The organism is Bradyrhizobium sp. NC92, from assembly GCF_025200865.1.
Classification (GTDB): domain Bacteria; phylum Pseudomonadota; class Alphaproteobacteria; order Rhizobiales; family Xanthobacteraceae; genus Bradyrhizobium.
On sequence record NZ_CP104171.1, the window covers coordinates 623781 to 679527 of the forward strand.

Annotated in this window: 55 protein-coding genes (2 of these 55 only partly in view); 26 read left to right on the top strand and 29 right to left on the bottom strand. The window is 64.9% G+C overall.

Going from position 1 to position 55747, the window contains the following annotated elements; all coding sequences use genetic code 11:
• Together N2602_RS02900 and N2602_RS02905 are read right to left on the bottom strand one after the other, a co-directional pair.
• On the bottom strand, window positions 1-543 hold the 5' portion of the coding sequence (locus tag N2602_RS02900) for a sensor domain-containing diguanylate cyclase (RefSeq protein ID WP_260381705.1). 1041 nt of this gene lie to the left of the window's left edge; the window shows 543 of its 1584 coding nt (coding positions 1-543); the start codon lies at window positions 541-543; its stop codon lies beyond the left edge, outside the window.
• Between the two features lie 184 nt (window positions 544-727).
• On the bottom strand, window positions 728-1600 hold the full coding sequence (locus tag N2602_RS02905) for a hypothetical protein (protein ID WP_172788323.1): 873 nt from the start codon (window positions 1598-1600) through the stop codon (window positions 728-730).
• Window positions 1601-1813: 213 nt separating this feature from the next.
• Here N2602_RS02905 and N2602_RS02910 point away from each other — a divergent pair, with 213 nt between their 5' ends.
• Window positions 1814-2059, top strand: a complete 246-nt coding sequence (locus N2602_RS02910) for a hypothetical protein (protein WP_260381706.1) — start codon at window positions 1814-1816, stop codon at window positions 2057-2059.
• Between the two features lie 11 nt (window positions 2060-2070).
• Here the strand turns inward: N2602_RS02910 and N2602_RS02915 are convergent, their stop codons facing one another.
• Window positions 2071-3006: an alpha/beta hydrolase gene (locus tag N2602_RS02915; RefSeq protein ID WP_260381707.1), complete on the bottom strand. Its 936-nt coding sequence runs from the start codon at window positions 3004-3006 to the stop codon at window positions 2071-2073.
• Window positions 3007-3147: 141 nt separating this feature from the next.
• Between N2602_RS02915 and N2602_RS02920 the strand changes: the two genes are divergently transcribed.
• The gene (locus N2602_RS02920) at window positions 3148-4035 is read left to right on the top strand and encodes a branched-chain amino acid aminotransferase (RefSeq protein ID WP_260381708.1); all 888 of its coding nucleotides are present in this window, start codon (window positions 3148-3150) and stop codon (window positions 4033-4035) included.
• Between the two features lie 124 nt (window positions 4036-4159).
• Here N2602_RS02920 and N2602_RS02925 read toward each other — a convergent pair whose 3' ends face one another.
• On the bottom strand, window positions 4160-4777 hold the full coding sequence (locus tag N2602_RS02925) for a trans-aconitate 2-methyltransferase (RefSeq protein ID WP_260381709.1): 618 nt from the start codon (window positions 4775-4777) through the stop codon (window positions 4160-4162).
• Between the two features lie 42 nt (window positions 4778-4819).
• A complete protein-coding gene (phaR, locus tag N2602_RS02930) occupies window positions 4820-5410 on the bottom strand; it encodes a polyhydroxyalkanoate synthesis repressor PhaR (RefSeq protein ID WP_172788304.1) in 591 nt (196 codons plus the stop codon).
• A gap of 313 nt (window positions 5411-5723) precedes the next feature.
• On the opposite strand from phaR, the gene N2602_RS02935 reads away from it, so the two are divergent.
• The 3 genes from N2602_RS02935 (at window position 5724) to N2602_RS02945 (ending at window position 8882) form a co-directional block, all read left to right on the top strand.
• Window positions 5724-6902 (top strand): acetyl-CoA C-acetyltransferase, encoded by a 1179-nt coding sequence (locus tag N2602_RS02935; RefSeq protein WP_172788305.1) that lies wholly within the window; start codon window positions 5724-5726, stop codon window positions 6900-6902.
• A 242-nt stretch (window positions 6903-7144) separates the two neighbouring features.
• The gene (gene phbB, locus N2602_RS02940) at window positions 7145-7870 is read left to right on the top strand and encodes an acetoacetyl-CoA reductase (protein WP_080140541.1); all 726 of its coding nucleotides are present in this window, start codon (window positions 7145-7147) and stop codon (window positions 7868-7870) included.
• Between the two features lie 142 nt (window positions 7871-8012).
• Window positions 8013-8882, top strand: a complete 870-nt coding sequence (locus N2602_RS02945; protein ID WP_260381710.1) for a DMT family transporter — start codon at window positions 8013-8015, stop codon at window positions 8880-8882.
• 7 nt (window positions 8883-8889) lie between these two features.
• Here the strand turns inward: N2602_RS02945 and N2602_RS02950 are convergent, their stop codons facing one another.
• Window positions 8890-9312, bottom strand: a complete 423-nt coding sequence (locus tag N2602_RS02950) for a cupin domain-containing protein (RefSeq protein ID WP_260381711.1) — start codon at window positions 9310-9312, stop codon at window positions 8890-8892.
• Window positions 9313-9335: 23 nt separating this feature from the next.
• Window positions 9336-10103, bottom strand: coding sequence for a hydroxyacylglutathione hydrolase (gene gloB / locus N2602_RS02955; RefSeq protein ID WP_172788309.1), 768 nt, complete (start codon window positions 10101-10103; stop codon window positions 9336-9338).
• A gap of 108 nt (window positions 10104-10211) precedes the next feature.
• Between gloB and N2602_RS02960 the strand changes: the two genes are divergently transcribed.
• Complete coding sequence (locus tag N2602_RS02960; protein ID WP_172788310.1) at window positions 10212-10958, top strand: methyltransferase domain-containing protein; 747 nt, start codon at window positions 10212-10214, stop codon at window positions 10956-10958.
• Window positions 10959-11054: 96 nt separating this feature from the next.
• Here N2602_RS02960 and N2602_RS02965 read toward each other — a convergent pair whose 3' ends face one another.
• From N2602_RS02965 to N2602_RS02985, 5 genes are all read right to left on the bottom strand, one after another.
• Complete coding sequence (locus N2602_RS02965) at window positions 11055-11819, bottom strand: DUF4167 domain-containing protein (protein WP_260381712.1); 765 nt, start codon at window positions 11817-11819, stop codon at window positions 11055-11057.
• A 461-nt stretch (window positions 11820-12280) separates the two neighbouring features.
• A complete protein-coding gene (prmC, locus tag N2602_RS02970; protein ID WP_172788312.1) occupies window positions 12281-13162 on the bottom strand; it encodes a peptide chain release factor N(5)-glutamine methyltransferase in 882 nt (293 codons plus the stop codon).
• A gap of 3 nt (window positions 13163-13165) precedes the next feature.
• On the bottom strand, window positions 13166-14251 hold the full coding sequence (prfA, locus tag N2602_RS02975; protein ID WP_260381713.1) for a peptide chain release factor 1: 1086 nt from the start codon (window positions 14249-14251) through the stop codon (window positions 13166-13168).
• Between the two features lie 60 nt (window positions 14252-14311).
• Window positions 14312-16579, bottom strand: coding sequence for a phosphoenolpyruvate--protein phosphotransferase (gene ptsP, locus N2602_RS02980; RefSeq protein ID WP_172789746.1), 2268 nt, complete (start codon window positions 16577-16579; stop codon window positions 14312-14314).
• Window positions 16580-16953: 374 nt separating this feature from the next.
• Complete coding sequence (locus N2602_RS02985) at window positions 16954-18210, bottom strand: aspartate kinase (RefSeq protein WP_212258936.1); 1257 nt, start codon at window positions 18208-18210, stop codon at window positions 16954-16956.
• A 153-nt stretch (window positions 18211-18363) separates the two neighbouring features.
• On the opposite strand from N2602_RS02985, the gene N2602_RS02990 reads away from it, so the two are divergent.
• The 3 genes from N2602_RS02990 (at window position 18364) to N2602_RS03000 (ending at window position 20615) form a co-directional block, all read left to right on the top strand.
• On the top strand, window positions 18364-18831 hold the full coding sequence (locus N2602_RS02990; RefSeq protein ID WP_212258935.1) for a PH domain-containing protein: 468 nt from the start codon (window positions 18364-18366) through the stop codon (window positions 18829-18831).
• A 14-nt stretch (window positions 18832-18845) separates the two neighbouring features.
• Window positions 18846-19613, top strand: coding sequence for a bifunctional 2-polyprenyl-6-hydroxyphenol methylase/3-demethylubiquinol 3-O-methyltransferase UbiG (gene ubiG, locus N2602_RS02995; protein ID WP_212258934.1), 768 nt, complete (start codon window positions 18846-18848; stop codon window positions 19611-19613).
• 102 nt (window positions 19614-19715) lie between these two features.
• A complete protein-coding gene (locus N2602_RS03000) occupies window positions 19716-20615 on the top strand; it encodes an EamA family transporter (RefSeq protein WP_212258933.1) in 900 nt (299 codons plus the stop codon).
• Here the strand turns inward: N2602_RS03000 and N2602_RS03005 are convergent.
• The 4 genes from N2602_RS03005 to N2602_RS03020 are packed head-to-tail and all read right to left on the bottom strand — an operon-like array spanning window position 20612 to window position 23086.
• On the bottom strand, window positions 20612-21094 hold the full coding sequence (locus N2602_RS03005) for a DUF1178 family protein (protein ID WP_212258932.1): 483 nt from the start codon (window positions 21092-21094) through the stop codon (window positions 20612-20614). The genes N2602_RS03000 and N2602_RS03005 overlap by 4 nt on opposite strands.
• On the bottom strand, window positions 21091-21969 hold the full coding sequence (locus N2602_RS03010) for a carbon-nitrogen hydrolase family protein (RefSeq protein WP_260381714.1): 879 nt from the start codon (window positions 21967-21969) through the stop codon (window positions 21091-21093). Before N2602_RS03010 ends, N2602_RS03005 begins: the two co-directional genes overlap by 4 nt.
• Window positions 21966-22241, bottom strand: coding sequence for a glutaredoxin 3 (gene grxC / locus N2602_RS03015; RefSeq protein ID WP_172786523.1), 276 nt, complete (start codon window positions 22239-22241; stop codon window positions 21966-21968). Before grxC ends, N2602_RS03010 begins: the two co-directional genes overlap by 4 nt.
• 35 nt (window positions 22242-22276) lie before the next feature.
• Window positions 22277-23086 carry a ComF family protein gene (locus N2602_RS03020; RefSeq protein WP_260381715.1) on the bottom strand — a complete coding sequence of 270 codons (810 nt, stop codon included), beginning with the start codon at window positions 23084-23086 and terminating at the stop codon, window positions 22277-22279.
• A 64-nt stretch (window positions 23087-23150) separates the two neighbouring features.
• On the opposite strand from N2602_RS03020, the gene N2602_RS03025 reads away from it, so the two are divergent.
• Complete coding sequence (locus tag N2602_RS03025; protein WP_260381716.1) at window positions 23151-23999, top strand: class I SAM-dependent methyltransferase; 849 nt, start codon at window positions 23151-23153, stop codon at window positions 23997-23999.
• A 115-nt stretch (window positions 24000-24114) separates the two neighbouring features.
• Here N2602_RS03025 and N2602_RS03030 read toward each other — a convergent pair whose 3' ends face one another.
• A complete protein-coding gene (locus N2602_RS03030) occupies window positions 24115-24525 on the bottom strand; it encodes a (deoxy)nucleoside triphosphate pyrophosphohydrolase (protein WP_172786525.1) in 411 nt (136 codons plus the stop codon).
• 138 nt (window positions 24526-24663) lie between these two features.
• Between N2602_RS03030 and N2602_RS03035 the strand changes: the two genes are divergently transcribed.
• Window positions 24664-25989 carry a TadE/TadG family type IV pilus assembly protein gene (locus N2602_RS03035; RefSeq protein ID WP_260381717.1) on the top strand — a complete coding sequence of 442 codons (1326 nt, stop codon included), beginning with the start codon at window positions 24664-24666 and terminating at the stop codon, window positions 25987-25989.
• 57 nt (window positions 25990-26046) lie between these two features.
• Here the strand turns inward: N2602_RS03035 and argJ are convergent, their stop codons facing one another.
• Window positions 26047-27288 carry a bifunctional glutamate N-acetyltransferase/amino-acid acetyltransferase ArgJ gene (gene argJ, locus N2602_RS03040; RefSeq protein WP_260381718.1) on the bottom strand — a complete coding sequence of 414 codons (1242 nt, stop codon included), beginning with the start codon at window positions 27286-27288 and terminating at the stop codon, window positions 26047-26049.
• 100 nt (window positions 27289-27388) lie between these two features.
• Entirely contained in the window at window positions 27389-28297 is a 909-nt protein-coding gene (locus N2602_RS03045; protein ID WP_172786528.1) for a peptidylprolyl isomerase, read from the bottom strand.
• A gap of 351 nt (window positions 28298-28648) precedes the next feature.
• Between N2602_RS03045 and secA the strand changes: the two genes are divergently transcribed.
• A complete protein-coding gene (secA, locus tag N2602_RS03050; RefSeq protein ID WP_260381719.1) occupies window positions 28649-31489 on the top strand; it encodes a preprotein translocase subunit SecA in 2841 nt (946 codons plus the stop codon).
• A 137-nt stretch (window positions 31490-31626) separates the two neighbouring features.
• Here secA and N2602_RS03055 read toward each other — a convergent pair whose 3' ends face one another.
• Window positions 31627-32070: a MarR family winged helix-turn-helix transcriptional regulator gene (locus tag N2602_RS03055; RefSeq protein ID WP_172786530.1), complete on the bottom strand. Its 444-nt coding sequence runs from the start codon at window positions 32068-32070 to the stop codon at window positions 31627-31629.
• Window positions 32071-32249: 179 nt separating this feature from the next.
• Between N2602_RS03055 and N2602_RS03060 the strand changes: the two genes are divergently transcribed.
• From N2602_RS03060 to N2602_RS03090, 7 genes are all read left to right on the top strand, one after another.
• Window positions 32250-33434 (top strand): substrate-binding domain-containing protein, encoded by a 1185-nt coding sequence (locus N2602_RS03060; protein ID WP_172786531.1) that lies wholly within the window; start codon window positions 32250-32252, stop codon window positions 33432-33434.
• A 164-nt stretch (window positions 33435-33598) separates the two neighbouring features.
• Entirely contained in the window at window positions 33599-35113 is a 1515-nt protein-coding gene (locus N2602_RS03065; RefSeq protein WP_260381720.1) for an amidase, read from the top strand.
• Between the two features lie 36 nt (window positions 35114-35149).
• Complete coding sequence (locus N2602_RS03070; RefSeq protein ID WP_172786533.1) at window positions 35150-36007, top strand: branched-chain amino acid ABC transporter permease; 858 nt, start codon at window positions 35150-35152, stop codon at window positions 36005-36007.
• Window positions 36008-36009: 2 nt separating this feature from the next.
• The gene (locus tag N2602_RS03075) at window positions 36010-37227 is read left to right on the top strand and encodes a substrate-binding protein (RefSeq protein WP_172786534.1); all 1218 of its coding nucleotides are present in this window, start codon (window positions 36010-36012) and stop codon (window positions 37225-37227) included.
• Between the two features lie 6 nt (window positions 37228-37233).
• Window positions 37234-38337: a branched-chain amino acid ABC transporter permease gene (locus tag N2602_RS03080; protein WP_260381721.1), complete on the top strand. Its 1104-nt coding sequence runs from the start codon at window positions 37234-37236 to the stop codon at window positions 38335-38337.
• Window positions 38327-39058 (top strand): ABC transporter ATP-binding protein, encoded by a 732-nt coding sequence (locus N2602_RS03085; RefSeq protein ID WP_260381722.1) that lies wholly within the window; start codon window positions 38327-38329, stop codon window positions 39056-39058. Before N2602_RS03080 ends, N2602_RS03085 begins: the two co-directional genes overlap by 11 nt.
• Complete coding sequence (locus tag N2602_RS03090; protein WP_025032669.1) at window positions 39051-39746, top strand: ABC transporter ATP-binding protein; 696 nt, start codon at window positions 39051-39053, stop codon at window positions 39744-39746. The genes N2602_RS03085 and N2602_RS03090 overlap by 8 nt, the downstream gene beginning before the upstream one ends.
• Window positions 39747-40594: 848 nt before the next feature.
• Here N2602_RS03090 and N2602_RS03095 read toward each other — a convergent pair.
• The 5 genes from N2602_RS03095 to N2602_RS03115 all read right to left on the bottom strand — a co-directional run bounded on the left by N2602_RS03095 (window position 40595) and on the right by N2602_RS03115 (window position 46017).
• Window positions 40595-41380: a DUF3883 domain-containing protein gene (locus N2602_RS03095; protein ID WP_260381723.1), complete on the bottom strand. Its 786-nt coding sequence runs from the start codon at window positions 41378-41380 to the stop codon at window positions 40595-40597.
• Between the two features lie 213 nt (window positions 41381-41593).
• A complete protein-coding gene (locus N2602_RS03100) occupies window positions 41594-43123 on the bottom strand; it encodes a L,D-transpeptidase family protein (protein ID WP_260381724.1) in 1530 nt (509 codons plus the stop codon).
• A 486-nt stretch (window positions 43124-43609) separates the two neighbouring features.
• Window positions 43610-44572 (bottom strand): acetyl-CoA carboxylase carboxyltransferase subunit alpha, encoded by a 963-nt coding sequence (locus N2602_RS03105; protein ID WP_260381725.1) that lies wholly within the window; start codon window positions 44570-44572, stop codon window positions 43610-43612.
• A 324-nt stretch (window positions 44573-44896) separates the two neighbouring features.
• Window positions 44897-45853, bottom strand: coding sequence for a site-specific tyrosine recombinase XerD (gene xerD / locus N2602_RS03110; RefSeq protein ID WP_260381726.1), 957 nt, complete (start codon window positions 45851-45853; stop codon window positions 44897-44899).
• Between the two features lie 17 nt (window positions 45854-45870).
• A complete protein-coding gene (locus N2602_RS03115) occupies window positions 45871-46017 on the bottom strand; it encodes a hypothetical protein (protein WP_035669499.1) in 147 nt (48 codons plus the stop codon).
• 173 nt (window positions 46018-46190) lie between these two features.
• On the opposite strand from N2602_RS03115, the gene N2602_RS03120 reads away from it, so the two are divergent.
• The 3 genes from N2602_RS03120 (at window position 46191) to N2602_RS03130 (ending at window position 49373) form a co-directional block, all read left to right on the top strand.
• Complete coding sequence (locus tag N2602_RS03120) at window positions 46191-46814, top strand: shikimate kinase (RefSeq protein WP_172786751.1); 624 nt, start codon at window positions 46191-46193, stop codon at window positions 46812-46814.
• Window positions 46811-47953: a 3-dehydroquinate synthase gene (gene aroB / locus N2602_RS03125; RefSeq protein ID WP_260381727.1), complete on the top strand. Its 1143-nt coding sequence runs from the start codon at window positions 46811-46813 to the stop codon at window positions 47951-47953. Before N2602_RS03120 ends, aroB begins: the two co-directional genes overlap by 4 nt.
• A 67-nt stretch (window positions 47954-48020) precedes the next feature.
• On the top strand, window positions 48021-49373 hold the full coding sequence (locus N2602_RS03130) for a hemolysin family protein (RefSeq protein WP_172786541.1): 1353 nt from the start codon (window positions 48021-48023) through the stop codon (window positions 49371-49373).
• Here the strand turns inward: N2602_RS03130 and N2602_RS03135 are convergent.
• Window positions 49370-49648, bottom strand: coding sequence for a BolA family transcriptional regulator (locus N2602_RS03135; RefSeq protein ID WP_260381728.1), 279 nt, complete (start codon window positions 49646-49648; stop codon window positions 49370-49372). The two genes, N2602_RS03130 and N2602_RS03135, sit on opposite strands and share 4 nt — an antisense overlap.
• Before the next feature lie 118 nt (window positions 49649-49766).
• Between N2602_RS03135 and N2602_RS03140 the strand changes: the two genes are divergently transcribed.
• The gene (locus N2602_RS03140; RefSeq protein ID WP_036014711.1) at window positions 49767-50396 is read left to right on the top strand and encodes a J domain-containing protein; all 630 of its coding nucleotides are present in this window, start codon (window positions 49767-49769) and stop codon (window positions 50394-50396) included.
• A gap of 207 nt (window positions 50397-50603) precedes the next feature.
• Here the strand turns inward: N2602_RS03140 and N2602_RS03145 are convergent, their stop codons facing one another.
• Window positions 50604-51698, bottom strand: a complete 1095-nt coding sequence (locus N2602_RS03145; protein ID WP_172786543.1) for a citrate synthase/methylcitrate synthase — start codon at window positions 51696-51698, stop codon at window positions 50604-50606.
• A 76-nt stretch (window positions 51699-51774) separates the two neighbouring features.
• On the opposite strand from N2602_RS03145, the gene N2602_RS03150 reads away from it, so the two are divergent.
• Complete coding sequence (locus N2602_RS03150) at window positions 51775-52995, top strand: citrate synthase family protein (RefSeq protein WP_260381729.1); 1221 nt, start codon at window positions 51775-51777, stop codon at window positions 52993-52995.
• Window positions 52996-53013: 18 nt separating this feature from the next.
• Here the strand turns inward: N2602_RS03150 and N2602_RS03155 are convergent, their stop codons facing one another.
• Window positions 53014-53943: a LysR family transcriptional regulator gene (locus N2602_RS03155; RefSeq protein WP_260381730.1), complete on the bottom strand. Its 930-nt coding sequence runs from the start codon at window positions 53941-53943 to the stop codon at window positions 53014-53016.
• A 124-nt stretch (window positions 53944-54067) separates the two neighbouring features.
• Here N2602_RS03155 and N2602_RS03160 point away from each other — a divergent pair, with 124 nt between their 5' ends.
• Both N2602_RS03160 and N2602_RS03165 read left to right on the top strand, forming a co-directional pair.
• Window positions 54068-54670, top strand: coding sequence for an NADPH-dependent F420 reductase (locus N2602_RS03160; RefSeq protein ID WP_260381731.1), 603 nt, complete (start codon window positions 54068-54070; stop codon window positions 54668-54670).
• A 43-nt stretch (window positions 54671-54713) separates the two neighbouring features.
• Entirely contained in the window at window positions 54714-55088 is a 375-nt protein-coding gene (locus N2602_RS03165; RefSeq protein ID WP_260381732.1) for a nuclear transport factor 2 family protein, read from the top strand.
• A gap of 20 nt (window positions 55089-55108) precedes the next feature.
• On the opposite strand, the gene N2602_RS03170 is transcribed toward N2602_RS03165, so the two are convergent.
• Window positions 55109-55747 carry the 3' portion of a DedA family protein gene (locus N2602_RS03170; protein ID WP_260381733.1) on the bottom strand. The gene runs 18 nt beyond the window's last position, so 639 of the gene's 657 nt are visible here — the last part of the coding sequence; its start codon lies beyond the right edge, outside the window; its stop codon occupies window positions 55109-55111.

The window sequence follows — 55747 nt, forward strand, 5'->3', positions numbered from 1 at the left end:
CTCGATCACACGCACGCGCTCCGCTATCAGTGCATCGAGGTCCGGGTCCGGCACCTCATAGGCGCCGGTATCGCGCCCGTGATGCAGCAGGGTGAGAATGGATGGATTGCTGTCGGCAACCTCGTCGGGCAGGCGCCACATCTGACGAAACGACCGGTTTATCAGCCGCGCCCTCAGGTGAGAATCGAGCAGCACGATGCCAGTCGGCACATGATCGAGTGCGGCGCGCAGCGCCAGCATCTGGCTGCGCATCAACGCGTCGGACGAGCGTTCCCGTTCCTCGCCGGCTGCTGGCTCGATGCTGTTCGGCTGCTCGAAGGCGACGCCGGCCTGACGGTCCGATCGCCAGATCACGCGGCAGGTCAGGATCTCGCGCCCCGCGAGCCGGAGCTGGAAGCGCTCGGGTACGCCCAGGCCACTCTCCATCTCGAGCGTCGCGGCCTCCTCGGTCAGGCGGCGTACCACGCAATCGATCGACGACTGGCCGAAATTGAAAAAGATCTTCCCAGCAAGGAACGTCCGTTCCGAAACCAAGCGGGACATTCGCGGCCTCCAAAGCGAACACGACCGAAGAGCCGGCGTAGTTTCGCGCAAGCTTCTTTGCGGCGATGTAACGCAATCGATGTTCCGGAATGAGGATTAATGATCGGTTGACGGCGATGCGGAATGCTGTCCGGCCGGTCAAGCGCTGCCGCCGCGCCTGAGCGAAAATTCCTTGCGAATGCAGTCAGTTGCGCACCGCATAGAGCGGCGTTCGCAACGTCAGCTGGTACGACGGCTTCGGCATCCAGGCGATCTGGGCGGTGATGCCGAACAGGCGGTTGTCGTTGTCGTCCATGCGATCGAGGTCGAGCCGCAGGACCGGCTGGGTGAAGGATTCCGCGAGCGTCCGGCCCGCGAGCTGGGCACCGGCGAACGACTGGATGCCGAGGCGCCCGGTGAACTTCCAGTTGCTCGGCCATTGGTAATAGCCGCCTGCATAGAGGATCGTGTTCGGCCGGATACTGGCGAACGGGCTGGCAACGGTGGTGTAGGTATATTGCACGCCGGCCAGCCAGCCCCGCGTCTCGTCCTCGTCGAGCGCGTAGTCGAATTCCAGGATGTTATTGAAGGAATTCGTCATGCCCTGCTCGTTCGGCACCGACTGCGTCAGCGTCGATTGCAGCGTGATGGTCGGGATCTTGCCGCCATTCTGCTGGTAGAGATCGGCCTGCACGCCGACGTTCCAGCTCGTGATGTCGAAGGACGACCAGCCGCCGCCGATATCCGTCGTCGTACCGGATACGCCGCCGTAGAGCGAAACGCGGTCGCTGACGTCGACGGTCAGCGGCAGGTCGATCGCAATCGATTTCGCGGCCGGCAGTCCGTTCGGCAGCGTCGTGCCTCGTTGCGCCGCCAGGGCTTGGAATGCGGCCGACAGCGAGGTATTGCCGAAGCCGAGCGCGAGCGTGCCTGCGGGGATCGTCGCAGAGATGGTGCGGAGGTCGAGATAGATGTTCGGGCCGGTCGGCTTTGCGGGCTCGTCCTCCTCATCGTCGGCGGCGAAGGCGCCGCCAGCCGGGATCGCCAGACACAGCAATCCCGCCGCGGCAGCGCGCAATGCCGGACAACGGGGTTGGCTGCGAAGAGGCACGTGACGGTCCGACGCGTGGCGATTTGGGGGCAAGACCGTTGTTAGATGGAACGTGATCGCCCGCTTGGTCAAGCGCTATCCGCAGGCGATGGACGGCGTGGATATGTGCGGTTACCCTGCCGTGATCGCACTGACACACTCGCCCGCCACTGTGCTGGCCGAACAATGGAGGAGACAGCCATGAACACGTCACGCCGCATCCTGCTCACCGGTCTGGCGGGGCTCGCCGTTGCTCCGACTGCTGCGGCGGCTGTACCCACGGCCGAGCCCGGCGAAGTGACGGTTGCGGAGGAGCGCTTCGCGCGCACGATTGCGGCGGCGCATGCGCCCGACCTCACCTGCGCATGGCAGGCGGAGCGTTACGCGGACACGCACTGGCCGGAATATGTCGGGGCAGCGCGCGCGGTGATCGGCGCACGCGTGTGATCAAAGCGCTCTCACCTCTTCACCGCCCGCCGCACCTGCTCGCCGATTTGCGACAGCACGAGCTGTGACTGCGGCAGGATTGCGCCCATGGCGTGGAAATTGTGAACCATCCCCTCGTGGCAGACATGCTCGACCGCCACCCCCGCGGCGAGCAGCTTGCGCGCATAGGCATTGCCCTCATCGCGCATCGGGTCGTACTCGGCGGTGTGAATGATCGCGGTCGGCAGGCCCGTGAGGCGTGTCGCGCGCAACGGAGAGACGCGGGGATCGGCAGTATCCCTGCCGTCAGGCAGATAATCGGAAAGATCGGCTTCGATCGTGACGCGATCGATCAGATGGCCCTCGGCAAAGGCCTCGCGCGAAGGCGAGGTCTCCTCGAAATCCAGCACCGGACAGATCAGGCACTGGGCGGCGATGGAGAGGCCGGCGGTCTGCGCCGCATTCTGGCAGACGATCGCCGCGAGTGTGGCGCCGGCAGAATCGCCGCCGATGACAAGGCGGTCAGCGTCGATGCCGAGCGATGCCGCCTCGCGCGCCACCCATTCGGTGGCGGCGATGGCGTCCTCGACGGCTGCGGGGAACCTGTGCTCCGGCGCGAGCCGGTAGTCGACCGACACGAGGCGGCAGCCGGTGGCATGCGCCAACGCCGCCGCGATGCGCTCATGCGTGGCAATGCTGCCGGCGACGAGCCCGCCGCCATGAAAGAACACGAAGCCCGGTGCGGGCGCTTCAGTGCCTGCCGGCGTGTAGAGGCGATAGGGCAACTCGCCGCCGGGGCCGGGCAGCATGCCGTCGGAGGTCGTCACATCCGGCGCCTCGGCGCGGGCGAACTGCATCAGCTTGGCCAGCGATTGCCGCCGCTCCTCCACGCTCGGCCGGCTCCGCGCCTGCGGCGCAGCCACGGCCATCATGGTCAACAGACGCTTTGCGAGCGGATCGAGCGGCATGGGGCACTCCATATCGTGGTCAGCATTATAGCCGGTTTGCTCTGTCTTACCCTTTCCTCCAGAGAGGGGTGGCTAGCCCCGCAGCAAATCGTTTAGAAATTGGGACAATAGTGCCCGCATCTTTGCAAGGGGAGGCCGGTCATGGCCGAGATCAAGAAGCCCATCGACTACTCGCCGAGCTGGACCTTCTTCGAGGGCAAATGGCACGACGGCAACGTGCCGATCATGGGCCCGCGCACGCATGCGGCCTGGCTCGGGTCCGTCGTGTTCGACGGCGCGCGCGCATTCGAGGGTGTTGCGCCCGATCTCGACCGTCACGTCGCCCGCGCCAATCAATCTGCGATCAATTTCGGCCTGAAGCCGGTGGTCGATACCGACGCCTGGCTGACGCTCGCGAACGAAGGCATCGCGCGCTTTGCCGCAAATGCCGAGCTCTATATCCGTCCGATGTACTGGGCGCAGAACGGAAGCGGCGGCGGCGTGCTGTTCGACCCCGAGACCACCAATTGGTGCCTGTGCATCTATGAAGCGCCGATGCCAAAACCCGTCGGCAACGCCATCACCTTATCGCCGTTCCGCAGGCCGACGGCCGAATGCGCGCCGGTCGAAGCCAAGGCCGCCTGCCTCTACCCGAACAATTCGCGCGCGCTCGCCGAAGCTGCTTCGCGCGGCTTCCAGAACGCGCTGATGCTCGACATGCTCGGCAACGTCGCCGAGTTCGGCAATTCCAACGTGTTCATGGCCAAGGACGGCGTGGTGTTCACGCCGGTGCCGAACGGCACCTTCCTCAACGGCATCACGCGCCAGCGTGTCATCAGCCTGCTTCGCGCCGACGGCGTCACCGTGGTCGAGAAGACCCTGCGCTACGCCGACTTCCTGGCCGCCGACGAAATCTTCTCCACCGGCAATTTCGCCAAGGTCGCGCCCGTGATCCGCATCGACGAGCGCGAGCTGAAGCCGGGCCCGTTCTACACCAAGGCGCGCAAGCTCTACTGGGACTTTGCGCATGCCGTGAAGATGGCGGCATAGATGGCTTTACTCCGCTGTCATCGCCCGACTTGATCGGGCGATCCAGTATTCCAGAGACAGTTGTGCTTCTCCGACAAGCCGCGGCGTACTGGATGCCCGGTCAAGCCGGGGCATGACACCGTTTCTAAAGGCTTCGCTTGAACCGGCTGAACTGAAACGCCTGGCTCGAACCCCACGGCGTGTGATGCGTCTCGCTTCGCGTCTCGATTAGCTCGAAGTCCGGCCCGAGCTCCGCCGCAAGGCTCGCGCTGTCATGGCGCTGCACCGGCAAGCCGCTGCATTTCTCGGGGCCGTCGGGTGCAAACGTCGCAATGATGACGTGGCCGCCAGGCTTGACCGTCGACCGCAGGCGCTCCACGTAAGCCGCCCTGTCGCGCGGATCAGTCAGGAAGTGAAACGCTGCGCGATCGTGCCAGACATCGTAGGTCCTGGCGGGATGCCATGTCGTGGCATCGGCAACGATCCAGTCGACGGTCGAAGCGGCCTGACCGATGCGCTTCTTCGCCGCCTCGAGCGCATTGGCAGAAAGATCCAGGACGGCGACGTCGCGATATCCGTCCTGCAACAGCGCATCGACCAGCCGCGATGCGCCGCCGCCGATGTCGATGATGGCGGTGTCACGATCTGAGCCGGCTGCGCGAATCATCGCGAGCGAGATCGCGGGGCTATCCTGATACCAGCTGACCTCGGCCTCGCCCTTGGTGGCGTAGACATGGTCCCAGTGGGTGCTTCGGTCAGACATGGCTCGCCCTCCCGCATACAGGGGGCCGGCGTGAATGAAAGACTATTCGTCCTTCTTCGACATCCGCTCGAGGCGCTCCTGCATTTCCTTCATCTGCTGGCGCAGCTCGTCGATGTTGCTGTCCTTCGGCGCCTCGGCATTCGCATCGGGCTCCGGCTCGGGAGTGGTCGCCGGGCGGGGCGCAGCGAACGGCTTGAACATCGAGAAGGTCTGCTGGAACAGCTCCATGTTGCGGCGGACTTGCTCCTCCAACGGAGCAAAAGGAGTGCCGGACAGCGTATTGGCGATCTGCTTGCGGAACTTCTCCTGCTCCTGGGTCAGGGTCGCGATCGACTGCTCCAGATATTTCGGCACCACCATCTGCATGCTGTCGCCATAGAAGCGGATCAGCTGGCGGAGGAAAGTGGTCGGCAAGAGGTTCTGGCCGGCTTTGTTCTCCTGCTCGAAGATGATCTGGGCGAGCACGGAGCGGGTGATGTCGTCGCCGGTCTTGGCGTCATAGACCAGGAAATCTTCGCCGTCCTTGACCATGGCGGCGAGGTCTTCCAGCGTCACATAGGTGCTCGTTCCGGTGTTATAGAGCCGGCGGTTCGCGTATTTCTTGATGGTGGTGGGTTGGTCTGATTTCGCCATGGGCTCTCACTTGCAAACGCGGAGAACGGGAACCTGTCGGGCAATGCCGCAGGGCGGGAAGAGTACGCAACGCAACAAAATAAGCATTTTCAAAGGGCTCACGCTACCGTTTTGTGCGGCACGGTTAATTGCAGAGCAAGATCGTGCTTGCGAAAACGCCAAGAACGCTATTTTGAATGCGCTGCGGTATGAATTCGGTGCCCAGCCGATTGACATGCCTCAACGACGTTAACAGGATGGCTGACGAGACTGGCGATCGCTTTCCAGCCCCGCCTGCCCCCATCACAAGAACCTCAAGCCCCAGGAGATGCCCATGTCAGACGATGTCGTCATCGTCAGCGCCGCCCGCACCCCGGTCGGAAGCTTCAACGGAGCGTTCGCGACCCTTCCCGCCCATGACCTCGGCGCCATTGCCATCAAGGCCGCGCTGGAGCGCGCCGGCATCGAGCCCGGCCGGGTCTCCGAAGTCATCATGGGCCAGATCCTGACCGCCGCCCAGGGCCAGAACCCGGCCCGCCAGGCGTCGATCGCCGCCGGCATCCCGGTCGAGAGCCCGGCCTGGGGCGTCAACCAGCTTTGCGGCTCGGGCCTGCGTACGGTTGCGCTCGGCTATCAGGCGCTGCTCAACGGCGATTCCGAGATCGTGGTCGCCGGTGGACAGGAATCCATGAGCATGGCCCCGCACGCCCAGCATCTGCGCGGCGGCGTCAAGATGGGCGGCCTCGAGCTGGTCGACACCATGATCAAGGACGGCCTGTGGGATGCCTTCAACGGCTACCACATGGGCAACACCGCCGAGAACGTCGCGCGGCAATGGCAGATCACCCGCGCCCAGCAGGACGAGTTCGCGGTCGCCTCGCAGCAGAAGGCCGAGGCCGCGCAGAAGGCCGGCAAGTTCAACGACGAGATCGTTCCCGTCACCATCAAGACCCGCAAGGGTGACGTCGTCGTCAGCGCCGACGAATATCCGCGCCATGGCGCAACGATCGACGCGATGGCCAAGCTCAAGCCCGCCTTCGAGAAGGACGGCACGGTGACCGCGGGCTCGGCCTCGGGCATCAACGACGGCGCCGCCGCCGTGGTGCTGATGACCGCCAAGCAGGCCGCCAAGGAAGGCAAGAAGCCGCTCGCGCGGATCGTGTCCTGGGCGCAGGCCGGCGTCGATCCGAAGATCATGGGCTCGGGCCCGATCCCGGCCTCGCGCGCCGCGCTGAAGAAGGCCGGCTGGAGCGTCGGCGATCTCGATCTGATCGAGGCCAATGAAGCCTTCGCGGCACAGGCCTGCGCCGTCAACAAGGACCTCGGCTGGGACACTTCCAAGGTCAACGTCAACGGCGGTGCGATCGCGATCGGTCATCCGGTCGGCGCATCCGGCGCACGCGTGCTGGTGACGCTGCTGCACGAAATGCAGAAGCGCGATTCGAAGAAGGGCCTCGCCACGCTGTGCATCGGCGGCGGCATGGGTATCGCCATGTGTGTGGCGCGCGACTGATCTTACACGCAGCTGACGCGTGCGCCGCACACGTCAGCGCGTGCGTTGCACGCGACTAAAAAGGCAGCGGTTGCAAATCAAATATTCTTCGCAACCCGATAAGCCTCGACTAAAGAGAAACGCCCGGCTCGATGCCGGGCGTTTTGTTCTTGATGTCCGTCAAACCAACCGCATAATCCCTAGCTAAAAACGATCACGTCAGAAAAGTCCGAAGAGTCCAAGGAAGAGGGAAGGAATACGACATGGCACGTGTTGCACTGGTGACGGGTGGTACGCGGGGCATCGGAGCTGCGATCAGCAAGGCGCTGAAGGCGGCCGGCTACAAGGTCGCGGCAAGCTATGCCGGCAACGATGCGGCGGCGGAGAAGTTCAAGGCCGAGACCGGCATTGCCGTCTACAAATGGGACGTCAGCAATTTCGACGCCTGCGCCGAAGGCGTGAAGAAGGTCGAGGCCGAGGTCGGCCCGGTCGACGTGCTGGTCAACAATGCCGGCATCACCAAGGACGGCGCCTTCCACAAGATGAGCCTCGAGCAATGGAACGCCGTGATCGGCACCAATCTCGGCTCGCTGTTCAACATGTCGCGTCAGGTGATCGAAGGCATGCGCGGGCGCAAGTTCGGCCGCATCATCAACATTTCCTCGATCAACGGGCAGAAGGGGCAGTTCGGTCAGGTCAATTATTCCGCGGCGAAAGCCGGCGAGATCGGGTTCACCAAGGCCCTGGCGCTGGAGAACGCCAAGGGCGGCGTGACCGTGAACGCGATCTGCCCCGGTTACATCAACACTGAGATGGTGCAGGCGGTGCCGAAGGACGTGCTGGAGAAGGCGATCCTGCCGCTGATTCCGATCGGCCGTCTCGGTGAGCCCGAAGAGATCGCGCGCGCCGTCGTGTTCCTCGCCGCGGATGAAGCCGGTGCCATCACCGGCTCGACGCTGTCAGTCAACGGCGGCCAGTACATGGTGTGATGCGATCGCATCACGCAGGCTGATATTGTCCACACCGTCATGCCCGGGCTTGTCCCGGGCATCCACGGCCTTACAACAGCCGTCGCCACGGAAGAACGTGGATGGCAGGGACAAGCCCGGCCATGACGGAAACATTGGGCCGATGACTCCCCGCACTGCCACGCTGATCGGCTTGACCGCGATCCTGATGTGGTCGCTGCTGTCAGTGATGACGGTGGCGACCGGAAAGATCCCGGCGTTTCAGCTCGCTGCGATGACGTTTGCGATCGGGGGTCTCGTCGGTCTGCTGACCTGGATCGGGCGGAGCGAGGCGGCGAAAAGCCTTAAGCAGCCGCTCGTCGTCTGGGTCGTCGGCGTCGGCGGCCTGTTCGGCTATCACGCGTTGTATTTCCTCGCGCTGCGCTTCGCCCCTCCGGCGGAAGCCGGCCTCTTGAATTACCTGTGGCCGCTGTTGATCGTGCTGTTCTCGTCGTTCCTGCCGGGCGAGCGGCTGGCGGCGCACCACATCATCGGCGCCGTGCTCGGCCTCGTCGGCACCGTGCTGCTGTTCGCCGGCAACACCTCCGGCTTTGCCCCGGGAACTGTGCCGGGATTGATCGCAGCCTTCATCGCGGCGTTCGTCTGGGCGACCTATTCGGTGCTGTCGCGCCGGTTGAAAGCGGTGCCGACCGATGCGGTCGCGGGCTTCTGTCTTGCCACGGCCATATTGGCCGCGCTGATGCACGGCCTGCTTGAAATTACGGTCTGGCCGGAGACGGGCTTGCAATGGCTCTCGGTCATCGCGCTCGGCATCGGCCCGGTCGGTGCCGCCTTCTACGCCTGGGACATCGGCATGAAGCGCGGCGACATCCGCGTGCTCGGCGCGGCCTCCTATGCGACGCCGCTGCTCTCGACAGGATTCCTCATCGCTGCCGGCTTCGCCAAGGCCAGCGCCAACATCGCCCTTGCTGCGATCCTCATTGCCGGGGGCGGCCTGATCGCGGCCAAGGACATGGTGCTGCGGAAGCGCTGATTGGAAGCTACGGCTCCCAGCTGGGCGGCGCGAGCTCGAAGCCCGCGAACTCGAAAGCGGGCGCCACGGTGCAGCCGACCAGCGTCCACTCGCCTGTGGTTTCCGCCATCTGCCAGGCCAGCGCAGGCACGATCGCCTGCGGCCGCTCACCGCCGATCAGGTCGGTGCCGAGCCGCACCTCGTGCTGCGAGCAGCCGTCATGGGCAATGCGCAGCGTCAAGGGGCTGCCGGGGTAATAGTGCCACGTCTCCACTGCATCGACGCGATGCCAATGCGAACGCTCGCCGCGCGCGAGCAGGAAGTAGATCAGAGTCGAGCGCGAACGCCCGTTGGCGTCCGTGCTCTGGTCGCGAAACGTCTCGCGATAATGTCCGCCTTCGGGATGCGGGCGGAGCTCGAGGCGTGCGATGATCTCGGCTGCGGTCGGCATCGATCCTCGTCGGGATGTGTGCTTCAGGACTTGTTCTTGCGCTCGCGCAGCTCGCCGAACACCGCAGCGGGATCCGCGCCCTTCATGTGCAGCTTGGCCGCGACCGCCGGTTCGTCGGCGCGCAGGAAGACGTTGGCGCGCTTCTCCTCACCGAGCAGGGAAGGAATGGTCGGCTGGTTCTCGGCGCGGAGCTTCGTCACCTCCGCAGCGCGCGCCTGCAGTGCCGCGTTGTCGGGCTCGATGGTGAGCGCGAACTTGACGTTGGACGCCGTGTATTCGTGGCCGCAATAGAGCTTGAAGTCGTCGGGCAGGGCGCGCAGCTTCAGCAGCGAATCCCACATCATCGGATAGGTGCCCTCGAACACGCGTCCGCAGCCGATCGAGAACAGCGTGTCGGCGGCGAACACCGTCTTCTCGTTGTCGAACACGTAGGAGATGTGGTCGAGCGTATGGCCGGGCGTCTCGACGACACGCGCCAGCAGATTGCCGATCTTGACCACGTCGGCGTTGGCGACGCGCAAGTCGACATTTGCGATCTTCGTCGTCTTGTCGTGCGGCGCGACGACGCGGCAATTGTATTTCTGCTTGAGCTCGGCGACCCCGCCGACATGATCGCCATGATGATGGGTGATCAGGATGTCGGTGAGCTGCCAGCCCTCGCGCTCCAGGGCCTTGAGGATCGGGCCGGCCTCCGGCGCGTCGATCGAGGCCGTCGCTTTGGTCTCCACATCGTGGATCAGATAACCGAAATTGTCGTTTAAACAGGTGAAAGTACGAATTTCGGCGGCCATGTCATCTCCATCGCGCTCAGCCCCGTCCGACAAATATGGCGTTAACGTTGCGCAGGCAATGCAATATTCCGCGCGCAGCGGCGCCCTCGCGCATGTTACATTGCTGTCATGACCATCGACGTCGTCGACCTCCGCGAGTTCTATTCCCGCCGCCTCGGCATCGTGGCGCGGCAAATGATCAATCGCGGCATCAGGCAGCGCTGGCCCAACGCCGAGGGCCAGCGGGTCCTCGGCATCGGCTATCCCACACCCTATCTGGGGTTGTTCCGCGAGGACGCCGAGCGCTGCCTCGCCTTCATGCCGGCGGCCCAAGGTGTCCTGAAATGGCCGACGGGACGGCCGGCGCTGGCCTCGCTGGTGGACGAATTCTCACTGCCGCTCCCCGAGGCGGCGGTCGACCGCATTCTCCTGGTGCACGCGGTGGAGATGTCGGACGATCCGGCCGCGCTGCTGCGCGAGGTGTGGCGCGTGCTGTCGCCGTCCGGACGCGTCATCGCGGTGATTCCGAACCGGCGCGGGGTGTGGACCCGCACCGACAGCACGCCGTTCGGTCACGGCCGGCCCTATTCGCGCTCGCAGATCACCGAGCTGTTCCGCCAGACCTGGTTCACGCCGACCGCCTGGGGCGAGGCGCTGTTCATGCCGCCCTACGCCGGCGGCTGGGTGCTGAAATCGGCCCAGATGTGGGAGCGCGCCGGCGCCGCGCTGTCGCTGCCCTTTGCCGGCGTCCACATCGTGGAGGCGACCAAGCAGGTCTACCGCGCGATCCCCGCCAAGCGCGAGCGGGCGCGGCTGATTCCCTCGCTCGCCAAGCCCGTGCTGGTGCCGTCCTCGACGACGGTGACGCGCGGCTAGCAGCCTCGCGGCTCTGGCCGATTCAGCGGACCGACATCTCAAAAACAAATCGTCCCGGCGAGGCCGGGACGATTCAAGTCGGAAAGTCAGAAAAGCTTACTCGCCCGAGGCGACTTCGTCGCTGGAAGCGACTGGAGCGGCCTCACGCTCCGGGCGCGGGCCATGCGGCCGGCGCCGCCGGCGCGGATAGCGCTCGCCGCCACCGCCGCCCTCGAAGCCGCCCTGACCGCCGTTCACCTGCGGCTGCGCGCCGGTGATGAAGGAGGGCAGACGGTCGACGCCGCCGGCATCGGCGATTACGGGCTGCGGCTGGTTGGCGGGTTGCGGCTGCGGCTGATATTGCGGCTGCGAACGGTGATCGCGTTCGCGGTGCTCGCGCGGCTGCTGGTTGTCACGCTGATAGGGCTGATTGTCGCGCGGCTGGTGATCACGCTGGTGATGATCGCGCTGGCCGTCGCGGTCGCGCATGAACGGCTGCTGCTGAGGCTGCGGGACGAAGCCGGGCTCCTGGCCGAAGGCCGAGAAATTCTCGCCGTCGTCGTCGCCGTCCTCGCTGCTGGCGACGGGCTCATCGCCGCGCGGCTGCTGGTTCTGACGGAACTGCTCCTGGGCCGCCGCGATCAGGCGGAAATAATGCTCGGCGTGCTGGTAGTAGTTCTCGGCTGCAACGGGATCGCCGGAGGAGCGCGCGTCACGCGCAAGCTGGAGATACTTTTCGGCGATGTGCGAAGCGGTGCCGCGAATCTTGATCTCGGGTCCATTGGACTCGTAGACCCGGGTCATCGGGTTCTGGCCGCGCCGGTTGTTGTTGTTATTGTTGTTGCGGTTGCGCATCCGCTGCTTGTTTTGACCGTTTCTCATGTCCTGCCTTTAATTCCAGCCCTAAAGGTTGCACGCATTACTGATTGCTAGGAGTGACCTGGTGACAGCGGTTCACACGACTCGCGCGCACCGCACGCCAGCGGATCCAACCCTGCCGATGTTCGTCGACCGTCGCGTTCAACAAAGACGCGTTCCCCACCCGCCAGCATTCATCGCCAGCGAACCCATTCATTTCGCCTGCCGAAACAAGCCCAGCTTTCTTGCGTTAGTCTTCAGGCGCAATATCAGGCTTTCGTTCACGTTGCGGTCGGAGAGCAGCGCGGCTCACTGGCCAATCGCGCTCAACAGGACCTGCGGCTTGGAACCTGTAAATCAGTAAAGCTCTCGCCCGAGAGCCCGGCTTTCACCCGTAGGTCTACGGGGCCGGCACCGATGTGTTGACCGGAACGTAGTCGTTCCCACGGGATATTCCAAGAGCTTTTTGCGGGCCAATCCGGCTTTTATGGGGGCATTTTTCGGGCCGATACGGCCCGCGGAATGCCCGCCAGGTCTGCCTTGGGTGGCCTGTCCAATGACAACGCGGCGGCCCTCATCAAGGTTTCAATATTTTGGGCCTGACCCTGTCCGGCCTCGACGACCAGGGCGCCGCCGGGGGCGAGGCGCTCGCTCGCCTGCGGGATGAGGGTGCGGTAGGCATCATATCCGTCGTTGCCGCCGTCGAGCGCCAAATGCGGGTCGTGCTCGCGCACCTCGACGCTCAATTTCGGAATTTCAGCCGAGGGAATATAGGGCGGGTTCGAGACGATGAGGTCGAACGGGCCACGGAGCGCGGTGGCGTAGGAGCAGGCGACGAAGCCGGCACGGCCGGCGAGGCCGAGCGCGGCGGCATTGTCCCTGGCGGTTATGAGCGCGTTCTGGCTGAGATCGGTACCGACGCCGAACGCATCCGGAATTTCGTGCAGCAGCGCGAGCAGGATCGCGCCGGAGCCGGTGCCGACGTCGGCGATACGCGGCGGGTGAGAGGCCTGTCGTTCGCGAAGAATTTCGAGCGCAAGCTCGACCACGGTCTCGGTATCGGGGCGCGGCACCAGGGTCGCCTCCGACAGGCGGAACGGCAGGCCCCAGAATTCGCGCGTCCCGAGAATGCGCGCCACCGGCTCGCCGGCGATGCGGCGCTGCGTATGTTGCGCGAGCCGCGATGCTTCGGCCGCGGTGAGGGGACGGGCCGCCTGCGCAATCAGGCCGGTGAGGTCGAGGCCGAGTGCCGCACTGATCAGGATGCGTGCGTCGAACTCGGCTTCGTCGAGCCCTGCCGATCTCAGTTGCGCAGCCAGCGCGCGCCGCGCGCTCTCGATGGATTGCCCGGTGAAGAGGTTGCTCACGCCTCAGGCCGCCGCGCCTTGCGCAGCGAGCTGTGCGGCCTGGTGCTCCGTCGTCAGTGCGTCGATCAATTCGCCGAGCGCTTCACCCGCGATCACCTGGGGCAGCTTGTAGAGCGTGAGGTTGATGCGATGATCGGTGACGCGCCCTTGCGGAAAATTGTAGGTGCGGATGCGCTCGGAGCGATCGCCGGAGCCGACCTTCTCCCTGCGCTCGGCCGAGCGCGCCGCCTCGACGCGTTGCCGCTCGGCGTCATAGATGCGCGAGCGGAGGATGTTCATGGCGGAGGCGCGGTTCTTGTGCTGCGAACGGCTGTCCTGCATCATCACCACGATGCCGGTCGGGATGTGGGTGATGCGGATCGCCGATTCGGTCTTGTTGACGTGCTGGCCACCAGCGCCCCCTGCGCGCATGGTCTCGATGCGCAGGTCGTCGTTCTTGATGTCGACGTCGACGTCCTCGACCTCGGGCAGCACGGCGACCGTTGCCGCCGAGGTGTGGATGCGTCCCTGTGTCTCGGTGTCGGGGACGCGCTGCACGCGGTGCACGCCGGATTCGAATTTCAGCTTCGAGAATGCGCCGCGGCCCTGGATCTCGGCGATGATTTCCTTGTAGCCGCCGACCGTGCCTTCGCTGGCGGAGATCACCTCGACCTTCCAGCCCTGCAAGCTGGCGAAGCGCTCGTACATCCGGAACAGGTCGCCGGCGAACAGCGAGGCCTCGTCGCCGCCGGTGCCGGCGCGGATTTCCAGCATGACGTTGCGATCGTCCATGGCGTCCTTGGGCAGGAGCGCGACGCGGATCTTCTGGACCAGTTCCTCGATTTTCGGCGCGAGCTCGTCGCGTTCGGCTTCGGCCATGCTCCGCATCTCGGCATCGGTGGCGGGATCGGCGATCAGCGCCTCGGTGTCGGCGAGCTCCTTGACGGCGGAGCGATAGGCCTTCACCGCCTCGATCAGCGGCGTGAGCTCGGCGAGCTCGCGCGTGATCTGCACGTAGCGCTCGGAGGCGAGCTGCCCGAGCGATTCGGCCTCGAGCGAGGCGTGATGCGCGAGCAGGACGTCCAGTTTGGCTTCGGGAAGTGACGACATCGGTTCAGTCTCAAAGGGCGGAAGGGGGCGAGGGCGGCGGGAAAGCGGGCGATCGGCCCGCTACAACGCAAGGCCCTCGGCCTCGGCAAATTCCGTCAGCTTCTGCCGGATCGAGACGCTGCCCGCGGGTGCATCCAGCAGAGGGCCCAGCATCGCTTCGGCCTTCTTGGCGTCGAGGTCGAGCACCATCGCCTTGACCGGGCCGAGTGCGGTGGCCGAGAGCGAGAGCGAGCGGTAGCCCAGCGCAATGAGCGCCAGCGCGCCGATCGGCTTCGAGGCCATCTCGCCGCAGAGCGAGAGCGATTTCTGCGCAGCGTGGGCCTGGCGTGCGATGTCGCGCAGCGCGCGCAGGATCGGCGCCGACATGGTGTCGAAGCGCTCGGACACCTTGGCATTGCCGCGGTCGACCGCGAACAGGAACTGGAACAGGTCGTTGGAGCCGACCGAGATGAAGTCGACTTTCTTCAGGAGCTCGTCGAGCTGGTAGAGCAGCGCGGGCACCTCGACCATGGTGCCGATGTCGATTCGCTCAGGCAGCGTGTGGCCGTGCTGGCGCAGATATGTCAGCTCGCGCTCGACCAGCGCCTTGGCCGAGTCGAATTCGGCGACCTCCGAGATCATCGGGAACATGATGCGCAGCGCGCGGCCGCCGCCGGCCCGCAGCAGCGCGCGGATCTGGCCGCGCAACAGGCCGGGACGATCGAGCCCGAGCCGGATCGCGCGCCAGCCGAGCGCGGGATTTTCCTCGATCACCGCTTCCATATAGGGCAGCGCCTTGTCGCCGCCGATATCGAGCGTGCGGAAGGTGACGGGCTTAGGTCCGGCGGCATCCAGCACGGTGCGATAGAGCGCGAGCTGGTCGCTGGTGCGCGGCAGGCTCTGGCCCACCATGAATTGCAGCTCGGTGCGGAACAGGCCGATGCCGGCGCTCCCGGTGTCCTCGATATGCGGCAGGTCGATGGCAAGACCTGCGTTGATCATCAGCTCGACCTTCTGGCCGTCCCGGGTGACGCAGGGCCGGTCGCGCAGCGCCAGATACTGTGCCTGGCGGCGGGCGCGGAAGCGCACGCGCTCGGCGAAGGCGGCTTCGATCTCCTGCGACGGGCGCACATAGATCGAGCCGGACGTGCCGTCGACGATGATGGCATCGCCGGGATCGGCGATGCCGGGCGCATTCGGCACCTCGCCGACCGCAGGGATGCCCAGCGCCCGCGCCACGATCGAAACGTGCGAATTGGCGGTGCCTTCCTCCAGCACGATGCCGCGCAGGCGCTTGCGGTCGTAGTCCAGCAGCGCCGCCGGACCCATCGCGCGGGCGATGACGATGGCGTTGTCGGGCAATTGTTCGCGCGAGGGTGCGTGATCCTGGCCGACCAGCTGCCGCATCAGGCGGTAGCCCAGGTCTTCCAGATCGTGCAGCCGGTCGCGCAAATACGGGTCGGTCGAGCGCAGCATGCGCGCGCGGGTGTCGGACTGCACGCGCTCGACCGCCGCTTCCGCGGTCAGGCCGGTCGCGACCGCCTCGTGCAGCTTGTGCGACCAGCCCTGGTCGTTGGCGAACATGCGGTAGGCTTCCAGCACCTCGCGATGCTCGCCGCCTTCGGCGACGTCGCCGCGCTCCAGCATGCGGTCGAGATCGGCACGCAGCTTGGCGAGCGCGGTATCGAGCCGCTTGATTTCCTTCGGCAGGTCCTCGGCGATGTAGTCCTTGATGACGACGCGCGGCTCGTGCAGCACGACATGGCCGAGCGCAATGCCCTCCGACAGGATGGCGCCGACTTTCTGCGCCGAATGGCGCGCCGCCGGTTCCTGGCCCGGCTGGGCCAGCGCGGACAATTCGCCCGAGGCGATCAGCTCGGCCAGCACCATCGCGGTGGTCTGGAGCGCCTCGAGCTCCTCCTCGACGTAATTGCGCTTGGCGCGGTTCTGCACCACCAGCACGCCGAGCGTGTTACCGGCGCGCAGGATCGGCACGCCGAGGAAGGAGTGATAGATTTCTTCGCCGGTCTCGGGGCGGAACGAGAAGGCCGGGTGGCTCTGCGCATCGCTCAAATTGAGCGGCGTCGCCTCGCTGGCGACGAGGCCGACCAGGCCCTCATGGGCGCTGAGCACGGTGTGGTGCACCGCCTCGCGGTTCAGACCTTCGGTGGCGTAGAGCTCGAGCGTGTTGTCGATGCGCAGCACGTAGACCGAGCACACTTCGGCCACCATGTTGGCGGCGATCAGCACCACGATCTTGTCCAGCCGCTCCTGGGCCGAGACCTGCTCCGCCATGGTCTCGCGGAGCCGTCTCAACAAGACGCGGGGACCTCCCGACGCGCTCCGCATGAACCGTCAATCTCCTCCGTCTGCCGGGCCCGGCGGTATCGGCCGGCGGCTGGACCAAAATTCCAGAAAAACAATCAAATTGTTTGTCCGGCGCAGGCACAAGCCCAAAATCCACGGGAAATTTAGCGCTTGTACCGAATCAGCGCCGCCTGAACTGGGACACAGTCTGCGGCAGCCCACCCTGTCCGCCGTATAGCGAATTGAGGCTTGTTTTGCCAAGCAAAACGCCTGCCAAACGCGAAGGTGTGTATACCTTCGCGTTTGCTGCGACCGCTAAGAGAAAATTAGCCTAAGCTTGGTCCGGAAAAGTGCGAAGCGGTTTTCCGGAAAGACCACGCTCAAACGGCAATCTGAAGCGCGACGAGGGTCCCGCTTTAGGCTTGGTCGAGGCCGTAGAGCGTGTGCAGGGTGCGCACCGCAAGCTCGGTATAGGCGGTATCGATCAAAACCGAGAATTTGATCTCGGAGGTTGTAATGGCCCGGATGTTGATGTTCCGTCGGGCGAGCGCCGAGAACGCCTGGGCGGCAACGCCGGCATGGCTGCGCATGCCGCTGCCGATTACCGAGATCTTGGCGACGTCGGTGGCGGTATCGAGCCGCGCATAGCCGATCTTGGCCTTGGCGGCGGTAATCGTGTCCTTGGCACGGGTGAAGTCCGCGGCCGGCACGGTGAAGGTGAGGTCGGTGGTCTTGCCGTCCTCGGAAACATTCTGCACGATCATGTCGACGTTGATGTTGGCATCGGCCAGCGGGCCGAAAATCGAGGCCGCAACGCCGGGCTTGTCCTCGATCTGGCGCACCGAGATCTGAGCCTCGTCCTTGGAGAAGGCGATGCCGGTGACGACGTGGTTTTCCATGATCTCCTCCTCGCCGCAGATCAGGGTGCCGGGCGGCTGGTTGGCATGCGGGTCGATATCCTCGGGCTTGTCGAAGCTCGAGCGGACGAAGATCGGCATGTTGTGGACCATGCCGAGTTCCACCGAGCGGACCTGGAGCACTTTGGCGCCCTGCGAGGCCAGTTCCAGCATGTCCTCGAACGCGATCTTGTCGAGCCTCTTGGCCTTCGGCACGATTCGCGGGTCGGTGGTGTAGACGCCGTCGACGTCGGTGTAGATGTCGCAGCGGTCGGCCTTGACGGCAGCGGCGATCGCCACGGCCGAGGTGTCGGAGCCGCCGCGGCCGAGCGTGGTGATGCGACCCGTCTCGGGGTTGATGCCCTGGAAGCCGGCGATGACCGCGACCTCCTTGCGCTCCCTGAAGCGCTTGATGATCTCGCCGCCGTCGATGTCCTCGATTCGGGCCGAGGCATGGGCGTCGCTGGTCTTGATCGGGATCTGCCAACCCTGCCAGGAGCGGGCCTGGATGCCCATGCCCTGGAGCACGATGGCAAGAAGACCGGACGTCACCTGTTCGCCCGAGGCGACCACGGCGTCATATTCGCGCGCGTCGTGCATCGGTGAGGCCTCGGTGCACCAGGCGACCAGCTCGTTGGTCTTGCCGGCCATCGCCGAGACGACCACGGCCACTTCGTGGCCGGCATCGACCTCACGCTTCACATGGCGTGCGACGTTGCGGATACGTTCGATGTTGGCGACGGACGTGCCGCCGAATTTCATCACGAGGCGGCTCATGACGACGCGTGCATTCCTTCATAAGGATCAGTATGGTGGCCCGCACTGGACGGGTGCCTCGCGGACACCGACCGCGCGTATACAGAGCGACGGGGCCGGGGGCAAGCGGGTTCCTGCGGGGGCCGAGGCGGGGGTAGTGGGTTAACCGAGGTCATGGCGCGTTACATCGACGAGATCCTGCAGCCCGGCGAGCGGGTGCTGTATTCGACCAATGCGCACTGGATCTTCTACTTTCCGGCCATTGTGGCCTGGATCGCGGCGCTGGCCCTGCTCATCCTGTCGCGACAGGCGACCGTCGACTGGCTCGTTCTGCTTTGCCTCGCCGCCGCAGCTCTCGCGGCGCTGGCGGGCCTGTATTGGACCGTGAAGGGCTGGTTCCATCGCTTCACCACCGAGACCGACGTCACCAATCTCAGGGTCGTGCACAAGACCGGCTTCATCAAGCGCCGAACCTTCGAGATGGCGCTGGACAAGGTCGAGAGCGTCGACGTCGACCAGACCATTCTTGGACGTATTCTCAACTACGGCGACGTGACGATTCGCGGCGTCGGCGAGGGGATCGAGACGATCAAGACCATCGCCTCGCCGCTCGCTTTCCGTAGTTCGATCACCACGCGGTAGGACCGCGCCCAACCATGAGCATGCAGCAAAATACTTCCCTCTCCACCCAGCCGGGCTCGACCGTCGACGCCGCCGAGATCGCGAAATTCTCAAAGCTCTCGGCGGAGTGGTGGGACCCGAAGGGCAAGATGGCGCCGCTGCACCGGATCAACCCGCTGCGGCTCGGCTATATCCGCGACGCCGCCTGCCGCAAGTTCGAGCGTAATGTACGAAGCCTGAACTGCCTGGCCGGCCTGCGCGTGCTCGACATCGGCTGCGGCGCCGGCCTGCTCTGCGAGCCGCTGTCGCGCCTCGGAGCGCAGGTCATCGGCATCGATCCCTCCGTGAGCAACATCGCGGCGGCGAAGCTGCATGCCGACAAGAGCCATCTGGCGATCGACTATCGCTGCACCACGGTTGAGGAGATCGACCCGCGCGAGCGCTTCGACATCGTGCTGGCGATGGAAGTGGTCGAGCACGTCACCGACGTCGGCGTCTTCCTGAAGCGTTGCGCCGCGATGCTGAAGCCGAACGGCCTGATGGTGGTCTCGACGCTGAACCGCAACTGGAAGAGTTTTGCGCTCGCCATCGTCGGCGCCGAATACGTGCTGCGCTGGCTGCCGCGTGGCACGCATGAGTGGAACAAGTTCGTCACGCCGGACGAACTGACGAAATACCTGCTCGACAACCGTCTCGTCATTACCGAGCAGACCGGCGTCGTCTACTCGCCCTTCGCCGACAAATGGTCTCTGTCGTCCGACATGGACGTGAACTACATGGTGGTCGCTGAAGCGATGGTGTGAGGCTATCGGTCGGCGCGAGCATCGCTCCTATGACGTGGGCGTGATTGACCTGCTTGAGCGCAAGCGGCAGGTTGACTGTCTCTTCCTCGCGCCCGCCATCCCATGTTCACCATCGCCAGCCTCTGGATTCCCTTCACCATCATTGCCGCGCTCGGGCAGGTCGCGCGCAATGCGATGCAGCGGTCGTTGACCAAGCCGCTGGGGACCTGGGGCGCGACCAATATCCGCTTCCTGTTCGGCTTTCCGTTCTCGCTGCTGTTCTTGGGGTTGGTGCTGCTCGCGACTGGCGATCATCTGAGCGCGCCGCCGACCGTGTTCTGGCCGTGGCTGCTATTGGGCGCGCTTAGCCAGATCGTCGCCACCGGCCTGATGCTGCTCGCGATGAACGACCGCTCCTTCGTCGTGACGACGGCCTACCTGAAGACCGAGGCGATCCAGACCGCGATCTTCGGCTTCGTCTTCCTCGGCGACCACCTGACCTGGCTGAAGGTGCTGGCGATCGTGATCGCCACCATCGGCGTCGTCATCACCGCGCTCCGCCCCGGCGGCGAGAAGAGCTTTGCCGAGCTGAAGCCGACCATCACCGGCCTCGTTGCCGCGGCGGCCTTCGCGCTCTCCGCAGTCGGCTTTCGCGGCGCCATCATCAATGTGCCGGCTGTCTCCTTCGTGACCGCGGCGTCGATCACGCTGGTGCTCGGCCTGTTCGTGCAGACGCTGGTGCTGACGATCTATCTGCTCTGGCGCGCTCCAAAGGTGCTGCAGGCGATCCTCGGCCTGTGGAAGCCCTCGATGCTGGCGGGCTTCACGGGCGCCCTCGCCTCGCAATTCTGGTTCCTGGCATTCGCGCTGACGGCCGCCGCCAATGTCCGAACGCTCGCTTTGGTCGAGGTGCTGTTCGCACAAGCCGTCGCCTACTACTCGTTCAAGCAGCCGATCGCGCGGCGCGAGATTCTTGGCATCGCGCTGATCGTGATCGGCGTGGCGGTGCTGGTGGGGGCCTAATTCCGGTCTTCCGGCAGGGTCGGCAGCGGCGACACCTCGATGCCTTCCTCGATCAGCGACTTCGCTTCTTCGGGCGATGCCTCGCCGTAGATCGGGCGGTGCTCCTTGTCGCCGTAATGCATGGCCCGGGCTTCGTTCGCAAAGCGCTCACCGACATTGTCGGCGTTCTTGACGATGTGATCGCGCAGCTCCTTGAGCTTGGCGCGCAACTCGCGCTCCTGTGCCATCAGCAACGAGGTCGGCCCTGACGGCGCAGCCTCGGGCGTGGTCGCAGCCACGGGCTCCGGCGGCGGCGTGGCGCGCCCGCGCCCCTTCTTGCCGACGATGCGCGGCGCCATGATGGCCTTGCCGACCTTGGCTGAGCCGCAGATCGGGCAGGTCACGAGCTTCCGCCTCACCTGCGAATCATAGGCCGACGAGCTCTGGAACCAGCTCTCGAAGTCATGGTCGCGGTCGCAGCGTAGCGCGTAGCGGATCATGCCGATCCCCGCACGAGGTGCAAATGGTCCGGCCCCGCCTTGGGATCGGAGACGCCGAAGCGGCGGCCGTGCTGGAGCGAGGGAATCGCCCGGCGCGCGGTCTCGACCTTGGCCGGGTCGATCTTGGCCATGATGATGCCCGGCTCGACGTCGCCCTCGGCGAGGATCTCGCCCCAGGGGTCGATGATCAGGGAGTGACCATAGGTCTCGCGCTTGTTCTCGTGCAGGCCTGCCTGCGCCGCGGCAAAGATGAAGCAGCCGGTCTCGATCGCGCGGGCACGCAGCAGCACGTGCCAATGCGCTCCCCCGGTCTTCCGGGTGAAGGCCGACGGCACGGTGATGAAATAGGCGCCGCTTTCGGCCAGCGCGCGGTATAGCGCAGGGAAGCGCACGTCGTAGCAGATCGTCAAGCCGACGCGGCCCCAGGGCAGATCCGAGATCACTGCGGTCTCGCCCGGCTGGTAATTGGCGGATTCGCGATAGCTCTCGCCGTCCGGCAGCTCGATGTCGAACATGTGGATCTTGTCGTAGCTCGCGAGCACGTTGCCCTCGGGCCCGATCAGGAAGGAGCGGTTGACCGCCTTCTCCGGCGAAAAGCGCAGCGCCAGCGAGCCGACATGGAGGTGAATTTTCAGCTCCGCCGCGAGCGCCCGGTAGGCCCTTAGCGAGGTGTCGTCCTCTTCGCTCTGGAGATGCTCGAACAGCGCCTTGCGGTTCAGCTGCATCATGTTGCTGACTTCGGGCGTCTGCACGTAATCGGCGCCATTGGCCGCAGCCTGCCGGATCAGCTTCGTGGCCTGCTCGAGGCTCGGCCCGGGCATCAGGCCGGTGCGCATCTGCACCATGGCGGCCGTGAACGTGCGGTTCTCGCTCATGACGTAGCCTTCACGCTTTCGAGCATGCCATCGAGCTTGCCTTCGCGATCGAGCGCATAGAGGTCGTCGCAGCCGCCGACATGGGTGCCGCCGATCCAGATCTGCGGGAATGTCGAACCTTGGCCGGCGCGGCCGTACATTTCCTGGCGCCAGGACGGGTTCTTGGCGACGTCGAATTCGGTGAAGGTCGCCTTCTTGCGGGTCAGCAGCGACTTGGCGGCGGAACAATAGCCGCAGCCCGGCCGGGTGTAGATCTCGACAGCAGCAGTCATTTCGTCTGGCGCTCTCATGTCATGAATTCGTTGAATTATATGGGACGGGGGCCGCTCTCGACAACCCGGGCAAAGACCAGCACGTCGACCTGGGCCGCCTTGGCGCGGAGCAGGGCTCGCGCGCAGGCATCGAGCGTCGCCCCTGACGTCAGGACATCGTCGATCAGGACAACGCGGCGGCCCTGGACCTCGGCCTGCCGGTCGGGAGATACCTGGAATGCGCCCTGCACATTGGTGGCGCGCTGGGCACGCGACAGGCCGACCTGCTGCTCGGTGGCACGCACCCGCCGCAGCACGTCGCCTGCTACCTTGACCCCGCTCTGCCGCTCGATCACACGGGCGAGGGCTCCGGACTGGTTGTAGCGGCGCCGCCAGGCCCGCCGCCAATGCAGGGGCACGGGCACCAGCATGTCGGCGCCGGTCAGCAACTCGCGGCCCGCGCGCGCCATCCAGCGGCCTATGGCAGGCGCCAGATCGGTGCGGTCCTGGTATTTCAGCGCATGCACCAGCGAGCGCGCGACGTCGTCGTAGCGCACCGCCGCGCGCGCCCCCTGGTAGGCCGGCGGGCTCGCGATCGCCTCCATCGACAGCATGTCGGGGCCGGGGTCATAGACGAAGGGGATGCCGAGCCGCGGGCAATAGGGCCGTTCGATGAACGACAGCCGCGCCCAGCACGAAGCGCAAACGCCTTCGCCCTCGACCGGCTCGTGGCAGGATACGCACTGTGTCGGCAGCGCGATGTCGAGCGCCAGCCGCGCCGCCCGCGTCAGCACGTGGCGGCCGGCCGTCCACGTGGCTCGAAGCGGTGCGACGATGGAACGGGAAGGGACGGTGTTAGCTTCCATGTGGGGAGGCTAGCGTTGTACGCAGCGGATTGCCAGAACCGTGGAGATCGGCGTAACCAGCGGCATGGCCCAACCCCCTCAAACCCCGCCTGCTTTGTTCGATCGCGCCTTGCTGCACGCGCGGCAGCGGCGTGCGCAGGCGCAGGGTCCCGTGAGCTTCCTGCTCGATCGCGTTGCCGAGGACATGTCAGACCGGTTGGCGGCGGTGATGCGGGAGTTTCACGCTCCCGCCGACCTCTGGACGCCCGGCGCGGGCCTGGTGGCGTTGCGCACGCGGCTTCCTTCCATCGAGCACATCGCGCTCGACGCGGCCGGCGCGGAGAAGCTTCCCTTCGCGCCGGAAAGCCTGGACCTCCTCGTCTCGGCGCTGGCGCTGCAATTCGTCAACGACCTGCCGGGCGTGCTGGCGCAGATCCGGCGGGCGCTGAAGCCGGACGGCCTGCTGCTTGCCGCGATGATCGGCGGCGACAGCCTCACCGAGCTGCGGCAGGCCTTTGCGGCGGCGGAAGCCGAATGCGAGGGCGGCGTGTCGCCGCGTGTCGCACCGTTTGCGGACCTCCGCGATGTCGGCGCGCTGCTGCAGCGCGCCGGCTTTGCCTTGCCGGTGACCGACGTCGATCGTGTCGTGGTGCGCTACGGCAATGCGTTCGCCTTGATGCAGGATCTCCGCCGCATGGGCGCGGCCAATGTGCTGATCGAGCGGCGCCGCATACCGAGCCGCCGCGCGACGCTGCTGCGGATGGCCGAAATCTACGCCGAGCGCTTTGCCGACGCTGACGGTCGCATCCGTGCGACGTTCGACATCGTCTGGCTCTCGGGCTGGGCCCCGCATGCGAGCCAGCAGCAGCCGCTCAAGCCGGGCTCGGCGAAAGCGAGCCTGGCGGAGGCGGTGAAGAAGGCCGGGAAGGAGTGATGTATGTCCCGGACGCGCTGCAGCGTTCTTACGCTGCTGCGCAGAGTCGGGACCCAGTCTGCGACCTGTGCCCCGGCTCTGCAGCGCTTCGCGCTTCGTCCGGGGCACACTGCAATCACATCAGCAAATCGATCAGATGCGGGATCAGCGGAATATCCGCCGGCGGCATCGGGTAGTCGCGCAGCTTGTTGGCGCGGACCCAGGCAAGGTTCTGGCCTTCGCGTGCGGTGACCATTCCCTCCCAACGCCGGCAGATGTAGAGCGGCATCAGGAGATGGAAGGTCTCATAAGCGTAGCTGGCGAAGGTCAACGGCGCGAGGCACGGCTCGGCGACTTCGATGCCGAGCTCCTCATGCAGCTCGCGGATCAGGCTCTGCTCCGGCCGCTCGCCCGGTTCGCACTTGCCGCCGGGGAATTCCCAAAGGCCCGCCAGCGCCTTGCCTTCGGGGCGCTGCGCGATCAGGACGCGTTTGTCGGCGTCGACGAGCGCGCAGGCCACCACCAGTGTCAGTTTGAGATCGGCCATGCGTGGTCGTCGCTCGCTGATGATCGTCCGCAACGGTTTGTTAACCTCGTTGCGGTCCATGTTTCCAAGGTCTCCATAAGTCATATTTAATCCACGGTTCCTAGTGTGGGAACGCTTAAACCACACCAGGTCCGACCCATGCGCACTGCGCTTTCCGTTCTCTTCCGCCGGTTCGTCCACGACCGGCGCGGCAATATCGCGGTGATTTTCGCTCTCGCCTGCGTTCCCGTGATCAGTGCGATCGGCTGCGCCATCGATTATTCGCGCGCGACGCTGACCCGGTCCAAGCTTCAGGCTGCCGCCGATGCGGCCAGTGTCGGCTCGATCGCCAAGGCCTCGCCCGGCTTCAAGGCCGCCGGCAACATGACTGCGGACGGCTCCATTTCGGTCGGCGTTACGGACGCCCAGAACATCTTCGATGCCAATCGCGCCAATCTGACCGGCTACACGCTGACGGGCCTCACGCCGACCGTGGTCAAGTCCGGCTCGACCGTCACTGCGACGGTTTCGTTCACCGCAACTATGAACACCATGTTTCTCGGCGTGATCGGCAAGTCCGCGATGACCTTGAGTGGCACGTCGAAGGCGACGGCCAGCATGCCGCTCTATATCGATTTCTATCTGCTGCTGGACAATTCTCCGTCGATGGGTGTCGGCGCGACGCCGAGCGACGTGCAGAAGATGGTCAACAACACGTCCGATAAGTGCGCTTTCGCCTGCCACGACCTCAACGACAAGAACAATTATTACGACCTGGCCAAGAAGCTTGGCGTGACCACCCGGATCGACGTACTTCGGAGCGCCACGCAGTCCTTGATGGATACGGCAAACGCCACTCAGACCTATTCAAACCAGTTCAGAATGGCGATCTATGATTTCGGCGGCTCTGCAAGCTCGCTCGGTCTGCGCAGTCTGTTTTCGTTGTCGTCCTCTCTCTCCAGCGCCAAAACGGCGGCCGGCAACATCGACTTGATGTCGGTGAACGGCCAGAACGAGAATAACGATCAGGATACCCCATTCACCGCGGTCTTTCCTGCGATCAACGGCCAGATCAGCTCCCCCGGAAGCGGCACCTCGTCCAGTCCGCTCAAATACCTGTTCTTCGTGTCTGATGGCGTCGCCGACGAGAGTAACACCGGGTGCCTGAAACCGCTCTCGGGCAGCACGCGCTGCCAGTCACCGCTCAACCCTGCGCTTTGCAAGACGATGAAGGATCGCGGCATCAAGATCGCTGTGTTGTACACGACCTATCTCGCGCTGCCGACCAACTCCTGGTACATGAAATGGATCGACCCGTTCAATGCCGGCCCCTATGGCCCGTCGCCGAACAGCCAGATCGCACAGAACATGGAGAGCTGCGCTTCGCCGGGCCTGTATTTTGAGGTCAGCCCGACGCAGGGCATCTCGGACGCCATGAACGCGCTGTTCAAGAAGGCGGTTGCCGACGCAAGGATCTCGGGGTGATTGCTTGGACGCATTCCGGGTTCTCGCTTCGCGAGCCCCGGAATGACACCGTGAGGCCTACGACCTGTAATCCCCGTTGATCGCCACATATTCCTTGGTGAGGTCGCAGGTCATGACGCGGTCGCGGCCCTTGCCGAGGCCGAGCGAGACCAGAATCGCGATTTCAGGCGCCTTCATCGCTTCCGACACCTGGGCCTCGTCATAGGACGGATCGCGCGCGCCGCTCTTGGCGACGCGGATGCCGTTGAAGGAGATCGAGAGCTTGTCGCGGTCGGCGGGTTCGCCGGCCTTGCCGACGGCCATCACCACGCGGCCCCAATTGGCGTCCTCCCCGGCGATCGCGGTCTTCACCAGCGGCGAGTTGGCGATCGACATCGCGATCTTGCGGGCGGAGGCCTTGGTCTTGGCGCCCTCGACGGTGATCTTGACCAGCTTGCGCGCGCCTTCGCCGTCGCGGGCGACCTGCTCGGCGAGATTGGCGAGCACCTGGTTGAAGGCCTTGACGAAGGTCTTCAGGCGCGGATCGCTGGCGCGGCTGATCTTCGGTGCGCCATGCGCGGCGGCAGCGCCGGTCGCAAACGCCAGCAGCGTGTCGGAGGTCGAGGTGTCGCCGTCGATCGTCACCGCATTGAACGTGTCCTCGACGCCGGCCTTGAGCAGGGCCTGCAGTGCGGCGGGCGCGATCGGCGCGTCGGTGAAGATGAAGGACAGCATCGTCGCCATGTCGGGTGCGATCATGCCGGCGCCCTTGGCCATGCCGTTGATGGTGACCTTGGCCTTGCCGAGCTTGACGGTCGCGGTCGCGACCTTCGGGAAGGTGTCGGTGGTCATGATCGCCCTGGCCGCGGCGAGATAATCGCCGGGCTCGGCGGTTTCGGCGAGACGGCCGAGCACGCCGTCGAACTTGGTGGCGTCCAGCGGCTCGCCGATCACCCCGGTCGAGGCCAGGAAGATCTCGCTCTCGCTGCAGCCGACCGCCTTCGCCGCGATCTTCGCGGTCAGCGCGGTCGAGGCGCGGCCGGTCTTGCCGGTGAAGGCGTTGGCATTGCCGGAATTGACGACGAGCGCGCGCGCCTTGCCGCCCTTCAGCTTGGCGCGGCACCATTCCACCGGGGCCGAGGGGCACTTCGACTTGGTGAAGACGCCGGCGACCGCAGTGCCCTTGTCCATCACCGCCAGCAGCACGTCGGTGCGGTTCTTGTAGCGGATGCCGGCTTCGGCCGTCGCAAGACGGACGCCCGCGATCACGGGCATATCAGGGACGGTTTTGGGGGCGAGGGGAGAGACGGAGGAGGACATCGCGGGCGCCTTGGTAGGGTCTGGACATGCAGATGGCCGGGGGAGCCCCGGCCATTGCGACGTTAGATACTCTTGGCGTCCGCGAAGTGACAGCGAATTCTTACTTCTTCGCCGGCGGCGCCATCTTGCTGTCTGACGGCTTGGCGTCCTTGGAGGCATCCGCCGCCGGCTGGTCCAGCCGTTCGACCTTGGCTTCGGTGCGCAGCTTGGCGACATACTCGGCCTGGGCCTTGCGGGTCACGTACTGCTCGATCTGGGCCTTGACCTGCTCGAAATCGGGCGCCTTGCGGCTGCGCTTTTCCTCGACCTTGATGATGTGCCAGCCGAACTGCGACTTCACGGGGTCGGAGATCTTGCCGGGTTCCAGCGAGAAGGCCACGGCCGAGAATTCCGGCACCATCTGCTCCTTGGTGAAGAAGCCGAGGTCGCCGCCGTCGGCGGAGCCCGGATCCTTGGACTTCTTCTTGGCGAGCTCGGCGAAATCGGCGCCCTTCTCGAGCTCGGCCTTCACCGCCTTGGCCTCATCCTCGGTCTCGACCAGGATGTGGCGGGCGCGCACCTCCTGCTCGCCGGTGATCTGCTTGGAAGCCTCCTCATAGACCTTCTTCATGGCGTCCGGCGTGGTGGCGGCCTTGCCCTCGTTGGCGAGCAGGCTGTCCATCAGAAGCCGGTTGCGGGCGAAGGCGAGCCGCTTCTTGAACTCCTCGCTGTCGGCGATTTTCTTGTCTTCGGCAGCCTTGCTGACGATCTTCATGTCGATCAGGAACGAGAGGACGTTCTCATCCTTGGTCGCCGGGTCCATCTGGGCGAGGCTCGGCCCGAGCTCCTCCTCGGCCATGGTGACGTCGCTCTTCTTGATTTCCGCGCCGTTGACCTTCGCCAGCACCGGATCATCGGCGGCCCGGAGCGGGCCCGCAAACGCCAGGGACAGCGCCAGGGCGAGGCTGCCAGCCAGGGCGGACGCGTTGCGGAAGCGCTGGCCGGTGATTACCGGGAACGAGGCGGTCATGGAAAATCCTTATGTTGAAGCAGGGGGCTGCTCGAGCGGGGCGGACACTCGCCCAATCAGGGGGGCTTGGCAACGCGAAAAGTCTGTCAAAATGATGAATTAGCCGCAATGCGCCCGCCGTTGACAAGGCCCTGACCGGGCCATATCTCTGCCCGATCGCGACCATGGCGATGGCGTTTATTTTGCTGCGTTTTTGGCCGTTGAACCCAGACTTGCCCAATTCCCACCCATATGGCGGATGACCCCGCAGTCCGGGCTCTGACGCCGCGAAGCGTCACGGTGAGTTGATAGGCAGGCGGGGAACAACTTCTTGGGCCCAACGCGGTTAAATCGCGAACACAGGAACTAGGCATGATCGGCGCGCTCGCCCGCAAGTTTTTCGGCTCCGCCAACGACCGGCGGGTGAAGGGATATCAGTCCCGCGTCAACGCGATCAACGCGCTGGAGCCTGAGCTCGCCAAGCTTTCCGACGAGGCGCTCAAGGCCCGCACCGCGGAATTCAAGCAGCAGCTCGCGAACGGCAAGACGCTCGACGACTTGCTGGTCCCCGCCTTCGCCACCGTGCGCGAGGCCGCCAAGCGCACGCTCGGCCAGCGCCATTTCGACGTCCAGCTGATCGGCGGCATGGTGCTGCACGAGGGCGACATCGCCGAGATGAAGACCGGCGAAGGCAAGACGCTGGTCGCAACGCTTGCGGTGTATCTGAACGCGCTCGCCGGCAAGGGCGTCCACGTCGTCACCGTCAACGACTACCTCGCCCGCCGCGACTCCGGCTGGATGGGTCAGATCTACAGCTTCCTCGGCATGACCACCGGCGTCATCGTGCACGGCCTCGACGATGCCGAGCGCAAGGCGGCCTATGCCTGCGACATCACCTACGGCACCAACAACGAATACGGCTTCGACTATCTCCGCGACAACATGAAGTACCGGCTCGAGGACATGGTCCAGCGGCCGCACTTCTTCGCCATCGTCGACGAAGTCGACTCCATCCTGATCGACGAAGCGCGCACGCCACTGATCATCTCCGGTCCGCTCGACGATCGCTCCGACTTCTACAACACCATCGACGGCTTCCTGCCCAAGCTCGACAAGACCGACTACGAGGTCGACGAGAAGCAGCGCACGGTGACGCTGACCGAAGGCGGCATGGAGAAGATCGAGACGCTGCTGCGCGATGCCGGCCAGCTCAAGGGCGAATCGCTCTACGACGTCGAGAACGTCTCCGTCGTGCACCACATCAACCAGGCCCTGCGCGCCCACACGCTGTTTACGCGCGACAAGGACTACATCGTCCGCGACAACGAGGTCGTCATCATCGACGAATTCACCGGCCGCATGATGCCGGGCCGCCGCTATTCGGAAGGCCTGCACCAGGCGCTGGAGGCCAAGGAGCACGTCCAGGTCCAGCCCGAGAACCAGACGCTGGCCTCGATCACCTTCCAGAACTACTTCCGCATGTACGAGAAGCTGGCGGGCATGACCGGCACCGCCGCGACCGAAGCGGATGAATTGTTCGACATCTATAAGCTCGAGGTCGTGGAGATCCCGACCAATCTGTCGATCGCGCGCCTCGACGAGGACGACGAGGTCTATCGCACCCACAAGGAAAAATATCAGGCCATCCTCGCCGAGATCGAGCGGGCCAATGCGCGGCTGCAGCCGGTGCTGGTCGGTACCGCCTCGATCGAGAAGTCGGAAGTGCTGGCCGATTTCCTCAAGAAGAACGGCTATAAGCAGATCGATTTCGGCAAGGAGGGCGCGCTCGACAAGCTCTATGCCGCCGCCCGCGCCGGCAAGCCGGCCAAGCTGTTCGCGGTGCTGAACGCGCGCTTCCACGAGCAGGAAGCCTATATCGTCGCAGAGGCCGGCGTGCCCGGCGCGATCACGATCGCCACCAACATGGCCGGCCGCGGCACCGACATCAAGCTCGGCGGCTCCCTCGAGATGCGCATCCAGCAGGAAACGGCCGGCTTCACCGACGAAGCCGAGAAGGCCAAGAAGATCGAGCAGATCAAGGCCGACATCGAGCATTTCCGCGACATCGTGCTGAAGGCCGAGGAGACCGTCGAGGTCGAGCCGGCCAAGGGAAGCAAGCCCGCCAAGACCGTGAAGAAGCCCGGCGGCCTCTACATCATCGGCTCCGAGCGCCACGAATCCCGCCGCATCGACAACCAGCTGCGCGGCCGTTCCGGCCGTCAGGGCGACCCCGGCCGCTCGAAGTTCTTCCTGTCGCTGGAAGACGATCTGATGCGCATCTTCGGCTCGGATCGCCTCGACAGCATGCTGCAGCGTCTCGGCCTGCAAGAGGGCGAGGCCATCATCCATCCCTGGATCAACAAGGCGCTGGAGAAGGCGCAGCAGAAGGTCGAGGCGCGCAACTTCGACATCCGCAAGAACCTCCTCAAGTTCGACAACGTCCAGAACGACCAGCGCAAGGTGATCTTCGATCAGCGCGTCGAGCTGATGAAGGACGAGAGCGTCGCCGAGACGGTCGCCGACATGCGCCACGCCTTCATCGACGACCTCGTCGCCAAGCACGTCCCCGAGCATGCCTATGCCGAGCAGTGGGACGTCGCGGGTCTGAAGGACGAATTGAAGCGCGTGCTCGATCTCGACCTGCCGGTCGACGAATGGGCCAAGGAAGAGGGCATCGCCGACGAGGAGCTGCTCAACCGCATCGAGACCAAGGCCGACGAGCACATGGCGGCGAAGGTCGCGCAATGGGGTCCCGACGTGATGCGTTACGTCGAGAAGACCATCCTCTTGCAGACGCTCGACCATCTCTGGCGCGAGCACCTGATCATGCTCGACCATCTGCGCCAGGTCATCGGCCTGCGCGGCTACGGCCAGCGCGATCCCTTGCAGGAGTACAAGACCGAAGCCTTCAATCTCTTCCAGGAGATGAGCGCTCACTTGCGCGAGGCGGTCACGGCGCAGCTGATGCGTGTCGAGATCGTCCCGCCGGAGCAGGAAGCCCCGGTGCTGCCGCCGATGGAGGCGCACAAGTTCGATCCGAACACCGGCGAAGACGAGATGGCCCTCGCCAGCGTCACCCTCGGCGCCCAGGCTACCGACGCTGCGCTGCGCGATCCGAAGAACCCGACGAGCTGGGGCAAGGTCGGCCGTAACGAGGACTGCCCGTGCGGTAGCGGCAAGAAGTACAAGCACTGCCACGGGCGGTATGCGTAGTGATTAGGTGATGCTGTCATGCCCCGCGAAGGCGGGGCATCAAGTACGCCCCAGCCTTTCGGCTCAATCACAATCGTCTCTGGAATACTGGATCGCCCGCCTCCGCGGGCGATGACAGTTGAGGGTGTAGCTCGCGCTCAATTCGAGCTATCGATCAAGCTCTCCAGCAGCCGCTTCAATTCGCTCGTCGATTTGTCGCCGTAGCTCTCCAGGATGTGCTCCTCCTGGTCGACCGCGAGCGAGTTGAGCTTCTTGCACAGCACCTTGCCGCGGTCGGAGATGAACATCAGCACCTTGCGGCGGTCGTTCGGGTCCTGCACGCGATAGACCAGCGTGTCGGAGACCATGCGGTCGATCATCTTGGTCAGCGTCGGATGGTTGAGCAGCACGGCGTCAGCAAGCTCGCCCATCGAATGGCCCTCGCCATCCGACAGCACTTTCAGGATGCGCCATTGCTCGACCGGCACGCCTTCCTTGCTCAACCGCAATTCGAGCTGCCGGTTGATCTCCCGGTTGGCTTGCGCGAGCAGGTAGGCGAGATGTTCGGTGATCGGGGAGTTTTCTTTCGACGGTTTTGCCACGGCTAAGACTTCGTCTTGACCCAAATGAGTGAATGTCTTGCAAACAATGCTGCATCTATATGCACTTCAATTCTTGAATATTCAATATTTTCAAAATAGGATCATTGCCCAACAAAAGGGCGGAAGCCGCGGCCGCCTGCTCAATGTGCTTTCAAGTCTGGTCTCAGACAGGAGTTGGCGTGCACGCGACGGTAAACTTCCCGGCTCACGGCGGCCCGGCGTTGCCGCCGTCCTTGCTGTTCAGGAATTTGTCGTCATCGGCGGCGGATTTCGACCTGTCTCCGGTCGATGCGCATTTCATGAGGCGGCGCGGCGCGCGCAGCAAGCTGCGCATCGGCAATTTCCTCACCTTCACCGGCTCGCCCGGGATCTGGGGCCCGACCTCCACCAACAGCGCGATGCTGGCGGTTGCCGAGATCAACAAGCGCGGCGGCATTCTCGGCCGCGAGCTCGAACTGTCGATCTACGATTCCGGCGGACCGATCGAGGAGGTGGTGCGCCGTGCCGAGCAGGCGATCGCACTCGACGAGGTCGACCTCATTATGGGCTCGCATATCAGCGCGGTCCGCGTCGCACTGCGCAAGGTCACCGGCAACCGCATCCCCTACATCTACACGCCCGTCTATGAAGGCGGCGAGCGCACGCCGGGCGTCATGGCGATCGGTGAGACGCCGCGCTGGCAGAGCCGGCCGGCGATCCATTGGCTCGCGGACGTCAAGAAGGCGGCGCGCTGGTACCTGATCGGCAGCGACTACGTCTGGCCCTGGCAGTCGCATCGCGCGGTCAAGCGCTACATCAAGGAGGCGGGCGGCCAGGTCGTCGGCGAGGAGTTCGTACCCGTAGGCGAGGACAATCACGAGCCGCATCTGGCGCGGATCCGTGCCGCCAAGCCGGATGTGGTGCTGATCTCGCTGATCGGCACCGACAGCATCACCTTCAACCGCGCCTTCGCCGAAGCGGGACTTGCCACCTCGACGTTGCGGCTTGCAGGTGCGATGGACGAGACCGTGCTGCTCGGCATCGGTGCCGACAACACCGAGAATCTGTTCTGCGCCTCCGGCTATTTCAACGGCCTGGTCTCGCGCGCCAATGACGAGTTCCTCGGTGCCTATTATTCCATGTTCGGTGCCAACGCGCCGCCGGTCGGCTCCGTCGGTCAGTCGAACTATGAGGGGCTGCGCTTCCTGGAATCCGTCGCCAACCGCGCCGGATCATTGGCCTTTCGTCCGCTGCTGAAGGCCGCGCGGAACACCGTCTACTCGGCGGGTCGCGGTCCCGTAACGCTTCGCGACGGACGCGCCGAGATGCCGATGTACCTCGCTGAAGCCGACGGTCTCGACTTCAAGATCATCAAGACGCTCTGAGCGACGGCTGCCGATAGGCCGCAGCGCTTTCGCGAAATAATACTTGAAAAGGAAAATATTTCCGTCTCTAGTAACCACGTGAAGCCGGTTGACCCGCACCCCCAAGGCGCGGGCGAGAGGCTTCCATCAGTGCCAGGGATCAAGAAGCCTTCAAGGAGAGCGCCGTGACAGTTGCCCTTCCCACGCCAGCCCAACTTCGCAGTGTCGCCGAGCAGTGCGGCCTTTCGCTCACCGATGATGACGTCGCCTCGTTCCGCGGTCTCATGCAGGGCTCGATCGAAGCCTACAATCTCGTTGCCGCGATGCCGGACGAATTGCCCGAGGTGAAATATCCGCGCACGCCGGGCTATCGGCCCTCGGCCGAAGAGAACCCGCGCAATGCCTGGTATCGCAAGTCGACCGTGAAGGGCGCCGCCAGCGGCAAGCTCAAGGGCAAGACCGTTGCACTGAAGGACAACATCATGCTGGCCGGCGTGCCCATGACCAACGGCTCGTCGACGCTGGAAGGCTATGTGCCCGATTTCGACGCCACCATCGTCACGCGCATGCTGGATGCCGGCGCCGAGATCAAGGGTAAGGTGCATTGCGAGCATTTCTGCCTGTCCGGCGGCAGCCACACCGGCTCCTACGGGCCGGTGCATAATCCGCACAAGATGGGCTACTCGGCCGGCGGCTCGTCGTCGGGATCGGGCGTCGTGGTCGCGCTCGGCGAGGTCGACATGGCGATCGGCGGCGATCAGGGCGGCTCGATCCGCATGCCGTCCTCGTTCTGCGGCATCTACGGCATGAAGCCGACCTGGGGCCTCGTCCCCTATACCGGGATCATGCCGATCGAGATCTATGTCGATCATACCGGGCCGATGACGGCGACGGTCGCCGACAATGCGCTGCTGCTCGAGGTGCTCGCCGGCGATGACGGCTACGATCCCAGGATCAAGGCCCCGAAGGTCGAGGAATACACCAAGGCGCTCGGCCAGGGCGTCAAGGGCATGAAGATCGGCATCCTCAAGGAGGGTTTCGAGCAGCCGACCGCCGAGTCTGCGGTGAACGAAAGCGTGCGCGAGGCCGCAAAGCGCTTCAAGGATCTGGGCGCCACTGTCGAGACCGTCTCGATTCCGATGCACCTCATGGGCGGAGCGATCTGGACTCCGATCGGCACCGAAGGCCTGACCCAGACCATGATGTTCGGCGATGGCTATGGCCTCAGCCGCGGCGATCTCTATTCGACCTCGCTGATGGATTTCCATCGCGGCTGGCGCCGGCAGGCCAACTCGCTGTCCGAGACCACGAAACTGTTCATGATGCTTGGCACCTACATCAACAACAATTTCGGTCCACGCTTCTACGGCAAGGCGCTCAACATCTCGCGCCGGCTGACCGCGGCCTACGACAAGGCCTTTGCGGATTACGATCTGCTCTTGCTACCGACCACGCCGATGAAGGCGACCAAGCTGCCGGAGCCCAATGCCAGCCGCGAGGACTACGTCGCTCGTGCGCTCGAGATGATCTCGAACACCGCGCCGTTCGACATCACCCATCATCCCGCGATGTCGCTGCCCTGCGGCATGGTCGACGGCCTGCCGGTCGGCCTGATGCTGGTCGGCCGCATGTTCGAGGAATCCACCATCTACCGCGCCGCCCATGCCTTCGAGCAGATCGACGACTGGAAGAAGATGTGAACGAGGGACTAGTCCAGACGAACGGAACACCACCACATGGCTAACGCGTTCGTCGCAGCGTTCGAAATCCTGAGCTTCGGTGCGATCATCGTCCTGATCGTGCTGGGGCTCGGGATCATCGCCAGCATGATGGGCATCTTCAACTTCGCGCAGGGCGAGTTCGTCCTGCTCGGGGCGTACATCACCTATCTCGCTTATGCCAAGGGCCTGCCGATCTGGGCGGGCATGGTGGCAGCGCCCTTCGTGGTCGGCGCTCTCGGCTTCGTGCTGGAGGCGCTGATCATCCGGCGATTCTACGCCGCACCGATCGTTGCCATGCTCGGCACCTATGCGCTCGGCCTGATCATCCGCGAGATCGTTCGCGGGCTGATCGGCGGCTTCTATCTCACCGTGCCGGAGCCGATCGGCGGCTCGATCGACGTCGGCGCCATGCACATCTCGGCCTGGCGCTTCACCATCATCGTCATCACGCTGCTGGTGATGGGCCTCTGCTATCTGCTGCTGTCGCGCACCAGCTTCGGCCTGCGCGTGCGGGCGACGCTGGAGAACCCGTCGCTGGCGCGTGCCTCGGGCATCTCAACGCCGCTGATCTACGGCGCCACCTTTGCCTTCGGAGCAGCGCTCGCCGGCCTGGCCGGTGCGCTGATCGTGCCGGTGTTCAGCCTGTTTGCCGATCTCGGCCTGCGCTTCCTGATCCAGGGCTTCGTCGCGGTCATGGTCGGCGGCGTCGGCTCCTTCATCGGCCCGGTCGCGGGCGCCGGCGTCATCGGCACGCTGAGCGCGGCGCTGCCCTGGGTGATGGCGCCCGTCGTCGCCGACGTGCTCGTCTTCGTCCTTGCCATCGTCTTCATCAAATTCCGTCCGCAAGGTCTCATCGCTGGAAAAGGGGTTTAGTCATGTTCGATCGTACGCAGCTTTCGCGCCGCCGCTTTCTCTCCAATTTCGCCTTTGCATCGGGTGCGGTCGCAACCGGCGTCGGCAGCTGGGTGATCCCGGCGCCCTGGGCCAATGCGGCGGAGGCGCCGATCAAGGTCGGCATCGCCACCGACCTCACCGGCCCGATCGCCTATGCCGGCAATGCCGACGCCAACGTCGCGAAAATGGTGATCAAGGAGATCAACGGAGCCGGCGGCCTGCTCGGCCGTCCGCTCGAGCTCTACATCGAGGACACCGCGTCCAACGAATCCGTCGCCGTCGGCAACGTCCGCAAGCTGATCCAGCGCGACAAGGTCGACATGGTGCTGGGCGGCATCACCTCGTCGATGCGCAACGCGATCAAGGACCCGATCGTGGCGCGCGGCAAGACGCTCTACATCTATCCGCAGCTCTACGAGGGCAAGGAGTGCACGCCCTACCTGTTCTGCACCGGCCCGACGCCGGCGCAGCAATGCGACGAGTTCATCCCCTGGCTGATCAAGAACGGCGGCAAGAAGTTCGCGCTGCCCAGCGCCAACTACGTCTGGCCGCATACCCTCAACGTCTATGCCCGCAAGGTGATCGAGGCGAGTGGCGGCGAGGTCGTGTTCGAAGAATATTACCCGCTCGACCAGGTCGACTTCTCCGCGACCGTCAACCGCATCATCTCCAACAAGGTCGACGTCGTCTTCAACACCGTCATCCCGCCCGGCGTCGGACCGTTCTTCAAGCAGCTCTATGAAGCCGGCTTCCTCAAGAACGGCGGACGTCTCGCCTGCGTCTACTACGACGAGAACACGCTCAACATCAACCAGGCTGCCGAAATCGAGGGCCTCGCCAGCTGCCTCGACTATTTCAAGGTGCTGACCAAGGAGAACCCGTTCGACGCCAAGATCCAGGCGGCCTATGAGAAGGATTTCCCGGGCAACTTCCTGTTCGCCGCCGGCAGCGCGGCCACCGGCACCTATCGCGGCCTCAAGCTGTGGGAAGCGGCGGTGAAGGAAGCCGGCAAGATCGACCGCGAGTCCGTTGCCGCCGCGCTCGACCATGCCAAGATCGCCGAAGGTCCCGGTGGACCCGCCGAAATGGTGCCGGGCAAGCGGCACTGCAAGATGAAGATGTACACCGCGGTCGCAAAGAGCGGCAATTACGAGATCGTCGGGCGCAGCAACGGCCTCGTCGATCCCAAGGAATGCTGAGGTGGAATGCTGAAGCCGATGAGTGTGGTAAGAGAGGCCATCGTCGCCGACGCGGACGACGAAGCGGATGGTGCGATGGCTGAAGGCGCAGCGGCGGAACAGGCCAATGGCCGCGTCGAGGCAGGACGAAAAATCCTGCCCATCGTCGAGGGCCTTGTGCTCGTCGCGGCGCTGTTCGCGCCCCTGGTGCTGCAGGACTATCTCACGGTATTCGCGACGCGCGTGGTCATCCTCGCGCTGTTCGCGCTGTCGTTCGACCTGGTCTGGGGCTATGCCGGCATCATGAGCTTCGGCCAGGCCCTGTTCTTCGGCTCGGCCGGCTACGGCGTCGCCCTGCTCGCGCGCGACCTCGGCATCACGAACATCTTCCTGGTGCTGCCGGCGGGCACGCTGATCGGCCTCACCTTCGCGCTGCTGCTCGGCGGCTTCCTGCTGCTGGGACGGCACCCCTCCAGCGTGATCTTCGTCTCGCTGGGCACGCTGACCGGCTCCTACGCCGCCGATCGTCTGGCGCGCGGCTGGTATTATCTCGGCGGCCAGAACGGCATCCCCTCGATCGCGCCGATGTCGCTCGGGTCTTACGACTTCACGGAAGGACCGGCCTTCTATTATCTCGTGCTCGGCATCCTCGTCGTGGTCTACCTGCTCTGCCGCTTCCTGGTGCGCTCGCAGTTCGGTCTGGCGCTCGCAGGCCTGCGCGAGAACGAGCAGCGCATCGCCTTCTTCGGCTACAAGGCGCAGCACCTGAAGGCGATCATCTTCACCATCGGCGGCGCCATCGCCGGTCTTGCCGGGAGCCTCTATGCCTTCCACGAAGGTTTCGTCTGGCCCAACATGGTCGGCGTCGTGGTTTCGACCCAGGTCGTGCTCTACGTCCTGTTCGGCGGCTCCGGCACGCTGATCGGCGCCGTCATCGGCACCGTGATCGTCGAGGGCGTCAGCTTCTGGCTCTCGGACAATTACCGCGACATCTGGCCGATCATCCTCGGCTTGCTGCTCCTGCTCGTGATCCTGTTCCGGCCGCTCGGCCTGATCAGTTTTGTCCTTGGCGAGCGCGAACGGGTCGGCAGCTTCGGCTCCCGGATCAAGGAGAAGCACAATGCTCCTTGAAGCCGCCGGCATCAAGAAGGTCTTCGGCAAGCTCACCGCGCTCGACGGCGCAGCCCTCAGCGTCGGCGAGAACGAGTTCCACGGCCTGATCGGCCCGAACGGCTCGGGCAAGAGCACATTGATGAAGTGCATCGCCGGCGCCGAGGTGCCGACGCAAGGCAAGGTGAGCTTCGTCAACACCGATATCACCGCGTTCACACCGACCGAGCGTGCCCGCGCCGGCATGAGCCTGAAATTCCAGATCACATCCGTGCTGCCGTCGTTGACGCTCTACGACAACATCCTGCTCGCGCTACAGGCGCAGTCCTCGCTGTTCGACCTCGTGTTCTCGCGCACACGCGGCGCGTTGCACGATCAGGTCATGACCATGCTCAGGCAGTTCCGTCTCGCCGACCGCGCCTTCGATGCGGCCGCCGCGCTGTCGCACGGTCAGCAGCAATGGCTGGAGATCGCGATGGCGCTCGCCGGCAAGCCGAAGCTGCTGCTGCTCGACGAGCCCACCGGCGGCATGAGCCTGGAGGAGCGTCGCGTCACCGGCGAATTGCTGCAACCGATCAAGAAACATTGCTCGCTCGTCATCGTCGAGCACGACCTCGATTTCATCCGCGACATCTGCGACCGCCTCACAGTGCTCGACCAGGGCAGGGTGCTGGCAACAGGCACGGTGTCCGAGATCCAGGCCAACACATCCGTCCAGGAGATCTATCTGCGCCGTGCCTGAATTTTTGGACATCAAGCATCTCGATGCCGGCTACGGCCGCAGCCAGGTCCTGTTCGACGTCAGCCTCGGCATCCCCTGGCGCGGCGGCGTCGCCGTGCTCGGCCGCAACGGCGCCGGCAAGACCACGCTGATGAAGACCATCGTCGGCGAGCTGCCGGCATGGAAGGGCGAGGTCGCATTCGATGGCCGCGACATCAGTCGCCGCGCCACCCAGGAGCGCGTCCGCGCCGGCATCGGCTATGTGCCGCAGGAGCATTCGGTGTTCGCGCGCCTGTCGGTGCGCGACAATCTCGCGGTCGGCTCGCTCGCCAGCAAGGACGCATCGGCAATCGACCGCGTGCTGGCCATCTTCCCGAAGCTCGGCCAGCGCCTCGACCAGCCCGCCGGCACGCTCTCCGGCGGCGAGCGCAAGATGCTCGCGATCGGGCGCGCCATGCTGGGCGATCCCAAGCTGCTGCTGCTGGACGAGCCCACCGAAGGCGTCTGGATCGGCGTCATCGAGGAGATCACCGAGCGCCTGATCGAGCTCGCCAAGACCATCGCCGTCATCATCGTCGAGCAGCACCTCGACCTCGCGCTCCGCGTCGCCGACTATGCTTACGTGCTCGACCGCGGAAGAGTCGCGCTGCAGGGGGAGGCGGGGGAGGTGAGGGGCAATCCGGAGCTGATGCGCTATCTGGCGCCGTAGGGATATGGCCCGTGCGCGAGCTGAGCGCGCGCCTCGTCCTTCGAGACGACCGCTTCGCGGTCTCCTCAGGATGAGGCTAAGCAGCATCGGAGCCTGTTGAAACTGGTGCAACGCTCTCGATCCTCATCCTGAGGGCCCGCCAATGGCGGGCGTCTCGAAGGATGGCCACAAGCGAGATCGCTCCATATGCGATACCCCGGCGCTTGACCAAGACTGGCGCGGCACCCTGTCCGCTTCTTCAATTGTCAAACATCCGAACGTGCCATCGCGATCCCGCGGCGCTTCCGCGCCCGGGTTTTGCTTCGCTTCTGGCGCTCTTCGAGTCGGAAGGGCGCAGGGAAGGCCGGGTACCGGCTGGCACCCGCGAGCCCCTGTGCAATGATGCGTAAGTAGACGCTCACAGGGGAGACACAGGTGCAGCCCGATAACCGGCCTTCCCTGCGCAGTGGTTTGACGGCTTAGGTCGCGCTCTCCCCGGGGAGCGTTGCACTTTTGCCCCCGTCGCCTCGCCAGATCGCTGATGTGGGCAACCCGGTTGGGCACCCACACCACCGCGAAAGACTTGACGCCAGCCTGCGGGCGCCAGGACCACACGATTTTGCCGTACGCTGGCCCTGCTTCGCCTTTCGGCCTCGCAAGGGCGCGGCAGCGCCGTCGTACCACGCCCGCTGATCGCTCACGGGGACTACCCGCCCTGCGACCGCATCTGGCGCCAACGCCGCCCGCGTCCACCGCAACCCACCCCACGAACCGTGACGATCGGGTGTTTCGGGGGTTCGGGTAAAGAGAATTTTTATTTATCAGAAGTTTTCTCGCGGCGGCAGAATTACCTAAAGCCAACCTGCACGCTATCTGGGTTCAGCCGAATATGTGTTCGGCGTCATGCAGAGGGCATGTTCGAGCGGCGGAGCTATCTCGAACATCTGTGCCCGGTTTCGAAAATGGAAGACGCGGCGGATTCGGTAGCTGTCACTTCTTTCTGCTGCAACATCCACTTCGCGGCGCGTGAGCCAGAACGCGGTGCGTTCGTGACCGCACGTCGTCTTGATCTCCAGTAGCCGCTCCTGCCCATCGGTTTCAAAAGAACGGATGTCGTAACCGTAGCCATCGCCATCCAGGTCTGAAACCCAGCGAACGTCATTGGCAAGGTCTTCGCGCCCGGAGCGGCGTAAACGGTCGCGCTCGAAGTCCATCACGAACTTCTCTCCAGCTTTCCCCAACTGCCGGTTTCGCGCGTCGCGCTCGGCGGGATCGAACTTTCCCACGAGCCGCCGGACTGCAGGGGTCAGTGTCTTTTCGAAACCTGCGATGGAAGGCGGAGCTACGAACAAGGCATCATCGTTTAGCATCAGCGGTCGAGTGTCGTTGCTAGCCGGGTAAAGAACGTCGGGTGTCTTTCCAATATTGCGCTCGACCGCGGCCACTAAGGCGTCTTGATAGTGCGCCAGCGGCTTGTAACCGTTGATCCACTGGGCTCCGAGCATATCGAGAACAGCGGAGATGTTCTGAAGCTTGCGCTCGATCGATGCTTCGGACCGACGAACGAACGTCATCAACTGACGCCGGTTCTGTGCCTTGCTGTATGCGATGCCTTCTCTTTCGGAGGTCAGCATCCGAAAATAACTGTCGACCACGGCGGAGATTTCACTCTCCGTCCAAGGTGTCCCTGCAGTTCCGTTGACGTGCTCAGGGTCCAAAATTTCGGCCTCTTGAACACGAAGGTTATCAGGGGATCACTTTGGCGCAAGATTGGCACGAAGACTGCCGCTGCCGGCACCACCGCCTTTGCGGACGATGACGTTGTTAGGCTTGATTGCCTCGTGGAAGGCGCGTTCGCGTCCGCCCGCCTACTTCACCGCCGAGAACCGGCTGTCAAACGAGTTCGACTGCACCACCGGCGCGGCGCCGGCCATCATCGGGGCATTGTCACCCGCGCCGTCCGAGACCGACGGCTTCAGCGCCGGGCGCGTTGCGGCGAGGCGGGTGTCGGGCTTCGGCGGCTCGGCAGGCTTGGCGACCGCAACGGCCGGCTTCGGCGTGTCCTTCGCCGCGTCTTTTACTGAATCCTTGGACTTGTCCTGCCCCGGCACGAAGCGAGTCACGGCGGCCTTGAGTCTCGAGGCGGCCGTGGCCGGCGTCGTGGAGGTCTGGGCGGCCGGGGCCACGGACGCGGTGGCTTGCGGCGCCGGCGTGGTGGTCGCGGTGGTATCGGCGGTGCCGAGCCCCATCTTGCGGCCGAGATTGGAGAAGAAGCCGCCGGACTTTTCGGCAGGTTGGGCCGCGGCGACGCGGGTGCCGGTCGCGGGCGTGCTGACGGCGACGACAGGCTCTTCCTTCGGTGCGGGCGCGGACGCGACGGCGTCGAGGTTCGGCTTGGGCGGGTTGACGTGGCCGGGGATGGTGCCGGGCGCCTTCGCCATGGCGAGCATCTGCAGCGTGGTGCCTTCGGCGCCCTCGGACAGGCCGGTCGAGCCTTCCGGAATCTTGGCGGCGAAGATCTTGTTCATGCCGCCATCGATGCCGGTGTTCATCCGCGCCACCGGCGTGCCCTTGGCGACCAGCCTTGCGTATTCGGTTTCGTCCTTGGCCTGCTTCTCGCGCACGGCGCTGGCGATCTCCTCGGGGATCACATAGGCCGGGCATTTTGCGGAAGCGTCGAACACCGGATCGCGCTTGGCATCGGCCGGTTTCGCCGCGTCGAAAACGTACTTCTTCTCGCAGAAATCGACCTTCGGCTCCTGCCGCGTCACCTCGAAATGATCATAGCCTTCCTTGATCATCTTCCAGAACGCCATGTTCGGATTGTTCCGGTGCTTGGCCATGTTCACCGGCGTCATCTTGAACGGATAGGCCTGCAGCTGGAATGCCTTCTGGCCGCCGAAGAAGGACTCGCGCCCCAGCGAATAGATCTCCGCGATCTGCTCATCCGTCATCGCGTAGCAGCCGCGCGAAGAGCAGTCGCCGTGCACCATCAGCTGCGAGCCGGTGCGGCCCAGCGCCTTGTCGAACGCGTTCGGATAGCCGGTGTTGAACGAGAGGTAATAGGCCGATTGCGGATTCATCTGGCCCGGGTTGATCGAGTAGAATCCCTCCGGCGCCTGGCGGTCGCCTTCGCGCACCTTGGGGCCGAGATCGCCCGACCAGCGGCAGATCGGATAGGTCTTGAGCAGCGCGAACTGGCCGTTGCGGGTCTGCTTCCAGACCTCGAGCTCCGCCTCCTGCTTGAACAGGCGGACCAGGATCGGCGATTGCAGGTCCATATTCTTCTCGGCCATCGCGGCGATCAGCTTCGGCGGCACTGGCTGATTGGCCTTGGCATTGGTTGCGAGCGAGACCTGATCGGTGTCGCAGCCGGACAGCAGAACGCCGGCCGTCATCAGCGCAACCGAAGCCAAGAGCGCGCGAGCAAGCGAACGAGAAATCAAGATGGACCCCACACCGTGCCGGGCATTGAAGCGCGAACCCCAATTCTCCCGAAGCGCAATCCGACCGGAAAACCGACCCGCCGAGACGGGCCCGGTCAGACCCCGCTCCAGCGCTTATGCCCTGAAGCCATTGATTAAAATTCTAACCTCTGGGTCATGTGGTCGCAACCCGAGCGGGGATCACGAGGGCGTTGGCCCAAAGGTGTGGTCAACAGAGACTTAAACTGGGCCGTAACTTGGACCTTGCAGCCAAACCGTCACTGAGATCGCCGATTTGGGCAAAAAAAGGGTTAATGCGGGGTTACCGGGGGCTGCCCGAAAGGTCTCGTAGGGTGGGCAAAGGCGCGAAGCGCCGTGCCCACGATCTGTCCGTTGCGAGGCGTAAAATGGTGGGCACGCTTCGCTTTGCCCACCCTACGTGACCGGAATCGAGGCGAATCAGCCCAGTTTCCGGCCGATATCGAGGAATTTCTGCCGCCGCTGCTTGCGGATGGCATCCCCATCAAAGTTCCCGAGCTCATCGAAGGCCTTGGCGATGGCCTCGCCCGTGGTGGCGATCATGGCGGCGGGGTCGCGGTGGGCGCCGCCGACCGGCTCCTTCAGGATGGCGTCGATCACGCCAAAGCGGAGCATGTCCTGGGCGGTGATCTTCATGTTGTTGGCGGCTTCCTGCGCCTTGGTGCCGTCGCGCCAGAGGATGGAGGACGCCGCCTCCGGCGAGATCACGCTGTAGATCGCGTGCTCGAGCATCAAGACCTTGTTGGCCGTGGTGATGGCGATGGCGCCGCCCGACATGCCCTCGCCGGTGATGATCGCGACGTTCGGCACGGTCAGCGCCAGGCACGCATCGGTCGAGCGCGCGATCGCCTCGGCTTGTCCCCGCTCCTCGGCGCCGATGCCGGGATAGGCGCCGGCGGAATCGGCCAGCGACAGCACCGGCAGGCCGAAGCGCTCGGCCATCTCCATCAGCCGCACGCATTTGCGATAGCCTTCGGGGCGCGCCATGCCGAAATTGTGCCGGATGCGGCTCTCGGTGGAATCGCCCTTTTCCTGGCCCATCACGCAGATCGGCTCGCCGCGGAAGCGGCCGAAGCCGGCGACCAGCGCCTCGTCCTCGCCGAACTTGCGGTCGCCGGCCAGCGGGGTGAACTCGGTGATCAGGCCCTTGATGAAGTCGTTGAAATGCGGCCGCTGCGGATGCCGCGCGACAAGCGTCTTCTGCCACGGCGTCAGGTTCGCATAGAGGTCGGCCAGCGCCTGCGCCGCCTTGTCTTCGATCCGCCCGACCTCGTCGCTGATGTCGGTGCCGGTGGCGGCGAGCGCGCGCAATTCGTCGACCTTGGAGTCGAGCTCGGCGACGGGCTTTTCGAAGTCGAGATAGCTGCGCATCTGGTCTTGCATCAACTCAATATAAGGGGACGGGGCTTGAGAAGCGAAGCGAGTTGGGGTTGCGGAAAGAAGTGTAGCGTCTTCAATGGTTTGGCTTGTGCGCTGATGCAGTCGGCCAAATCAGCCGTTGGGCCCCGGCTCTTTCTGCGGAGATCTGGCCGAAGTCAAGGCGGTTTCCTCGTAGTTCTGGCTGGGCTCTCGTGTCCCGGACGCGCTGCAGCGCTTTTATAGCGCTGCTGCGCAGAGGCGGGACCCAGCGCGGCCTGGGCCCCGGCTCAGCAGCGCATCACTGACGTGCTGCGCTGCGTCCGGGGCACGAAGACCTCTCACTTATCCTCACTTCTCCGCCAGCGGGTGCAGGTCGCGCACCAGGCTCTTGAGTCGCTCCTCGACCACATGGGTATAGATCTGGGTCGTCGAGATGTCGCTGTGGCCGAGCAGGGTCTGCACGATGCGCAGGTCCGCGCCGTTGTGCAGCAAATGGCTGGCAAAGGCATGGCGCAGCACGTGCGGGGAGACCAGCCGGGCCTGAAGTCCCGAGGCGACCGCGAGCTCCTTCAAGTCGCGGGCAAAATGCTGTCGCGTCAGATGTCCGCTCTCGCCGAACGAGGGGAACAGCCATTTCGAGGCTGCCACGCTGTTCTTCCTGTCGGCCTTTGCTGCTTCCGTCGCGGCGAGATAATCCGCCATCGCCTGCCGCGAAGCGTCGTTGAGCGGCACCAGCCGTTCCTTGTTGCCCTTGCCGCGCACCACGATCATGCGGGCGTCGCGCTTGGCCGCCGAGCGCGGCAGTGCCACCAGCTCGGAGACGCGCAGGCCCGTGGCGTAGAGTACCTCGAGCAGGCAGTAGAGCCGCAGCGCCCGCAGCCGCCTGGAGGGCGAGACATCTTCCGCCTCGCTCAATTCCTTGGCGCGGCGGAGCATGCGGTCGACGTCGGCGATCGACAGCACTTTTGGCAGGCCGCGGCCGCGCTTCGGGCCTGACAGGATCGCCGCGGGGTCGTCACCGCGGATGCGCTCGTTCAGCAGGAAACGGTAGAGGTGCCGCATCGCGGACAGCCGGCGGGCGACGCTGGTGGACTTGAAACCGCGGGTGTCGAGATCGGCGAGATAGTCGCGCAGCGTCTGGGTCTCGGCATCCACGAAGGTATGGCCGACCCGGCCCAGAAATTCGGAGAAATCGGTGAGGTCGCGGCGGTACGCGTCGAGCGTGTTGGGGCCGGCGCCCTGTTCCGCTGCGAGCATGTCGAGGAACAGGCCGATGAGCTTGGCGTCTGAGGGCGGGTTGCGCATGCCCTGGAGGCTAGCTTCTATTTCTTGAGAAATTTGTCCGGCGGGATCGTCACCGTCATTTCCCGCGGCTTCGGATTGACGAAGTTCGCCAGCGCGAAGACCACGCCATAGACGATGCCGGCGATCACAGCAACGACCGTCAGGAAGCGGAACAGGCTCGGCATCGTTCGGGAGTCTCGGGTAGGGGCTCGGCAGCCAAATTAACCAATGAAATCATCCAACATGTTCGCCGTTTCGTGGCAAGAGTCCTCTGGCGAGGGCCCCCATGGGGTCGTATAGGTGGCCAAAGCATGCCGCATCTGGCGGCAGTTCGAGCGAGATCCAGTCGAGCAAGACGATGTCCGACGCCGCGTTGCCGCTTCCTGCTTCGCCCGAGGCCGACATCCTGTCGGCGCTCGGCGCGCGCTCGATCGTGCTCGTCGGCATGATGGGGGTGGGCAAATCCACCATCGGCCGGCGGCTCGCGGCCCGGCTCAAGCTGCCCTTCGTCGACGCCGACACGGAGATCGAGGCGGCGGCCGGCATGACCATACCGGAAATTTTCGAGCGTTATGGCGAAGCGCATTTCCGCGAGGGCGAGACACGGGTGATCGCGCGGCTGCTCGACGATGGACCCGTGGTGCTGGCAACCGGCGGCGGCGCCTATATGCGCGAGGAGACGCGGTCCCGCATCGCCGCCAAGGCGGTCTCGATCTGGCTTCGGGCGGACCACGACGTCATCATGCGCCGCGTCCGCCGCCGTGCCGACCGTCCGCTGCTCCAGACCGCCGATCCGGAAGGGACGGTGACGCGCCTGCTCACCGAGCGTGAGCCGGTCTATGGCAAAGCCGACCTCACCATCGCCTCGCGCGACGTGCCCCACGACAAAATCGTCGAGGAGTGCATCGAGACGCTGCGTGCTCATCTCTGCGGCGAGCAGTCCGCCCCACCACCTCAAGACGTTGCGAGTGCGTTAAGATGACTGCGCCGTTGAAGCATTCCGATCCCATCAACGTCGGCGTCGCGCTGGAGAATCGCGCCTATGACATCGTCATCGGCCGCGGCGTGCTGGCCTCGCTCGGCGAGCGCATCGCCGCGCTGCGTCCCGGCGTGCGCACGGCGATCGTGACCGATCGCACCGTGGCCAAACACTGGCTCGAGCCGACCGAAGCATCGCTTGCGGCCGCCGGCATTCCGACCTCGCGCATCGTGGTCGAGGAAGGCGAGATCTCGAAAACCTATGCCGGCCTCGAAAAGGTCAGCGAGGCCCTGATCGCCGCAAAAATCGAGCGCAACGATCTCGTCATCGCGCTCGGCGGCGGCGTGGTCGGCGATCTCGCCGGCTTTGCCGCGGCGATCCTGCGCCGCGGCGTCGATTTCGTGCAGGTGCCGACCTCGCTGCTCGCGCAGGTCGATTCGTCCGTCGGCGGCAAGACCGGCATCAATTCGCCGCAGGGCAAGAACCTGTTGGGGGCCTTCCACCAGCCGGTGCTCGTCGTCGCCGACACCGCCGTGCTGGACACGCTGTCGCCGCGCCAGTTCCGGGCCGGCTATGCCGAGGTCGCCAAATACGGCGTGCTGGGCGACGAGGCTTTCTTCACCTGGCTGGAGAAGAACCATGCGGACATCTCTAGGGGCGGATCGGCTCGCGAGCATGCGATCGCGACCTCCTGCCGGGCCAAGGCCGCAATCGTCGCGCGCGACGAGCGCGAGACCGGCGAACGCGCGCTGCTCAATCTCGGTCACACCTTCGGTCACGCGCTGGAAGCTGCGACCGGCTTCTCCGATCGCCTGTTCCACGGCGAGGGCGTCGCCATCGGCATGACGCTGGCGGCGCAGTTCTCGGCGAAGCTCGGCATGATCGGCGCGGCCGATGCCGCCCGCGTCGAGCGTCACCTGATCGAGGCCGGCCTGCCGACGCGTCTGCAGGACATCGCGGGCTTTGCGCAGGAAGGGCTTGCCGATGCCGACGCGCTGATGGCGCTGATGGCGCAGGACAAGAAGGTCAAGCGCGGCAAGCTCACCTTCATCCTGCTGGAGGCGGTGGGCGGCGCAGTGATCGCAAAGGACGTCGAGCCGACGCCGGTGCGCGACTTCCTGAAAGAGAAGCTCGCGCAGTGATGGCGGGACCGTTCAGATCGGCCGCCCGCGAAACGGCGGGGAATGCCGGGGCGGTCGCGAGGCAAACATGAGTTCGATCTCGATCAACCTTCTGCTTGCAGCCCTCCTGCTCGCTGCCAACGCGTTCTACGTGGCGGCGGAATTTGCGCTGGTGAAGAGCCGCGGCTTCCGCGTCAAGGCCATGGTCGAGCAGAACCGCTTCGGCGCACGCCTGCTGCAGACCATGATGGGGAATATCGAGTCCTATCTCGCCTGCTGCCAGCTCGGCATCACCATGGCTTCCCTCGGTCTCGGCTGGATCGGTGAGCCGACCGTGTCGGCGCTGCTGAGCCCTGTCCTCAGCCCGCTCGGATTGTCGGAGGCCACGCTGCACTTCACCTCGTTCGTGGCGGGCTTCCTGGTCTTCTCGTCGCTGCACATCATCATCGGCGAGCAGGTGCCGAAGACGCTTGCGATCCGGGAGCCAATGCCGGTGTCGCAGTGGATCGCATACCCGCTGCATGTCTCCTATCTGGTGTTCTATCCGCTGAGCTGGTGCCTCAACACGGCCTCGAGCGCGATCCTGCGCCTGATCGGGGTCCAGGAGTTTTCGCAACACGAGATCCTGACCGATTCGGAGATCGAAGGCCTGGTCGAGGAATCGGCCGTGCACGGCAAGATCGAGAGCGGCGAGGCCGAATACATTCACAACGTCTTCCGCCTCGGCGAGCTCACGGTGTCCGACGTGATGGTTCACCGCACCGCCATGGTGATGATCAATGCCGACCTGCCGCCGGAGGAGCTGGTGCGGGAGGTGCTGGCCACCGAATACACCCGCATTCCGCTGTGGCGCGACAAGCCGGAGAACATCATCGGCATTCTGCACGCCAAGGATCTGTTGCGCGCCATCCGCGCGTCGGAGGGCGAGACCTCGCGCATCGACGTCTCCACCATCATGCTGCCGCCCTGGTTCGTGCCGGAGATGCGGCCGATATCCCAGCAGCTCAAGGCGTTCCGCCGTCGCAAGACCCATTTCGCGCTCGTCGTCGACGAGTATGGCGAGGTTGAAGGCCTGGTGACGCTGGAAGACATTCTGGAAGAGATCGTCGGCGATATCTCCGACGAGCATGACGTGGTGGTGGCCGGCGTGCGCCGCCAGCCCGACGGCTCCGTCGTCGTCGACGGCTCGGTGCCGATCCGCGACCTCAACCGCGCCATGGACTGGCATCTGCCCGATGAAGAGGCAACCACGGTCGCCGGCCTCGTCATTCACGAGGCGCGCTCGATCCCCGACCGCGGCCAGAGCTTCACCTTCCACGGCTTCCGCTTCCGCGTGCTCCGCCGCGAGCGCAACCGCATCACCGCGCTCCGTATTTCACCGGTGCCGCGCGAGGCCGAGCTGGAAGAGGCCAAGCCGAGACGGGCCGGGACGTCGTTCTAACCTTCCCCTGGCGCCTGCGCATCGATCGCGAGCGCGTGCACGCTGCCGGCAAGTTCCGCGGCGAGCGCCGAATTTATCATGCGATGACGGTCGACCCGGCTCTTCCCTTTGAAGGCGGCAGACACGATATACACACGGAAGTGCGTCTCGCCGCCCGCCCGATGGCCGGCGTGGCCCTCATGCAAATGTGACTCGTCGACGACTTGCAGGCTTTCGGGCGTGAAAGCTTCCTGCAACTTGTTGCTGATAGTGTCTTTCATAGCCATGTGTGCCATTAAGGTGCGCGGTCGCACCCCGTCAATACCCGGACGTCCAGGCTCGTCGCGACCGGGTGCTCAGCGAATTGCAATGTCAAGACTTGAAGGTTTTCGCATTGCGTAGTCAAAGTCAGCCATGCCGATCGATTCATCAAAGTTCTTCGACTCCATCCGCGTGAAGCCGCGGGGCAAGCAGCCGGAAGTGAAGCCGCGCGACACCGCGGTCAATTGCGAGTGGGCGGGCTGCGCCAACAAGGGCTCGCACCGCGCGCCGAAGGGCCGCGAGAACCAGCGCGAGTATTGGCACTTCTGTCTCGACCACGTGCGCGAGTACAACCAGAACTACAATTTCTTCTCCGGCATGAATGCCGAAGCCGTTGCGCGCTACCAGAAGGATGCGCTGACCGGTCACCGCCCGACCTGGAAGATGGGCGCCAATGGCGGCAAGAAGGGCGCGGAAGAGATCGACATGGCGGCCGATCCTTTCAGCATGTTCTCCGAGATCAACGGCCGCGCCAGCTGGCGCAAGGGCCCCGAAGCGGAGCCCAAGGCCGAGACCCGCAAGGTGATGAACGCCGAGCGCAAGGCGCTCCAGGTCATGGGTCTCGGCCCCAGCGCCACGCTCGCCGACGTCAAGACCAAGTACAAGGCGCTGGTGAAGCAGCACCACCCCGACGCCAATGGCGGCGACCGCTCGACCGAAGACCGCCTGATCGAGATCATCAAGGCGTACAATTATCTGAAGACGGTCGTGCGCGAGGCGTAGGACTCGCGGTACCTTCCGGTGTCGTCCCGGTTTTCGCGCGGACGGCAGTGTCGTAGGGCGGGCAAAGCGACTTGTCCGCCATAGCTCGAAGAGCGACGGCGGAAGCGTGCCCACACTTTTTTTCCCTCGAGAGAGATGGTGGGCACGGCGCAAGTGCGCCTTTGCCCACCCTACGATTCCCGGACTCGCGGAGAGATCCGCGCCACCTCACGCCACCGGCATCGCCCCGACATACGACGAGCTCGGCCTGATCAACCGCCCCGTGCGCTGCTGCTCGCGCGCGTGTGCGGTCCAGCCGGCGCTGCGCGCGACCGCGAAGATCGGCGTGAACGCCTGCCGCGGGATCGTCAGCGCATCGAGCAGGATCGCGGTGAAGAACTCGACGTTCGTCTCCAGCGGCCGGTCCGGATTCTTCTTGCGCAGGGCGCTGCGGATATAGGCCTCGACCTCGCCGGCAAACGGCAGGTCGGTGCCATTGGACGCCAGCGCTTCGACCGCGGTCTTGAGCACGTCGGCGCGCGGATCGCGCACGCGATAGACGCGGTGACCGAAACCCATCATCCGCTCGCCGCGCGCCAGCGCCGCATCCACCCAGGGCTGAATGCGCTCGCGCGAGCCGATCGCGTCCAGCATTTCCAGCACCGGCTCCGGCGCCCCGCCATGCAGCGGACCGGTCAGTGCGCAATAGCCGGCGGTGACGGCGGCGAACAGATCGGCCTGCGTCGAGGCCACCACGCGCGCGGTGAAGGTCGAGGCGTTCATGCCGTGGTCGCTGGCGGTGACGAGATAGGCGTCCAATGCCGTGACCTCGCGCGCGGCCGGCGAACGCCCGTGCAGCATGCGCAGCGTGTCGGCGGCATGGCTCACGTTGGGATCGGGCGCGACCGGCTCGAGCCCCCTCGCGCGCCGCACCAGTGCGCCCGCGATCACCGGAAATGCGCCGACGATCGTCGCCTCGTGCTCCAGCCCGGGCTCGGCGCGAAGTCCGGCGACGGCCGCCCGGAACCCGTCGATGACGCCCATGCCGCGCGTCGCCGGCAGCAGGTCCGGCAGCCGCGTGAAGGCGCGCTCGCGCGCCGCGCCCAGGTGTGAGCGCACATTGGCTTCGGTGAGGGTGGTTTTGCTGGCGCCGTTCCAGAGCCGGGCGGTGACGCCCTCGAAGCTCGAGATGGCGGCGAGTCGGCCGACATGCTCGCCAGCGATGATCAGCTCGCCGCGCTCGCCATCGACATGGCTCAGCACGGTCTCGGCCGCGGGAACGCCGTCCAGCCCGATCTGGCTTTTGGTGAGGTGGATGTTCATGGCCCAAATCTCCTGTTCACGGAGGATAAGGTCAGGCCTCTCGACACGTTGATCAATCTTGATTACATAAATCAATATGAAAAATTCCGATGGGCTGTACCTCTCCGCCCGGGAAGCCGCCGCCGAGCTCGCGATCTCCCCGGCCACCCTCTACGCCTATGTCAGCCGCGGCCTGATCCGCTCCGAGCCGACGCCGGACTCGCGCAAGAACCGCTATCGCGCCGAGGACGTCCGCGCGCTCAAAGAACGGCGCGTGCCGTCGCCGGAGCCGCGCGGCCTGCGCAGCTTCGATGCCGACTTGCCGGTGATGGACACGGAGATCTCGACCATCACCGAGGAGGGCGCGATCTACCGCGGCGTCAATTGCGTCGATCTTTCAGAGAACGACACGCTGGAGCACACGGCGACGCTGCTGTGGGATGTCGCCGACGTCGATCCGTTCGATCCGGATAATCAGCCCGAGATGTCCGAGGAGATGCGCACGATCGCGGCGGCCGCGCGCCGGGCGGCGCCGATCGACCGCGCCATCGCCGTGCTGGCGCTGGCGGCGAGCGTCGATCCCCGCGCCTTCACCCGGGCGCCCGATGGGCGCGCCATGGTCGGCGCACGCATCGTCCGCCTGCTGGTTGCGACCATGCTCAATGCGGAAGCCTCGGCCGAGCCGCTGCATCAGCAGGTCGCGCGCGCCTGGGCGGCGGACAACAAGCACGCGCCCGATCTGATCCGCCGCGCGCTGGTGCTGCTGGCCGATCACGAGCTGAACGCCTCGACCTTCACCACGCGCTGTGCGGCCTCGACTGGCCTCAACCTTTATGACTCCGTCATTGCCGGGCTCGCCGCGTTGAAAGGGCCGAAGCATGGCGGCGCCGGCGTCTTGGCCTCGCAGCTCGTCAAGACGCTGGTCGACCGCGATGTCGCGCCTGTTGTGCGCGAACGCGTCGCGCTTGGCGAGCGCTTTGCCGGCTTCGGCCACGGCGTTTACAAGCGCGGCGATCCCCGTGCGCAGTCGCTGCTGAACGCGCTGTCGCGCGCCGGCGCACCGCGAAAATTCACCAGGGAAGTGCCGGAGCGGATCGCGGAAGCCACCGGTGAGTTCGTCAATATCGACTACGCGCTCGCCGTGCTGGTGCACGCATTGCGCCTGCCCGCGGGCAGCGAGCTCGCGCTGTTCGCGATGGCCCGCAGCGTCGGCTGGATCGCCCATGCCAGCGAGCAATTGCAGTTCGGCAAGCTGATCAGGCCGCGGGCAAGGTATGTGGGACCGGCGCCGGGGCGGCGAGCGGGGGCCGCGGAGTAGAATACTTTGCCGGTCCCGTTAGCTCAGGCTTCCGGCGAAGCGTTCGGCGAGCCTGTTTTTCTTGAATGCGTCGGCAACCCAGTCCACGAAGACTCTCGTCTTCGCGGGCACAAGCTTGCGCGATGCGTGGTAAATCGAGATTGCGCCAGCGTCACAGTACCAGCGTGGCACCAGGCGTAGCAGCGACCCGTTTTCGAGCGCGGGAAGAATGTCGGCGGTGGCAAGCATGGCAACGCCCAGGTCCAACAGTGCCGCCTCGCGCATCGCAGCGGGATCGTTGACCACGATCGACTCAGATAGTGGGGCTTGAACTTCCCGCCCCGAAACATCGCGCATCGACCAGTGCCGGATGCGTCCCGTCTGCAGCGAGCGCATGACGATGCCATCCAGTGCGGCCAGTTCGTCCGGCTTGGTCGGTGATGTTCGCCCGGACATGTAGGCTGGAGAGGCCACGGCGATGATGTGTGCTGGCGCAAGGGTGCGACTGACAAGACCGGGCAACAATTCGAACCCACCTCCGATCGCGGCGTCATAGCCTTCACCGACCAGATCGACCTGACGGTTCTCGAAGTGCCACTCAGGGCGAACCTGCGGGTAACGGGCCAGGAAGCCGGGAAGCAGTGGCAGGATATGGGCTGTGCCGAATGTCGGCGGCAGGCTTATCTTGAGAACGCCCGCCGGCTCCTCGCGTCCGGTCGATGCTCCGGCGATCGCGGCCTGCAGTCCCTCAAGATGGCCGGCGATGGCTGTGCGAAACGTCTCGCCGGCCTCGGTGAGCGTCAGCCTCCGTGTCGAACGATGAAATAATCGGACGCCGAGATTGCGCTCCAGCATGGCGACGTTGCGGCTGACGGCTGCCGGAGTCAGCAAAAGGCGCCGGCCAGCCTCCGAGAAGCTGCCGCACTCAGCGCTGCGAATGAATGATTCCAGGTTGGCCAGTGTTTCCATGGGCTCATTTGCAAGTGATCGTTGAAAATCTTACGAGCAATATCCTCCTAATCAAAGGGCAATGTTTGGGTCATCTCTAGGCCACCGATCAGCTCGCCTGATCCCAAACAGCTCGGAGCATTCCATGTCCACCATCGGCATCATCGGCGCAGGCAATATTGGCCGCGCACTCGCCCAGGCGCTGGCGCGCAATGGCATCGCCGCGACCCTGTCCAACAGCCGCGGCCCGGACAGTCTTAGGACGACCGTGGCCGAGATCGGTCCGCTCGTGATCGCCGGCACCCGCGAGGAAGCTGCGGCCAAGGATATCGTCTTCGTTGCGGTCAACTGGTCAAAGCTGCCTGATGCGCTTGCCGGCCTGCCGCCATTCGGCGGGCGCATCGTCGTTGACGCCAACAATCCGATCGAGGCGCCGCTGTTCAAGCCGGCGGAGCTCGGTGGTCGCGCCTCGTCCGAAGTTTTCGCCGATCTGGTGCAAGGTGCGCGGGTGGTGAAGGCGTTCAATCACCTCTTGGCGCAGCTCCTCGCAACAGACCCGGCGAGCAAGGGCGGCAAGCGCGTGCTGTTCTACTCGGGCGACGACGCCGATGCGAAGGCAAGTGTCGGCGCGCTGATCGACCGGCTCGGATTCTTTGGCATCGATCTAGGTTCGCTCGCGGTCGGAGCCAGGCTGACCCAGTTTCCGGGCGGTCCGCTTCCGGCGCTGAACCTGGTCAAGTTCGGCTGATGGCTTCGAGGATGTTCTCCAACGAGATGAGAAAGGCTGCGAGATGACCACCAATGATATCGAGTTCGACCGACTTCTACGGGCCAATTTGGAGCGCGTGTTCAACGAGCGGGACGAGGACAAGCGGCGGACCGCCATTGCCGAGTTGTTCGTTGAAGAGCCCGTCATGTACGAGCCGACGAAGATCGTTCGGGGACGCCTGGAGATATCGCGCGTCGCCGGAGAGCTTCTGAAGCAGTTCGGACCGACATTCAGGTTCGTACCCGATGGGGTTGCGGTCGGGCATCATGGCTTGGCGCGTCTGGCCTGGCATGCCGGACCCGAGCAAGGCCCTATTGCAGTGACCGGTGCCGACGTAGCCGAAGTCGAAGGTGGAAAAATCGCACGGCTCTGGGTGTTGCTCAATCCGCCGCAGTGAAAACAAGTCGTGCTGCCGAACTAGGCCTGCGGCGTCTTCGCCGCGACATCACCATTCCGCCGGCGATAGATCCACACGGCTACGCCCAGCACGATCGCGACGGCTACCACCGTCAAGATCCAAACGTGCTTGCCGACATGTCCGTGATGATGCAGCCCGGCATATTCGTGCAGCGCCGACACGGCCAGCACGCCCGGCAGCACATGGGCGGGCGCCCAGGCCAGGATCGCCGGGATGTTCACGGCATAGAATTTCGCGGGCGTCATGCCCAGCGCGCCGGCTGTCACGGGCACGAAAGCGCGGATCGGCGGCACGAAGCGGGCGAAGAACACGGCCCAGGTGCCGAAGCGGTGGAAGAAATTCTCGCTCTCGGCAACCAGGCGCGGATAATTGGTCAGCGGCCAGGTGTTGAGGATCTCGCGCTGCCGCCTATGCCCGATCCAATAGGCCGATCCGTCACCGAGCACGGCGCCGGCTGCGGCCGCGAGCAGCACCCACAGCAGCTGCAATTCGCCGCCGGGGACCAGGGCGCTCAGCGCCAGGATGATGGTCGAGCCCGGGATCACCGATCCCACCACCGGAACGGCTTCGAGCAGCGCCGCCAGGAACAGGGTCAGGTAGGCCAGCCACGGATGGGCGGAGACGAAGGCGATGAGGGG

Bases quoted from the DNA above. Each gene is read 5' to 3' on its own strand.
- N2602_RS02910 (WP_260381706.1), top strand. From the start codon at position 1,814: ATGAACACGTCACGCCGCATCCTGCTCACCGGTCTGGCGGGGCTCGCC.
- N2602_RS02915 (WP_260381707.1), bottom strand. From the start codon at position 3,006: ATGCCGCTCGATCCGCTCGCAAAGCGTCTGTTGACCATGATGGCCGTG.
- N2602_RS02920 (WP_260381708.1), top strand. From the start codon at position 3,148: ATGGCCGAGATCAAGAAGCCCATCGACTACTCGCCGAGCTGGACCTTC.
- N2602_RS02925 (WP_260381709.1), bottom strand. From the start codon at position 4,777: ATGTCTGACCGAAGCACCCACTGGGACCATGTCTACGCCACCAAGGGC.
- phaR (WP_172788304.1), bottom strand. From the start codon at position 5,410: ATGGCGAAATCAGACCAACCCACCACCATCAAGAAATACGCGAACCGC.
- N2602_RS02935 (WP_172788305.1), top strand. From the start codon at position 5,724: ATGTCAGACGATGTCGTCATCGTCAGCGCCGCCCGCACCCCGGTCGGA.
- phbB (WP_080140541.1), top strand. From the start codon at position 7,145: ATGGCACGTGTTGCACTGGTGACGGGTGGTACGCGGGGCATCGGAGCT.
- N2602_RS02945 (WP_260381710.1), top strand. From the start codon at position 8,013: ATGACTCCCCGCACTGCCACGCTGATCGGCTTGACCGCGATCCTGATG.
- N2602_RS02950 (WP_260381711.1), bottom strand. From the start codon at position 9,312: ATGCCGACCGCAGCCGAGATCATCGCACGCCTCGAGCTCCGCCCGCAT.
- gloB (WP_172788309.1), bottom strand. From the start codon at position 10,103: ATGGCCGCCGAAATTCGTACTTTCACCTGTTTAAACGACAATTTCGGT.
- N2602_RS02960 (WP_172788310.1), top strand. From the start codon at position 10,212: ATGACCATCGACGTCGTCGACCTCCGCGAGTTCTATTCCCGCCGCCTC.
- N2602_RS02965 (WP_260381712.1), bottom strand. From the start codon at position 11,819: ATGAGAAACGGTCAAAACAAGCAGCGGATGCGCAACCGCAACAACAAT.
- prfA (WP_260381713.1), bottom strand. From the start codon at position 14,251: ATGTCGTCACTTCCCGAAGCCAAACTGGACGTCCTGCTCGCGCATCAC.
- ptsP (WP_172789746.1), bottom strand. From the start codon at position 16,579: ATGCGGAGCGCGTCGGGAGGTCCCCGCGTCTTGTTGAGACGGCTCCGC.
- N2602_RS02985 (WP_212258936.1), bottom strand. From the start codon at position 18,210: ATGAGCCGCCTCGTGATGAAATTCGGCGGCACGTCCGTCGCCAACATC.
- N2602_RS02990 (WP_212258935.1), top strand. From the start codon at position 18,364: ATGGCGCGTTACATCGACGAGATCCTGCAGCCCGGCGAGCGGGTGCTG.
- ubiG (WP_212258934.1), top strand. From the start codon at position 18,846: ATGAGCATGCAGCAAAATACTTCCCTCTCCACCCAGCCGGGCTCGACC.
- N2602_RS03000 (WP_212258933.1), top strand. From the start codon at position 19,716: ATGTTCACCATCGCCAGCCTCTGGATTCCCTTCACCATCATTGCCGCG.
- N2602_RS03005 (WP_212258932.1), bottom strand. From the start codon at position 21,094: ATGATCCGCTACGCGCTACGCTGCGACCGCGACCATGACTTCGAGAGC.
- N2602_RS03010 (WP_260381714.1), bottom strand. From the start codon at position 21,969: ATGAGCGAGAACCGCACGTTCACGGCCGCCATGGTGCAGATGCGCACC.
- grxC (WP_172786523.1), bottom strand. From the start codon at position 22,241: ATGACTGCTGCTGTCGAGATCTACACCCGGCCGGGCTGCGGCTATTGT.
- N2602_RS03020 (WP_260381715.1), bottom strand. From the start codon at position 23,086: ATGGAAGCTAACACCGTCCCTTCCCGTTCCATCGTCGCACCGCTTCGA.
- N2602_RS03025 (WP_260381716.1), top strand. From the start codon at position 23,151: ATGGCCCAACCCCCTCAAACCCCGCCTGCTTTGTTCGATCGCGCCTTG.
- N2602_RS03030 (WP_172786525.1), bottom strand. From the start codon at position 24,525: ATGGCCGATCTCAAACTGACACTGGTGGTGGCCTGCGCGCTCGTCGAC.
- N2602_RS03035 (WP_260381717.1), top strand. From the start codon at position 24,664: ATGCGCACTGCGCTTTCCGTTCTCTTCCGCCGGTTCGTCCACGACCGG.
- argJ (WP_260381718.1), bottom strand. From the start codon at position 27,288: ATGTCCTCCTCCGTCTCTCCCCTCGCCCCCAAAACCGTCCCTGATATG.
- N2602_RS03045 (WP_172786528.1), bottom strand. From the start codon at position 28,297: ATGACCGCCTCGTTCCCGGTAATCACCGGCCAGCGCTTCCGCAACGCG.
- secA (WP_260381719.1), top strand. From the start codon at position 28,649: ATGATCGGCGCGCTCGCCCGCAAGTTTTTCGGCTCCGCCAACGACCGG.
- N2602_RS03070 (WP_172786533.1), top strand. From the start codon at position 35,150: ATGGCTAACGCGTTCGTCGCAGCGTTCGAAATCCTGAGCTTCGGTGCG.
- N2602_RS03075 (WP_172786534.1), top strand. From the start codon at position 36,010: ATGTTCGATCGTACGCAGCTTTCGCGCCGCCGCTTTCTCTCCAATTTC.
- N2602_RS03080 (WP_260381721.1), top strand. From the start codon at position 37,234: ATGCTGAAGCCGATGAGTGTGGTAAGAGAGGCCATCGTCGCCGACGCG.
- N2602_RS03085 (WP_260381722.1), top strand. From the start codon at position 38,327: ATGCTCCTTGAAGCCGCCGGCATCAAGAAGGTCTTCGGCAAGCTCACC.
- N2602_RS03100 (WP_260381724.1), bottom strand. From the start codon at position 43,123: ATGACGGCCGGCGTTCTGCTGTCCGGCTGCGACACCGATCAGGTCTCG.
- N2602_RS03105 (WP_260381725.1), bottom strand. From the start codon at position 44,572: ATGCAAGACCAGATGCGCAGCTATCTCGACTTCGAAAAGCCCGTCGCC.
- xerD (WP_260381726.1), bottom strand. From the start codon at position 45,853: ATGCGCAACCCGCCCTCAGACGCCAAGCTCATCGGCCTGTTCCTCGAC.
- N2602_RS03115 (WP_035669499.1), bottom strand. From the start codon at position 46,017: ATGCCGAGCCTGTTCCGCTTCCTGACGGTCGTTGCTGTGATCGCCGGC.
- N2602_RS03120 (WP_172786751.1), top strand. From the start codon at position 46,191: ATGTCCGACGCCGCGTTGCCGCTTCCTGCTTCGCCCGAGGCCGACATC.
- aroB (WP_260381727.1), top strand. From the start codon at position 46,811: ATGACTGCGCCGTTGAAGCATTCCGATCCCATCAACGTCGGCGTCGCG.
- N2602_RS03130 (WP_172786541.1), top strand. From the start codon at position 48,021: ATGAGTTCGATCTCGATCAACCTTCTGCTTGCAGCCCTCCTGCTCGCT.
- N2602_RS03135 (WP_260381728.1), bottom strand. From the start codon at position 49,648: ATGGCACACATGGCTATGAAAGACACTATCAGCAACAAGTTGCAGGAA.
- N2602_RS03140 (WP_036014711.1), top strand. From the start codon at position 49,767: ATGCCGATCGATTCATCAAAGTTCTTCGACTCCATCCGCGTGAAGCCG.
- N2602_RS03145 (WP_172786543.1), bottom strand. From the start codon at position 51,698: ATGAACATCCACCTCACCAAAAGCCAGATCGGGCTGGACGGCGTTCCC.
- N2602_RS03150 (WP_260381729.1), top strand. From the start codon at position 51,775: ATGAAAAATTCCGATGGGCTGTACCTCTCCGCCCGGGAAGCCGCCGCC.
- N2602_RS03155 (WP_260381730.1), bottom strand. From the start codon at position 53,943: ATGGAAACACTGGCCAACCTGGAATCATTCATTCGCAGCGCTGAGTGC.
- N2602_RS03160 (WP_260381731.1), top strand. From the start codon at position 54,068: ATGTCCACCATCGGCATCATCGGCGCAGGCAATATTGGCCGCGCACTC.
- N2602_RS03165 (WP_260381732.1), top strand. From the start codon at position 54,714: ATGACCACCAATGATATCGAGTTCGACCGACTTCTACGGGCCAATTTG.